The organism is Belnapia mucosa (assembly GCF_016775475.1).
Taxonomy (GTDB): Bacteria; Pseudomonadota; Alphaproteobacteria; order Acetobacterales; family Acetobacteraceae; genus Belnapia; species Belnapia mucosa.
Genome location: NZ_JAEUXJ010000018.1, coordinates 1 through 56,097 on the forward strand (window position 1 = coordinate 1; position 56,097 = coordinate 56,097).

At 70.3% G+C, this 56,097-nt stretch carries 51 protein-coding genes and 1 tRNA gene (1 of these 52 only partly in view); 41 read left to right on the plus strand and 11 right to left on the minus strand.

Annotated features, from left to right (window positions below; translation table 11 throughout):
* Positions 1-139: 139 nt before the first annotated feature.
* Entirely contained in the window at positions 140-274 is a 135-nt protein-coding gene (locus JMJ55_RS25505) for a helix-turn-helix domain-containing protein (protein ID WP_236034049.1), read from the plus strand.
* Between the two features lie 293 nt (positions 275-567).
* On the opposite strand, the gene JMJ55_RS25510 is transcribed toward JMJ55_RS25505, so the two are convergent.
* The 4 genes from JMJ55_RS25510 to JMJ55_RS25520 form a co-directional block, all read right to left on the minus strand.
* The gene (locus tag JMJ55_RS25510) at positions 568-1,338 is read right to left on the minus strand and encodes a family 16 glycosylhydrolase (RefSeq protein ID WP_202828441.1); all 771 of its coding nucleotides are present in this window, start codon (positions 1,336-1,338) and stop codon (positions 568-570) included.
* Positions 1,339-1,991: 653 nt separating this feature from the next.
* Positions 1,992-2,654: a molybdopterin cofactor-binding domain-containing protein gene (locus JMJ55_RS31225; RefSeq protein ID WP_328702777.1), complete on the minus strand. Its 663-nt coding sequence runs from the start codon at positions 2,652-2,654 to the stop codon at positions 1,992-1,994.
* A 33-nt stretch (positions 2,655-2,687) separates the two neighbouring features.
* A complete protein-coding gene (locus JMJ55_RS25515; RefSeq protein WP_236034051.1) occupies positions 2,688-4,286 on the minus strand; it encodes a xanthine dehydrogenase family protein molybdopterin-binding subunit in 1,599 nt (532 codons plus the stop codon).
* Positions 4,283-4,735 carry a (2Fe-2S)-binding protein gene (locus JMJ55_RS25520; protein ID WP_202828442.1) on the minus strand — a complete coding sequence of 151 codons (453 nt, stop codon included), beginning with the start codon at positions 4,733-4,735 and terminating at the stop codon, positions 4,283-4,285. Before JMJ55_RS25520 ends, JMJ55_RS25515 begins: the two co-directional genes overlap by 4 nt.
* Before the next feature lie 670 nt (positions 4,736-5,405).
* Here JMJ55_RS25520 and JMJ55_RS31740 point away from each other — a divergent pair.
* The gene (locus JMJ55_RS31740; RefSeq protein WP_202828443.1) at positions 5,406-7,613 is read left to right on the plus strand and encodes a hypothetical protein; all 2,208 of its coding nucleotides are present in this window, start codon (positions 5,406-5,408) and stop codon (positions 7,611-7,613) included.
* Between the two features lie 74 nt (positions 7,614-7,687).
* On the opposite strand, the gene JMJ55_RS25530 is transcribed toward JMJ55_RS31740, so the two are convergent.
* Positions 7,688-8,683: a Bug family tripartite tricarboxylate transporter substrate binding protein gene (locus JMJ55_RS25530; protein WP_202828444.1), complete on the minus strand. Its 996-nt coding sequence runs from the start codon at positions 8,681-8,683 to the stop codon at positions 7,688-7,690.
* Between the two features lie 770 nt (positions 8,684-9,453).
* Between JMJ55_RS25530 and JMJ55_RS25535 the strand changes: the two genes are divergently transcribed.
* From JMJ55_RS25535 to JMJ55_RS25555, 5 genes are all read left to right on the plus strand, one after another.
* Complete coding sequence (locus tag JMJ55_RS25535; protein ID WP_202828445.1) at positions 9,454-10,446, plus strand: TAXI family TRAP transporter solute-binding subunit; 993 nt, start codon at positions 9,454-9,456, stop codon at positions 10,444-10,446.
* A gap of 955 nt (positions 10,447-11,401) precedes the next feature.
* Complete coding sequence (locus tag JMJ55_RS25540; RefSeq protein ID WP_202828446.1) at positions 11,402-11,644, plus strand: hypothetical protein; 243 nt, start codon at positions 11,402-11,404, stop codon at positions 11,642-11,644.
* A 162-nt stretch (positions 11,645-11,806) separates the two neighbouring features.
* Positions 11,807-13,069 (plus strand): HlyD family efflux transporter periplasmic adaptor subunit, encoded by a 1,263-nt coding sequence (locus JMJ55_RS25545; protein WP_202828447.1) that lies wholly within the window; start codon positions 11,807-11,809, stop codon positions 13,067-13,069.
* Positions 13,066-15,156: a peptidase domain-containing ABC transporter gene (locus JMJ55_RS25550; RefSeq protein WP_202828448.1), complete on the plus strand. Its 2,091-nt coding sequence runs from the start codon at positions 13,066-13,068 to the stop codon at positions 15,154-15,156. Before JMJ55_RS25545 ends, JMJ55_RS25550 begins: the two co-directional genes overlap by 4 nt.
* A gap of 99 nt (positions 15,157-15,255) precedes the next feature.
* Positions 15,256-17,292, plus strand: coding sequence for an SEL1-like repeat protein (locus JMJ55_RS25555; protein ID WP_202828449.1), 2,037 nt, complete (start codon positions 15,256-15,258; stop codon positions 17,290-17,292).
* An 18-nt stretch (positions 17,293-17,310) separates the two neighbouring features.
* On the opposite strand, the gene JMJ55_RS25560 is transcribed toward JMJ55_RS25555, so the two are convergent.
* The 3 genes from JMJ55_RS25560 to JMJ55_RS25570 are packed head-to-tail and all read right to left on the minus strand — an operon-like array spanning position 17,311 to position 19,555.
* Positions 17,311-18,156 (minus strand): NHL repeat-containing protein, encoded by an 846-nt coding sequence (locus JMJ55_RS25560; RefSeq protein ID WP_202828450.1) that lies wholly within the window; start codon positions 18,154-18,156, stop codon positions 17,311-17,313.
* Entirely contained in the window at positions 18,153-19,079 is a 927-nt protein-coding gene (locus JMJ55_RS25565; protein WP_202828451.1) for an allantoinase PuuE, read from the minus strand. Before JMJ55_RS25565 ends, JMJ55_RS25560 begins: the two co-directional genes overlap by 4 nt.
* Positions 19,079-19,555 (minus strand): ureidoglycolate lyase, encoded by a 477-nt coding sequence (locus JMJ55_RS25570; protein WP_202828452.1) that lies wholly within the window; start codon positions 19,553-19,555, stop codon positions 19,079-19,081. The genes JMJ55_RS25565 and JMJ55_RS25570 overlap by 1 nt, the downstream gene beginning before the upstream one ends.
* Positions 19,556-19,683: 128 nt before the next feature.
* Here JMJ55_RS25570 and JMJ55_RS25575 point away from each other — a divergent pair, with 128 nt between their 5' ends.
* From JMJ55_RS25575 to JMJ55_RS25610, 8 genes are read left to right on the plus strand one after another with little or no spacing between them, the layout of a single operon-like run.
* A complete protein-coding gene (locus tag JMJ55_RS25575) occupies positions 19,684-20,514 on the plus strand; it encodes an urease accessory protein UreD (RefSeq protein WP_202828453.1) in 831 nt (276 codons plus the stop codon).
* Positions 20,515-20,556: 42 nt separating this feature from the next.
* A complete protein-coding gene (locus JMJ55_RS25580) occupies positions 20,557-20,859 on the plus strand; it encodes an urease subunit gamma (RefSeq protein WP_202828454.1) in 303 nt (100 codons plus the stop codon).
* Positions 20,856-21,161 (plus strand): urease subunit beta, encoded by a 306-nt coding sequence (locus JMJ55_RS25585; protein ID WP_202828455.1) that lies wholly within the window; start codon positions 20,856-20,858, stop codon positions 21,159-21,161. Before JMJ55_RS25580 ends, JMJ55_RS25585 begins: the two co-directional genes overlap by 4 nt.
* Positions 21,161-22,873, plus strand: coding sequence for an urease subunit alpha (gene ureC / locus JMJ55_RS25590; protein ID WP_202828456.1), 1,713 nt, complete (start codon positions 21,161-21,163; stop codon positions 22,871-22,873). The genes JMJ55_RS25585 and ureC overlap by 1 nt, the downstream gene beginning before the upstream one ends.
* On the plus strand, positions 22,873-23,385 hold the full coding sequence (locus JMJ55_RS25595; RefSeq protein WP_202828457.1) for an urease accessory protein UreE: 513 nt from the start codon (positions 22,873-22,875) through the stop codon (positions 23,383-23,385). Before ureC ends, JMJ55_RS25595 begins: the two co-directional genes overlap by 1 nt.
* Complete coding sequence (locus tag JMJ55_RS25600; protein ID WP_202828458.1) at positions 23,309-24,061, plus strand: urease accessory protein UreF; 753 nt, start codon at positions 23,309-23,311, stop codon at positions 24,059-24,061. The genes JMJ55_RS25595 and JMJ55_RS25600 overlap by 77 nt, the downstream gene beginning before the upstream one ends.
* The gene (ureG, locus tag JMJ55_RS25605; protein ID WP_202828459.1) at positions 24,058-24,681 is read left to right on the plus strand and encodes an urease accessory protein UreG; all 624 of its coding nucleotides are present in this window, start codon (positions 24,058-24,060) and stop codon (positions 24,679-24,681) included. Before JMJ55_RS25600 ends, ureG begins: the two co-directional genes overlap by 4 nt.
* Positions 24,681-25,238: a HupE/UreJ family protein gene (locus JMJ55_RS25610; protein ID WP_202828460.1), complete on the plus strand. Its 558-nt coding sequence runs from the start codon at positions 24,681-24,683 to the stop codon at positions 25,236-25,238. Before ureG ends, JMJ55_RS25610 begins: the two co-directional genes overlap by 1 nt.
* A gap of 6 nt (positions 25,239-25,244) precedes the next feature.
* Here JMJ55_RS25610 and nrfD (JMJ55_RS25615) read toward each other — a convergent pair whose 3' ends face one another.
* From nrfD (JMJ55_RS25615) to JMJ55_RS25625, 3 genes are read right to left on the minus strand one after another with little or no spacing between them, the layout of a single operon-like run.
* Complete coding sequence (nrfD, locus tag JMJ55_RS25615) at positions 25,245-26,291, minus strand: NrfD/PsrC family molybdoenzyme membrane anchor subunit (RefSeq protein ID WP_202828461.1); 1,047 nt, start codon at positions 26,289-26,291, stop codon at positions 25,245-25,247.
* A gap of 10 nt (positions 26,292-26,301) precedes the next feature.
* Entirely contained in the window at positions 26,302-27,210 is a 909-nt protein-coding gene (locus tag JMJ55_RS25620) for a 4Fe-4S dicluster domain-containing protein (RefSeq protein WP_202828462.1), read from the minus strand.
* 11 nt (positions 27,211-27,221) lie between these two features.
* Positions 27,222-27,434 carry a hypothetical protein gene (locus JMJ55_RS25625; protein ID WP_202828463.1) on the minus strand — a complete coding sequence of 71 codons (213 nt, stop codon included), beginning with the start codon at positions 27,432-27,434 and terminating at the stop codon, positions 27,222-27,224.
* A 258-nt stretch (positions 27,435-27,692) separates the two neighbouring features.
* Here JMJ55_RS25625 and fdh point away from each other — a divergent pair, with 258 nt between their 5' ends.
* The 26 genes from fdh to JMJ55_RS25760 form a co-directional block, all read left to right on the plus strand.
* Complete coding sequence (fdh, locus tag JMJ55_RS25635) at positions 27,693-30,794, plus strand: formate dehydrogenase (protein WP_407927561.1); 3,102 nt, start codon at positions 27,693-27,695, stop codon at positions 30,792-30,794.
* Complete coding sequence (locus JMJ55_RS25640) at positions 30,784-31,083, plus strand: hypothetical protein (protein WP_202828466.1); 300 nt, start codon at positions 30,784-30,786, stop codon at positions 31,081-31,083. The genes fdh and JMJ55_RS25640 overlap by 11 nt, the downstream gene beginning before the upstream one ends.
* 3 nt (positions 31,084-31,086) lie before the next feature.
* Positions 31,087-31,896 (plus strand): formate dehydrogenase accessory sulfurtransferase FdhD, encoded by an 810-nt coding sequence (fdhD, locus tag JMJ55_RS25645; protein ID WP_202828467.1) that lies wholly within the window; start codon positions 31,087-31,089, stop codon positions 31,894-31,896.
* Positions 31,897-32,008: 112 nt separating this feature from the next.
* Positions 32,009-32,710, plus strand: coding sequence for a cytochrome c3 family protein (locus JMJ55_RS25650; RefSeq protein WP_328702778.1), 702 nt, complete (start codon positions 32,009-32,011; stop codon positions 32,708-32,710).
* Positions 32,707-35,493 (plus strand): 4Fe-4S dicluster domain-containing protein, encoded by a 2,787-nt coding sequence (locus JMJ55_RS25655; protein ID WP_202828468.1) that lies wholly within the window; start codon positions 32,707-32,709, stop codon positions 35,491-35,493. The genes JMJ55_RS25650 and JMJ55_RS25655 overlap by 4 nt, the downstream gene beginning before the upstream one ends.
* Positions 35,490-36,845, plus strand: coding sequence for an NrfD/PsrC family molybdoenzyme membrane anchor subunit (nrfD, locus tag JMJ55_RS25660; RefSeq protein WP_202828469.1), 1,356 nt, complete (start codon positions 35,490-35,492; stop codon positions 36,843-36,845). The genes JMJ55_RS25655 and nrfD (JMJ55_RS25660) overlap by 4 nt, the downstream gene beginning before the upstream one ends.
* On the plus strand, positions 36,842-37,363 hold the full coding sequence (locus tag JMJ55_RS25665) for a DUF3341 domain-containing protein (protein ID WP_202828470.1): 522 nt from the start codon (positions 36,842-36,844) through the stop codon (positions 37,361-37,363). Before nrfD (JMJ55_RS25660) ends, JMJ55_RS25665 begins: the two co-directional genes overlap by 4 nt.
* Positions 37,363-37,881, plus strand: coding sequence for a c-type cytochrome (locus tag JMJ55_RS25670; RefSeq protein WP_202828471.1), 519 nt, complete (start codon positions 37,363-37,365; stop codon positions 37,879-37,881). Before JMJ55_RS25665 ends, JMJ55_RS25670 begins: the two co-directional genes overlap by 1 nt.
* Positions 37,878-38,936, plus strand: a complete 1,059-nt coding sequence (locus JMJ55_RS25675) for a hypothetical protein (RefSeq protein WP_202828472.1) — start codon at positions 37,878-37,880, stop codon at positions 38,934-38,936. The genes JMJ55_RS25670 and JMJ55_RS25675 overlap by 4 nt, the downstream gene beginning before the upstream one ends.
* Positions 38,926-39,312: a hypothetical protein gene (locus tag JMJ55_RS25680; protein ID WP_202828473.1), complete on the plus strand. Its 387-nt coding sequence runs from the start codon at positions 38,926-38,928 to the stop codon at positions 39,310-39,312. The genes JMJ55_RS25675 and JMJ55_RS25680 overlap by 11 nt, the downstream gene beginning before the upstream one ends.
* The gene (locus tag JMJ55_RS25685; protein WP_202828474.1) at positions 39,309-40,031 is read left to right on the plus strand and encodes a hypothetical protein; all 723 of its coding nucleotides are present in this window, start codon (positions 39,309-39,311) and stop codon (positions 40,029-40,031) included. Before JMJ55_RS25680 ends, JMJ55_RS25685 begins: the two co-directional genes overlap by 4 nt.
* Complete coding sequence (gene coxB / locus JMJ55_RS31985) at positions 40,028-40,969, plus strand: cytochrome c oxidase subunit II (protein ID WP_202828475.1); 942 nt, start codon at positions 40,028-40,030, stop codon at positions 40,967-40,969. The genes JMJ55_RS25685 and coxB overlap by 4 nt, the downstream gene beginning before the upstream one ends.
* Positions 40,966-42,651, plus strand: a complete 1,686-nt coding sequence (locus tag JMJ55_RS25695; protein ID WP_202828476.1) for a cytochrome c oxidase subunit I — start codon at positions 40,966-40,968, stop codon at positions 42,649-42,651. Before coxB ends, JMJ55_RS25695 begins: the two co-directional genes overlap by 4 nt.
* On the plus strand, positions 42,648-43,274 hold the full coding sequence (locus JMJ55_RS25700) for a cytochrome c oxidase subunit 3 (RefSeq protein WP_202828477.1): 627 nt from the start codon (positions 42,648-42,650) through the stop codon (positions 43,272-43,274). Before JMJ55_RS25695 ends, JMJ55_RS25700 begins: the two co-directional genes overlap by 4 nt.
* Positions 43,271-43,645 (plus strand): cytochrome C oxidase subunit IV family protein, encoded by a 375-nt coding sequence (locus JMJ55_RS25705; protein ID WP_202828478.1) that lies wholly within the window; start codon positions 43,271-43,273, stop codon positions 43,643-43,645. The genes JMJ55_RS25700 and JMJ55_RS25705 overlap by 4 nt, the downstream gene beginning before the upstream one ends.
* A complete protein-coding gene (selA, locus tag JMJ55_RS25710) occupies positions 43,645-45,000 on the plus strand; it encodes an L-seryl-tRNA(Sec) selenium transferase (RefSeq protein WP_202828479.1) in 1,356 nt (451 codons plus the stop codon). The genes JMJ55_RS25705 and selA overlap by 1 nt, the downstream gene beginning before the upstream one ends.
* A complete protein-coding gene (gene selB, locus JMJ55_RS25715) occupies positions 44,997-46,898 on the plus strand; it encodes a selenocysteine-specific translation elongation factor (RefSeq protein WP_202828480.1) in 1,902 nt (633 codons plus the stop codon). The genes selA and selB overlap by 4 nt, the downstream gene beginning before the upstream one ends.
* Before the next feature lie 7 nt (positions 46,899-46,905).
* Positions 46,906-46,998: transfer RNA gene (locus JMJ55_RS25720), tRNA-Sec, on the plus strand.
* Positions 46,999-47,047: 49 nt separating this feature from the next.
* Positions 47,048-49,210, plus strand: coding sequence for a selenide, water dikinase SelD (gene selD, locus JMJ55_RS25725; RefSeq protein ID WP_202828481.1), 2,163 nt, complete (start codon positions 47,048-47,050; stop codon positions 49,208-49,210).
* Between the two features lie 9 nt (positions 49,211-49,219).
* Positions 49,220-50,893: a stimulus-sensing domain-containing protein gene (locus tag JMJ55_RS25730; protein ID WP_202828482.1), complete on the plus strand. Its 1,674-nt coding sequence runs from the start codon at positions 49,220-49,222 to the stop codon at positions 50,891-50,893.
* Between the two features lie 56 nt (positions 50,894-50,949).
* Positions 50,950-51,882 (plus strand): hydroxyacid dehydrogenase, encoded by a 933-nt coding sequence (locus tag JMJ55_RS25735; RefSeq protein ID WP_202828483.1) that lies wholly within the window; start codon positions 50,950-50,952, stop codon positions 51,880-51,882.
* A 3-nt stretch (positions 51,883-51,885) separates the two neighbouring features.
* Complete coding sequence (locus JMJ55_RS25740) at positions 51,886-52,680, plus strand: TrmH family RNA methyltransferase (RefSeq protein ID WP_328702779.1); 795 nt, start codon at positions 51,886-51,888, stop codon at positions 52,678-52,680.
* Between the two features lie 2 nt (positions 52,681-52,682).
* Positions 52,683-53,783, plus strand: coding sequence for an ABC transporter permease (locus JMJ55_RS25745; RefSeq protein WP_202828484.1), 1,101 nt, complete (start codon positions 52,683-52,685; stop codon positions 53,781-53,783).
* A 4-nt stretch (positions 53,784-53,787) separates the two neighbouring features.
* Positions 53,788-54,540 carry an ABC transporter ATP-binding protein gene (locus JMJ55_RS25750; protein WP_202828485.1) on the plus strand — a complete coding sequence of 251 codons (753 nt, stop codon included), beginning with the start codon at positions 53,788-53,790 and terminating at the stop codon, positions 54,538-54,540.
* A 24-nt stretch (positions 54,541-54,564) separates the two neighbouring features.
* Positions 54,565-55,584: an MlaD family protein gene (locus JMJ55_RS25755; protein ID WP_202828486.1), complete on the plus strand. Its 1,020-nt coding sequence runs from the start codon at positions 54,565-54,567 to the stop codon at positions 55,582-55,584.
* A protein-coding gene (locus JMJ55_RS25760) for an ABC-type transport auxiliary lipoprotein family protein (protein WP_202828487.1) crosses the window boundary here: on the plus strand, positions 55,581-56,097 show its 5' portion. 146 nt of this gene lie beyond the right edge of the window; the window shows 517 of its 663 coding nt (coding positions 1-517); the start codon lies at positions 55,581-55,583; its stop codon lies off the right edge, out of view. The genes JMJ55_RS25755 and JMJ55_RS25760 overlap by 4 nt, the downstream gene beginning before the upstream one ends.

Sequence of the window (56,097 nt, forward strand, 5' to 3'; positions counted from 1 at the left end):
CCCTTGCGGGTCGACGAGGGGTTCGACGGCCGGCGAAGGCTAACGCTGAACCTGGACCACCAGACCCAAGCGCCTCAGGCCGGCGAAGGCTAACGCTGAACCTGGACCACCAGACCCAAGCGCCTCACGCGGCGTGAAGATGGGCAGGAAGCCAAAGCTCACTCTCCACCAGCAGAGGGAGGCGGTGGCGCGGAGGAATGCCGGTGAAGCCCTGACGGAAATTGCCCGCAGCTATAACGTGAGTCACAGCACCATATCGCGGCTGCCAGGGTAGGGGGCGAACGGCGCCATGGTGCGACAGAGGGGGCTCGCCATGGCGCCGGGCAGCCGCATGTGGCACCGTTGCATCAGCCATAGCCCGCAATGGCATGGCAAAGTTTGCTGCGCCCGTTCTCGTGCGCTCCGGTTCTCGAAGGCTTATGATCGCCCTCGCGCGATGCGGCATGAAAGTTTGTTGCAAAATAGTTGCAAACCGAAAAAATATCCTTTTATATCAAAGGCTTACGTGCCTTGTTCTATCGAGTGGGAATAGGCGGAGGGGCTGGCAGCCCCTCCGCCCGCATCAGGTCACAGGTGCCAGGAGCCCGTGGCCTCGTAATTGGCCATCACCAGCGCGGCGATCGCGTTCCAGTCGACCGGCGCGTCGGGGCTACCGGCCGCTGCAGCGGGGGACGGCTGGTCGAGGCCGGGATCCGATACCGGGGCCTGGACCAGGTGATCCACCGTGGCCGGCTGCGGCTGTACGACCTCGGCGCTCCCCGTTCCGCCGAGCGGCTGGTAATCCACGCTGCGCACGGTCAGCGAGGTGCTATCGCTGCTGTTCATCACGCTGATGGCGTTATTTATGCCGCCCGCATCGTGGTCGAGCGGCACGTTGTCGGTGAGAACACCCTGGACGGCGCCATCCACCTTGTAGGTCAGGCGGCCCGGTTCCCAGACGACTTGGTACTGGTGGAATTCGCCGTTCGAGACACCGTCGAAGAAGCGGCTCTCGTAGGCGTCGCTGCCACCATTGCTCCAGTGCAGGGTGCCGTATTGCCGGCCGCCCAGCATCTCGACGACGTCGATCTCCTGGCCGGGCCACTGATCGTCGCCGGGCCACAGCAGGACGGCCGGGCCGGCTTCGCTGCCGTCGAGCTTCGCATCCACCGTGTAGGTGCCATAGCCATGGCCGGCAGTCGGGCCACCCGGGAATTCCATGGTGCCGGAGGTGCCGGTCAGGGTGATCTGGCCCGGAATCGAGGTATCGACGGCATTGCCCCAATGATGGCTCAGCGCGCCGCTGCCATTATCGAAGGTTTCGTGGAAAGGCTGGTCCGTCTCGTTGTTGATGGCCAAGGGTCGAGTTCTCCCGAGTTGCGATGAGGAACCGCGGCAGGCCGCACCGTCACGGCAGGACTGCGCCGGCGGGCGACGCGGCGGGTTGGCCCGGAGGCGACTGCTCCAGGCCCGGGGCGCGGCACGCGCAGCCTTGCGCGCAGCCCGCGCCGGGCACGCCGCGCCGGCTGCGCGACGTGTTCCAGGGACGGCCGGCGGCTGCGCGGCAGGCGCATCCATCGGCGGGTTATCCTATTCGTGGTGTGATCCGCGCGGCCGTCGGGACAGCCGCCCGGCGCCGGCACCGCCGCTACGGTGCCGGGAGCCCGGTCATCAGGCCGGCAGGCGAGGCCGTTTCTTCCGGGCGGCTACGCCTTCATCCTGCCGGCCTCCCGTGAGGAGCGAGGCGGGCGGCAGCTTCGGTGGGGGTAGTGCTGTGCAAACCTCTGGCCTCTTGCTGTGTTGCCAGGCCGACGGGAGGTCTCCCAGGCGGCAGCGCGCACTATCCGGATGCGAGCGAAGCGTGCAAGTATTGTATTTCATATACTATTCTGATCGAGAACAGTGCCGGTTACAGGCGGTGTCGCGGATCGCCCGGGCCGCCTGCATTTTCATCGACGCCACGCCGGCCCGCAGCCGACCCTGCAAACCGTGGCGCCCAGACCAACGCTGAACTAACATTCACCGCGGACCACCCAATGGGGGCCGATCACGGGCAGGCCGGAGATGGCACGATTGCCGGTCTCGGGCGATATCAGCGCACGCCGGTCCACGGGATAGCGGCGCAGGCGCTTGCCGGTCGCGGCGAAGATCGCATTGACCAGGGCGGGCGCGGCCGAGACGGTGCCGGTCTCGCCGATGCCGCCGGGGTTCTCGCGGTTGCGGATGTGGTGCACTTCGATCGGCGGCGTCTCGTTCATCCGCATCATGCGGTAGTCGTTGAAGTTGCTCTGCTGCACGCGGCCGCCCTCGAAGGTGATGTCGCCGTAGAGCGCGGCGGACAGACCGAAGACGAGCCCGCCCTCGACCTGCGCCGCCACCGTGTCCGGATTGATCGTCTCGCCGCAATCGACCGCGGCCACGACGCGGCGCAGCTTCACCTCGCCATATGGCGTCACCGCCAGCTCCACCACCACGGCGGGGTAGCTGCCGAAGCTGTCATGCAGCGAGACGCCGCGCCCCGAGCCGGCCGGCAGGGGCGTGCCCCAGCCCGATTTCTCGGCCGCCAGGTCGAGCACCGCCCTTGCGCGCGGCTTGCCGGAGAGGATGGCACGGCGATAGGCGATCGGGTCCTGGCCGGCGGCATGCGCCAGCTCATCCATGAAGCTCTCGACCACGAAGACATTGTGGGTCGGGCCGACGCCGCGCCACTAGGTGATCGGCACCGGCGGGTCCTCGCGCGTCCAGTCCACATGGACGATGGGCAGGTCATAGGGCGGCTGCGCAGCGCCCTCGGGCAGCCCGCCGGGGAAGTAGTGGCCCATGACGGAGCCGCCGGTGACATGGTCCACCCAGGCGACAGGCCTGCCATCCGCACCAAGCCCGGCCGAGATCCGGTCGTAATAGGCGGGCCGGTAGAGATCGTGCTGGATATCCTCCTCGCGGCTCCAGACGATCTTGAGAGGGTAGTTCACCTGCCTGGCGAAGGCCGCGGCCTGCCCGATCGGATCCGCTTCCAGCCGGCGGCCGAAACCGCCACCGATGAGCTGGTTGTGGACCGCCACTTTCTCCTTCGGCAGGCCCAGCACCTCGGCGGCGATCGCCTGCGCGACCGTCGGCACCTGCGTGCCCACCCAGATATCGCAGCCATCCGGCCGCACATGAATGGTGGTGTTGATCGGCTCCATCGTGGCATGGGCGAGGAAGGGCAGTTCATAGGCGGCCTCGACGCGCTTCGCCGCGCCCGCCATGGCCCGGTCGGCATCGCCGTCGCGCCGGGCCTGGACCGCTTGGCGCTTCCCGTAGGAGGCCCGAAGCGTGTCGACCAGGTTGCGGCTCGACAGCCCTGCATTCGGCCCGAGATCCCACTCGATCCGCAGCGCCTCGAGCCCCTGCTTGGCGGCCCAGTAATGGTCGCCGATGACGGCAACGGCATTCTCGATGCGGATCACGTCGCGCACGCCCGGCATCGCGCGTGCGGCCTTGTCATCCACCGAGCGCAGCTTGCCGCCGAAGACCGGGCAGGCGGAGACGGTGGCGACCTTCATGTCCGGCAGGCGGATATCCAGGCCGAAGACGGCGGTTCCATCGACCTTGCCGGGCGTGTCCAGCCGCTTCACCGGCTTGCCGATGATCTGCCATTGCGACGGATCCTTGAGCGGCACGTCCTGCGGCACGGGCTGCCGGCCGGCATCCTCCACCAATTCGCCATAGCCGAGGCTGCGACCGGTCGGCCCGTGCGTGACGGTGCCGCGGCTCGCGGTGCAATCCGTGGGCGGCACGCCCCAGCGGGCGGCGGCGGCCCCGATCAGCATCGTGCGTGCGGCCGCGCCGGCCTGCCGCAGCGGCACCCAGGCGCCACGGACGGAGGTCGAGCCGCCGGTCGATTGCGACTTGAGAAGCGGCTGGGTGTACAGCTCCTCATTCGGCGGCGCGGCTTCGAGCCGCACCTGGTCGAGCCCGACCTCGAGCTCCTCGGCGAGGAGCGTTGCTTCGGCGGTGTAGATGCCCTGCCCCATCTCGACGCTCGGCATGATGAGGGTGATGCCGCCATCGGGCGCGATGCGGATGAAGCCGCCCGGGGCGAAGCCCTGAAAGGCAGCGCCGGTTTCGCCACCGCCGCTCGTGCCCTGGATCGCCTGGAGCCCGGGCTGCTCGCCTGCCGCACGGGCCTTCTTCCGGCCCAGCGCCGCGAAGGCGAAGACGAGGCCGCCGGCCAGGATGTGCCGGTGCGGGAGTGGCGAGAGCTCGACCCGCGCGAAGGACGGGCCGGAGCGGAGCGGTTGGATGATTTTCCCCCTGCCGCTCATGCCTCGGAAGCCTGTTTGATGGCGGCGCGGATCCGCATGTAGGTGCCGCAGCGGCAGATATTGCCCGACATGGCGGAAGCGATATCGGCATCGCTCGGCTGTGGCGTGCGGGCCAGCAGCGCCGCTGCGGACATGACCTGGCCGGACTGGCAGTAGCCGCATTGCGGCACGTCGAGCGCGATCCAGGCCTCCTGGATCTTCCTGCCCGCCGCGCTCTGCCCGACAACCTCGACGGTCGTGACCTGCCGCGCGCCGACGGAGCCGACCGGGAGGATGCAGGCGCGCACCGGCTTGCCATCGAGATGGACGGTGCAGGCGCCGCATTGGGCGATGCCGCAACCGAATTTGGTCCCCGTCAATCCGATGACATCCCGCAGGACCCAGAGAAGCGGCATGTCCGCCGGGACCTCGACCTCATGGGCCGTCCCGTTCACTCGCAAGGAAAGCATGGAATACCCCACAACCGGCCGCTGCCCCGCCCCTGGCCGCTGAGTCCTGCATGGTCGTGCCGGCGGTCCCGAAACCCCGGATGTGCTGATCCCTACGGCGGCACGCTGTCGTCATCCGGCCTGCCCCCGCATCGCTGCATCCATTCCGAAAGGGCCTGAGCGAGCGGAGTCCGAACCATAGCGAGGCCGAACGCGACCTGACCCTGCCGATTCGGCGGTCCGCGCGGTGCATGCGCAGGCGAGTTTGTTGCGGAGCCGGGCAACCGCCCCACAATGCTCATTATCTCAACTATAGATTGAATTACTTACGCACAATAACAGCCAAGTAAATCATCTCCGCATTCAGTGAAGTAAATCGTATACTGTGATATCGTAACGTATTCTTGTTTCTATACCGTATTTCAAGCCAGCAATCCTTTCAGTTAGGTTGATCCCGGAAAGTGGCTGGAACGCGCTGGTTTCACGTTTTTTACAGCAGCCTCTCTTGCGACTTCACTGACGCGCCAAGCACAGGCGTGTATCCGCGCGCTCGACTCACAGCCTGGTTGCCCCGACGCGTCCGTTTGATTTGGGAGAAACAATCATGAGCATAAGACAGACCGGCTCCGGCTCTCTTCAGGGCCGCATGGCCCTGGGCAGGCCTGATTACTTGGCATCCGATGGAGGAGACTTGTCGCCCTACGGGCAGGATGCCACTTCCCTGGCGAGGAATGCCTTTTCCGGCCATGACCTGACGCTGTCCGGGCTTGTCGGCCTGGGCCGTGCCGGGGCCGACGCCCATGGGCGCCTGGTCTCCCGTGATCTCACGATCAGCTCCAAGCTCGACTCCTACAGCATCTGCGACGTCAAAGGCGGCGATGGCAGCGCGAAAAGCGCTGGCGCGGGCGGCCGCGGCGGGGCAGGTAGCGCGGGCGACGAGGGCGGCACCGCCGTCAGTGGCGGCCTGGCCGGGGACGCCGTCAACGCCCGGGTGAGCATGGTGTTCACCCGGACCGGCACTGCCAGCGCCACGGGCGGTGCGGGCCGCGATGGCGGCTCAGGCAAGGTCGCGCGGGATGTCCAGGCCGGGGATGGCGGCGATGCCTGCGGGCACATCATCACCGGCAGCGTCATCACCTCCAAGAATCACGGCCTGATCAATCTCGGCAGCGTCACCGGCGGCGATGGCGGCATGGCCGTTGCCGGCGCCGGTGGCGCCGGTGGCGTCGGGCGGGCGGGCGGCGATGGGGGTGGCGCCATCAGCGGCATCCTGGACGGCACGGCGAAGGCCTCGTCCATCACCATCGTCAGCAACAACAGCGGCATGGCCATCGCCAGCGGTGGCCAGGGCGGCGACGGTGGCAATGGCGGCGATGGCGGCAGCGCCAGGGCCGGCGATGGCGGCGATGCCTATGGCCACACCATTCTCGACGGCATCGCCATCCGCCTTAATTCGGGCGTGATCAGCCTGGGCAATATCACCGGCGGTGCCGGCGGCCTGGGGATCGCCGGGGTCGGCGGCGCCGGGGGCGCCGGCGGTGCGGGCGGCGATGGCGGCACCGCCATCAGCGGCATCCTGGCTGAAGGCGCGCGCAGCTCCGTGCTCAAGCTGGTCGTCCAGCAATCCGGCCGTGCCGATGCCTCGGCCGGCCACGGGGGCGATGGCGGCCATGGCGGCGATGGCGGCGATGTCCAGGCCGGCGATGGCGGCGATGCCTATGGCCATCTCATCCTGGGCGGCGTGGCCATCGACGACAATCGGGGCGTGGTCCGCTTCGGCGACATCACCGGCGGCGCTGGGGGCGACGCCATGGCCGGCGCGGGCGGCAATGGCGGCCATGGCGGCCATGGCGGCGATGGCGGCATCGCCATCAGCGGCGCTGCGATTGGCGATGTGAACGCCTCCATCATCCTCCTCTCCGTCTCCCATAGCCGGGATGCGAATGCCTCAGGCGGCGATGGCGGCGATGGCGGGACCGGCGGCGCAGGCGGCGATGCCTGGGCCGGCAATGGCGGCAATGCCTATGGCCATACCATCAAGGGCGGCCTGGTCATCGACGACAACCAAGGCGTGGTCCATCTGGGCGATGTCACCGGTGGTGCCGGCGGCATGGCCGAGCCTGCCTCCGGGGTTGTCGCAGGCGGGAATGGCGGCGATGGCGGCGATGGCGGCATCGCCGTCAGCGGCGTCCTCGCCGGCGACATCACGGCATCCGATGCCAAGATCCTCGCCAGCAATAGCGGGAATGCCACCGCGGATGGTGGCGATGGCGGAGATGGCGGGGCCACCGGCGTCAGTGGCGAGCTCTGGTCCGGGGTCGGGGGCGATGCCTATGGCCATCTGATCAAGGACTGCCTGTCGATCGAGGGCAATCTCGGCACCATCACCTTCGGCGACGTGACCGGCGGCACCGGGAGCTTCGGTGGCGATGCCTTCGGGCACTATTTCAGCGGCTTCTCCAGCATCGACGCCAATCAGGGCACCATCCTGTTCGGCGACGTGACCGGTGGCGGCGGCCATGTCGGCGGCGATGCCTTCGGGCATATCTTCGTCGGCTCGCTGGAGATCGACGACAATCTGGGCACCATCGATTTCGGCCAGATCATGGGCGGGCTGGGCGCCATCACCGGCGACAGCTACTCGCACCTCTTCCAGGGCTTCTTCGAGATCGAGGAGAACCGGGGAACGATCAGCTTCGGGGACCTGATGAATTACGGGAAGTTCGAGGTGGAGGACAATTACGGCGTCATCTACTTCGACGATGTCATGGATTGGGGTGATTTCATCGTCGAGGACAATTGGGGCGAGATCTACTTCAGCGCCGGGACCGATCTGAGCAAGGTCGATATCATGAATAACCACGGCACCATCTATCTCGGCGACACGGTCTGGGTGTGACCGGGGCCGGGCTCCTGGAGCCCGGCATTCCGCTGAGTTGACCGGATCCAAATGGGGGACACATCGCCGGCCGGCTAGCCGACGGTGATGTGTCCCTCCCGGACCACCTTGCCCCATTTCTCGCTTTCCGCGCGGATGAAGCTGGTGAATTCGGCGGGGCTGGAGGCCGCGGGGTCGGCCCCCGCGCCGGCCATGCGCTGCTGCACCGCGGGTTGCGCCAAGGCGTCGCGGATGGCGCCGTTGAGCTTGCCGATGACTGCATCCGGGGTATGGGCCGGCGCCATGATGCCGCCCCAGGAGGTCGCCTGGGCGCCCGCCAGCCCTGCCTCCGCCACCGTCGGCACATCGGGCAGCAGCGGATGCCGCCTGGCCCCTGTCACCGCCAGGGCGCGGATGCGGCCATCCTTGATCTGCCCGATCGAGCTGGCGACCTGATCCACCATCAGCTGGACATTGCCGGCGACCAGGTCGTTCATAGCCGGGCCGCTGCCGCGATAGGGCACGTGCAGGAGATCGAGCCCGGCCGCGAGGCGGAAGAGCTCCGTGGCGACATGCGTCGTCGTGCCCGCGCCGGAGGATGCATAGGACACGGCGCCCGGGCGCTCCTTGGCGTAGCGGAGCAGCTCCTGCAGCGTCGTCACCGGCAGGCCATTGGTCGCGGCGATGACGAGGTCGGTTGCGAAGGCTAGCGAGACGGGGGCGAGATCCCGCATCGGATCGAAGGGCATCTGCGCATAGAGATGCGGGGCGATCGAGAGCAGTCCGGTCGTCGCCATCAGCAGCGTGTAGCCATCCGGTGAGGCCTTGGCGACGGATTCGGCACCAATGAAGCCGGCGGAGCCGCTGCGATTCTCGACCACGACGGATTGGCCGAGGGTCTGCCCCAGCCGCTCGGCCAGGATGCGCGCCGCGACATCGGTCGAGCCGCCGGCCGCGAAGGGCACCACCAGGCGTATTGTCTGCTTCGGCCAGTCCTCCGGCTGGGCCGGCCGCCGCTGCGCGGAGGCCCTGCCGGCAAGCAGCGTCGCAGAGGCAAGCGAAAGCGCCAGTATCCGACGTGTAGTGTGCATGGCCATTCCCAGCATTTCTCCCGAAGCCGGGAGCTTGGCATGGCGTGGGAGAGCCCAGCAGCACCATGCAAGATCCTACCGCCACAAGCTCTCGTGAGTGGAAAACACAATCTTCCTGCGCTTTCCGCTGAATTCACAGGCTATGGTCCCGAAACTGCGATCCCGCCCGGCCAGTCTTCGAGCATCGTTTCCTGCCAGCGGAGGCTGCAATGCATACCAGCCGCGCGCCAGAGTTTCAGAGCGTCCCGTTATTGCCATCATGGAGCGAGCCATGACTGGCCAGGAGCCTTGGAGCCGTGTCCCGCGATGGACATGCTCCACGATGCTCCTCGTGCTTGCCCTCGCCATGCCTGCCCACGCCGTCACGGCAGTCGGGCCTTCGGGCCATCCTGGCCGAGCCTTCACCCTCGCCCAGGGCGGCCCGCCGGCGCGGCTTCCCCTGCTCGACCTGCCTCCGAGCACATCCACCATACCGCCGATCTTCGCATCCCTGATGCAGATGGGGGACACGGCCATGGTGCGAGGAGACATCATGCGGGCACGCCTGCTCTACGAACGGGCAGCCATCATTCATCCGGAGTCCTCGGCCGCGCCGATCGCGGCGGGTAAGACCTATGACCCGAATTTCCTGCCGATCTTCGGCGGCAGCCCCGGCATGGCCGATCCTGCCAAGGCCAGCGAATGGTACCAGCGGGCGCGCACGCTCGGCGACCCCGCCGCCACAGCGCTCCTCGCAGCTCTCCGGCAACCCACGACAGAGGAGCAATCCCATGATCCGCCGCGAACTCCTCGTCGGTCTCGCCGCCGCCACCGCCGGGCTTGGCTTGCCGGGCCTGGTCAAGGCTCAGCCGGTGCCGAATTCGGTGACCGCCGCGAATGCCAATACGCTCGGCGTCATCTCTGGCGGGCTCGATGGAACCTATACGCGCTTCGCGGCCGATCTCGCGGCCGTGCTGGATGGCGTCGATGGGCTGCGCATCCTGCCGATCATCGGCAAGGGATCGCTGCAGAACATCTCCGACCTGCTCTATCTGCGCGGCATCGACCTCGCCATCGTCCAATCGGATGTGCTGACCGCGGCCTCGCAGCAGAAGGTCTTCGCCGGCATTGAGCAGCAGGTGCAATACGTCGCCAAGCTCTATGATGAGGAAGTCCATGTCTTTGCCGGCCCCGGCATTGAGCGGCTGGACCAGCTTGCCGGTAAGCTGGTCAGCATGGACAACCGGAGCTCCGGCACGGCCATGACCGCGACCCTGCTCTTCTCCCTGCTCGGCATTGCGATTCAGCCGGTCTATGACGCGACGGTGGATGCGACGGAAAAGCTCCGCCGCGGCGACATCGCCGCCATGGTGCGCGTCACCGGCAAGCCGGCGCGCTTCACCACGCCGCTGCCCGAGGGCGCACGCCTGCTCCCGGTGCCATTGTCGGATCCGCTGCTGGAAACCTATCTCCCGGCGAGTTTCAGCGCGGCGGATTATCCGGATCAGGTGCCGGCCGGACAGACGGTGGACACCATCGCCGTGGGCGCGGTGCTGGCCGCCTACAACCACCAGAATGTCGAGCGCCGCGACCGGCTCATGCGCTTCTCCCGCGCCCTGGCGCTGAAATACGACACCTTCCTGCGACCGCCGCGCCATCCGAAATGGCGCGATGTGAATCTGGCGGCAACCGTGCCGGGATGGACGAAATTCGGCAGCCAGCCACCGCGCCCCCAGGCCCAGCCATCCCGCCGCTTCAGGAACCCGGAGGTGACAGGAGGTTAGCTTTCCGGCCGGAGATGGGTCGGCGCCGCCCGCTCACGGCGTCGCCCGCCTGACCAGCCTGCGTCGAGGCGGCTGTCAGGGCTGAAGGCCGGCAGTCCGCAACGAAGACGCGGGCAAGCCTATTCGCCAGTCGCCCCTTGCGCCTCACGGAGACAGACTACATGGTTCCGTACAGTCCAGAAAAAGCAGGCCTCGCCGCTAGCTGAGACTGCCATGAGGTCGCTTTACGACTTCGCAACAAACTCCTTCTTGCCGCAAGGAATACGTGCTCTTCCCGGAAACAGCACACGCATGACGTGTGTCCGAAACACTGTGTTTGGATTGCGCAAGAAGAACATCGAAGGGATATTCTACCGAAGATTAGGAATTCTCTAACGTGTCCGTGTAGCGAAGAGCAACGCGTTGACGCTCTGCGAATCACGCCAGTAGCGTGGTGTTACAGACAAGGAACGCCAGGAGGACCACGACAAGAAGGCTGAACAAGTGGCCGTCAGGTGCCTGCGACAAGTCTTCTGTTGCATGCCGCCGGCAAACTTAATCTTTCATGTAATATCGCTTGTAGATACACAAGTCCCGCCTTGCCGAATGTTGGTGATCGATATGCTGTTTGCCGAACCCAGACGGGATATCGACATGCTCATGCCACGCCGAATGAACACTCGAAACACCCTGATAGTATCCGCCGCCCTGCCGCAGCACAGCAAGATCGGCACAGGCTTCTGGATGCCCCCCTCAGGGACCGCGACGAGTACGTCGGCAAGGTTGAGCTGGAACTTCCATCATCCGGTCCATCACGCCACACGGCTTTTCACTGCCCAGCCAAGGTTGAGGCAGAGCAAGAATTGACGGAGTATCCAAGGATATACCGTCCAAGAGATGCAGTACTGCCAGGTACTGCATGCGAAAGGCAGGTGTCTTTCGCCCCATTCGTGGGACTAAACGGAGGAGATTACTCATGAGCACCATCACGACCCTGACCGCTGCCGAACTCGATGCCGTCAACGGCGCTTGGGGCGCGTCGCGCTACACCTACATCAAGGTTGGCGGCAACGGCGGCAACGGCGGCGACGGCGTTGGTGGCGTTACCGGCGTCGCCACCGGCAATATCCGGAACAGCTTCGCTGTGCCTGTGTCGGTGAACAACGGCTCCGCCAACGGCACCGGCGGCAACGGTGGCGCCGGCGGCAACGCCTACTAATACTAAGTAGCCACGAGTGTGGTCTGCGACTGTGCCAGCAGTCGCAGACCACATTTTTCTCATGAGCATATATTTACACGATGAGAGAGCGTTGACCGTGAACTGCACCTGAATTTCTAGCAGTCCAAGGCGCGTCTGTCACAAAGATAACGAGGCATCCTGATGGGGGTTCCGTCCACACGTCCCCTTTTCCGCCAGGAAGTCGTCGAATTCCAGCGGAGCAACCGGCAATGGGGCCGGGTAGTACCGCTGCAACCCTTGCCGGTACGGCTCACGGTCTGGTTCATCACCCTGTCCGCCGCTGCCATCATCGCCTTCCTCTTCTGCGCGAATTACGCCCGGAAGGAAACGGTCACCGGCTATCTGATGCCGGCCTCCGGCACGGCGCGGGTAGTCGCACCCCAGCCCGGCATCGTCAGCGCCGTCTATGTCGAACAGGGCCAGCGTGTCGAGGAGGGCCAGCCCCTCCTGGCGGTGACGACCACCCAGTTCGCCACCGACGGCGAAGACGTCAATGCCAGCATCATGAAGAGCCTGCTGCAACAGCGGGAAGCCCTCACCCGCCAGATCGCGGCCGAGGAGCGCCGGACGGCGTCGGAGCGCGAGCGCCTGGCGGCGCAGATGCAGGGGCTGGAGACCGAGCTGAACCAGATCGAAGCCCAGGCCGGGGTGCAGCGCGACCGGATCCGGGTCGTGGAACGTCTGGTCACCTCGGGCTCGCAACTGGCCTCGCGCGGCCTGGTGTCGGAGGTGGAGCAGCGGCGCCGCGAGGAAGGGCTGCTGGAACAGCGCCAGGCCCTGCTCGCCCTGAGCCAGCAGATGACCGCCCGCCGCAGCCAGCTGATCGAAACCCGCTACACCCTCGAACAACTCCCCTTCGTCCAGGCGGAGAAGATCCAGACCCTCCGCAACGAGCTGTCCACGACGGAACAGCGCATCCCGGAGGTGAATGGCCGCCGCGCCTATGTGATCCGCGCGCCGATCACCGGCCGCGTCTCTTCCCTGCAGGCCACCGCCGGCCAGCCCGCCGATACGCAGCGGCTCCAGCTCCAGATCGTGCCGGATGAAAGCCCCTTGCAGGCGGAGGTCTTCATTCCCGCCCGGGCCATCGGCTTCGTCGATGTCGGCCAGCCGGTGCGACTTCTCTATGACGCCTTCCCCTACCAGCAGTTCGGCACCTATCGAGGCCGCATCGCCAAGGTGTCGCAGACCATCCTCGTCGGCACCGACATCGCCGGTCCCGTCACCTTGAGGGAGCCGGCCTACCGGGCGACCGTCCTGCTCGACCGGCCGGATGTCGATGCCTATGGCAAGAAGGTCTCGCTGCAGCCGGACATGCTGCTGCGCGCCGACATCATCCTCGAGCGTCGCACGCTGGTGGACTGGATCCTGAACCCGTTGTTGAGCGCGAGAATCCAGGGATGATCGAAGGGCTTCTCGACTTCCGTGGCGGGCGCCGCCTGCCCACGATCCTGCAGACCGAGGCCGCGGAATGCGGCCTCGCCTGCCTCGCCATGGTCGCCGGCTATCATGGCCACCGCATCGACCTGAACTCGCTCCGGCGCCGCTATCCGGTCTCGATGAACGGCGTGACGCTGCGGGGCCTGATCCAGGTTGCGAACCAGATGCGGCTCGCCAGCCGGCCGCTCCGCTTCGAGATCGATGACCTCTCGCAGCTCAGCCTGCCGGCGATCGTCCACTGGGACATGAACCATTTCGTGGTCCTGAAGGCGGTGACCTCCAAGGGCATCATCGTCCTGGACCCCGCTTCCGGGGCGAAGACCTACTCCATCGCCGAGGCCTCGAAGCACCTGACGGGCATCGCCCTCGAGCTCTCGCCCGCCGAGGGCTTCGTTGCCAAGAACGAGAAGGCCCGGCTGCCCTTCCGCATCTTCTGGGGCCAGATGTCGGGGGTGAGCACCCCGCTCGCCCAGATCTTCGTCCTCTCCATCATCCTCGAATTGCTCGTGATCGCCGCACCCTTCTACATGCAGATCACGGTCGATGAGGTGATCGCGCGCGGCGATGTCGACCTGATGCTGGCCCTGGCGCTGGGCTTCGGCCTGCTCACGGTCATCAACATCACGACCTCGGCACTGCGTTCGCATATCGTGCTGGTCGTGCAGAATGCGGTGCATTTCCAGATCGGCGCGCGGCTGTTCCACCACCTCATACGCCTGCCGCTCGGCTTCTTCGAGAAGCGGCATATCGGCGATGTCCTGTCACGCTTCAACTCGATCGAGCCGATTCGCAATGTGCTCGCCGAGGGGCTGATCCTCGCCGTGATCGATGGGATCATGGCGCTCGCGACGCTGACCATGATCTTCATCTACAGCCCCAGGCTCGCGCTCGTCGTCCTGGTCGCGCTCCTGCTCTACTTCATCCTGCGCATCGCCCTGTATCGGCGCTTCCGCGACCTCAGCGAGGCGTCCATCCAGGCCGAGGCGCATGAGAATTCCAACTTCATCGAGACCGCCCGCGCGATCCAGAGCGTGAAGCTGTTCAACCGGGAAGCCGACCGGGAAGGCCAGTGGCTCAACCGCCATGCCGAGACGGTCAATGCCCAGATCCGCCTCGGCCGCGCGCAGATCCAGTTCCGGACCATGAACACGGCCATCTTCGGCATCGAGAACATCGTGACGGTCTATCTCGCCGCCATGCTCGCGGTCGGCAACGAGATGACGATCGGGATGATCTTCGCCTTCATGGCCTACAAGACGAATTTCACCGGGAAGGCCTCGACTCTGGTGGAGAAGGTGCTGGAATTCCGGCTGCTCGATCTGCATCTGGAGCGGATTTCCGACATCGCGCTGAATCCGGTCGAGGCGGGGCATGACCGTCCGCTGGCCTTCGCCACCCCCATCCGCGGGACACTCGAGCTCCGCAACGTCTCCTTCCGCTATGCGGAGACGGAGCGCTTCATCCTCGAGAACGTCAACCTGAAGGTCGAGGCCGGGCGCTTCATCACCATCATGGGGCCGTCCGGCGGCGGCAAGACGACCCTGCTGAAGATCATGCTCGGGCTGCTGGAGCCGACCAGCGGCGAGGTCCTCGTCGATGGCATCCCGCTCAAGACCATCGGCGTCCGGGTCTACCGGGAACAGGTGGCGGCGGTGATGCAGGAGGATCAGCTCCTGTCGGGCTCGATCGCCGACAACATCTCCTTCTTCGATCCGGCCTTCGATCATGACCGGATGGTGGACTGCGCCCAGATGGCCAGCGTCCATGACGACATCATGTCGATGCCCATGGCCTATAACAGCCTCGTCGGAGATATGGGCAGCTCGCTCTCGGGCGGCCAGAAGCAGCGTGTCCTGCTCGCCCGCGCTCTGTATAAGAGCCCGAAGATCCTGTTCCTCGACGAAGGCACGGCGCATCTCGATGTCGATACCGAGAAGCAGATCAATGAGCGGCTGCGGCGGCTTTCCATCACCCGCATCAGCGTCGCCCACCGTCCGGAGATGATGACCGGGGCCGATACCATCCTGCGGATCGGGCACGACCCGGATTAGGGTGAGAAGGACAGACTTGCGACTGCACGACTCCTAAAGGCAGAAAGCGTCATGCGTTACGGTCCGGCGGAAGCGGGTTTGGTGAACCCCGTGGGAGATATGAGGTCCTTCGAGCCCCGGTCGGGGCAATCGGGGGACTTCGTCGCCGCGGCCCTGGCCGCTGTCATTGCCGAACTGCAGCCAGGCTGGATCGCGCTGCAGGATTGCCTGCTGGATGGCCTGCTGGATGCGAACGGGGTCGTGAAGCCCGCGCGCATCCCCTACATCCTGCTGCATGGCCAGGTCGGGATCGCGCTCCTCGATTTCGTCCCCGGCAATGTCACGCCGAATGCCGCCCAGCGCCTGAAGCTGATGCTGGAGGACGCCAGCTTCACCGCCAGATACGGCCGCTTCCCGCCGATCATCTATCTCTGCATCCCGAAGCGGACGGTCCCTGGCCTCGCCTTGGTGCTGGAGCACGAATTCCGCAAGCTGGCGCCGCTGGCCCTGCCCCGCGACGCTACATGGACCCGCCTGGTGCAGCGGCTTCTCGCTGGCGAACGAGACACCGAATCGCCGGCTCCGCCGGGCAACCAGGGCAGGCGAGACGATTCGGCCGCCCCAAAGATCCGGCGCCGGGCCGCCAGCACTCGCCGGAGCCGCGGCAGCCGCTGGCGCAGCACGGCATTGGGTCTGCTGGCGCTGGCATTCGGGGGCACGGTCGGCCTCTATGCCGCGACGCCTCTCGAAAGCCGCCTCGCCCTTCTGGCATCGAGCGGATGGGATGGCATCCTCGATCGTCTCCCTTGGCTGCCGGGCCACGACCATGCCGGAGAGGAGGCGACAGCCCTGCTGGCCGAGGAGCCGCCCCGGTTCCTGCCCGTCGCCTTCGCCGAGAGCCTGACCACCCCGGCTTCCGAGGAGGCGGAGCTTCCCGCCACCGCGGCATCGCCGCCGCCGCAGGCCTTGCCCGATGAGACCTTGTTCGCGGCCCCCTTGCGGGGTGCGGATCCGCCGGCGGAAAAGCTGGCCGCATGGTCGCAGCCGCTGCGGGGCGGCCTGCCGCCCGACGCTTCCGACGAGGGCCAGGCCGACGGGACCAATGGCACGGCGATGGCCGCCCCGCTGCCCGAGCCGGCCATCCGGCCGGCCGAGCCGGAGGTTGCCCAGCCGGCAGGCCCGGCGATCCCGGTCGAGGACAAGGCCACCGAGGCGGTGCCGGTCTCCATCCCGCCTCCCCCACCCTCCGTGGCTGAGACGGAGACACAGCCGGCGCAAGCGGTTGCGGCCGATGATCCCGGGCCGGCACCAGCCGCGGACCTGCCTGCGCCGAGGGATGACGCCTCGGCCTTGACCCTGCTGGCAGGCGTCACCCTCACCCCCGACCCGCCAGCGATCGAGCCCGGGCCCGGGCTGGTGATGGCCGGCCTGACGGTCATCCCAGCCGACCTCTTGGCCATGGCCGCGGATACGCCACCGATCCCGGCTGCCGCGCCGTCCCAGCCGGATGACACCCGGCCGGACAGTCAGGCGGAACCGGCTCCGGCTGCGCTGGCGGCCACAGGCGCATCCCCGGCCTTGCCTGCCGCGGAGAGCTCCGCGCCCGGTCCCACCGAAGGGTCCGGCGACCTCGCCGCGCAGCACAAGCCGGAAGCAGAGCCCGAGGCCAAGCCTTCGCCGGATCTTCCCCCGCCGCAGCGGGAGGTTGCCGATACCCCAGCGACCCAGCCGGTGCCGCTGGCCGAAGCGCCCGTGCCGCCGCCAAGCCCGGCCCGTCAGGCCGAGCAGCCTCGGCCCGTGCCGGTGCCGGTGCCGGTTGCGGCCACCATCCCCGCGCCGGTGGCGCCACAAGCGGTATCCCCGGCCCCCAATCCGGCCTTCGCCCAAGCAGCCATCCAGCGGGGCGATGCCATGATGCGGCTGGGCGACATCTCGGCGGCGCGGCTTCTCTATCAACGCGCGGCCACGGCCGGCAGCGGCCCGGCCGCGCTCGCCCTGGGCCGCACCTACGACCCCGCCTTCCTCGCCGCGAACCGGGCGCAGGGCATCCTGGGCGACCGCGCTCAGGCGGCGAATTGGTACCGGCGTGCCCTGGCCCTCGGCACGGCCGAAGCCAGGGACCGGCTGGCGGAGCTTGGCGCGGATGAAGGCCGATAGGCGGGCCCTCCGCTAAGCCTAGACCGGCACCAGCCGCGTCAGCCGGTTCGGGTTCTGCTCGCTCTGGTAGATCACCCCGCTGGCCGGATCCCGCCACATGCCATGCGCGCCGTTCAGCACCGGGCGGCAGCGGCCGATCAGCCTTCCCTCGGCGTTGAACTGGCTGAGCCGGGGGATCTGGTCTGTCACGTAGAAGCTGTCATCCGGGCCGCCATGGACATCCATCGGCTTGTGCAGGTCGCGGATGTCCATCAGATGCGTGCCCTCGGGCGTGAAGACCTGGACGCGGTTGTTCTCCCGGTCCGCCACCAGCACCCGGCCATCTCCCAGCACCCAGACGGAATGCGGCGTGGCGAATTCCCCCGCCCGCTGTCCCGGCCGGCCCCAGGCACCCAGCCAGGTGCCATCCGCGGTGAAGCGGTGGATCAGCGAATTCCCATAGCCATCCGCCACGACCATGCCGCCATCGGGCGCGAAGGCGATGTCGCAGGGGGCGTTGAAGGGTTCGCCCGGCCCGTGCCGCCGGCCCAGCCCGCCGAGCCGCCGTCCCTCGGCCGAGAAGATGATGATCTCATGTGCATCGCGGTCGACGACGAAGACGCGGCCATCGGGATGCACGGTGAACATATGGCCGTCCGCCACCTCGCCGCCGCCCCAGGCGCCGATGCGCCGACCCTCGGGCGAGAGCACGACGATCGCCGGCGCCGCCGGATCGGCATAAGGGTCGGTCCGGTACTGGACGAGGACATTGCCCGCCGCATCGCAGGCGACGTCGCTGATGCGCCCCGGGCCCTCGGGCAGCTCGCCCCAGGGCCGCTCGATCCGGTAGCGCTGTTCCCCGAGGGCGACGAGCAGCGGCGTCATTCGTTCAGGCCCTTCCCAGGATAAGGATGGGTAGCGACCCAGTGCCGGGCGATGTCCAGCCTGCGGGTGATCCAGGCATCCGGCGCCTGTATCATATGGTCCAACAGCCGCTGCAGCCCGGCGGCGCGGGCCGGATGGCCGATCAGGCGCTGGTGCAGCCCGACCGACATCATCTTCGGCCGCCCCGCCCGGCCCTCGGCGAGCAGCATGTCGAAAGCGTCGCGGATATAGGAAAACCACTGCTCGCCGGTGCCCGTCGTGGCGGCATATTTCCCGTCGTTGTTCGTCAGCGAATAGGGCACGACGAGATGGCCCTGCCCCTCCACCGTGAGCCAGAAGGGTAGTTCCTCGCCATAATAGTCGCTGTCGTAGAGGAAGCCGCCATGCTCGACGACGAGGCGACGAGTGTTCACGCTCGGTCCGTAGCGGCAATACCAGCCGGCGGGCTTCGCGCCGGTGGTCCGCTCGATGCTGGCGACGGCGCGGGCGATGTGGTCGCGCTCTTCCGCCTCCGACAGTTCGAAATGCTTCAACCAGCGCCAGCCATGGCTGCACACATCGTAGCCGGCGGCGCGGATGGCGGCGGCGGCCTCCGGGTTGCGTTCCAGCGCGAGGGCGCAGCCGAAGATGGTCAGCGGCAGCCCGCGCTCCTGGAACAGCCGTGTCAGCCGCCAGAAGCCGACGCGGCTGCCATATTCGAACATCCCCTCCGCCGCCAGGTCGCGGCCGGAGGCGACCTGCTTGACGCCATGGGATTCGGTCAGGCCGTGCTCGGAATAGCCATCGCCCAATTCGATCGAGGGCTCGGAACCCTCCTCGTAATTGATGACGAAATTGACCGCCAGCCTGGCGCCGTTCGGCCAGCGCGGGTCGGGCGGGTTGGCGCCATAGCCGATGAAGTCGCGCTTCACCTCATAGGCCATCAGGGCAGTTCCACGGTGAATTCGGGGACCTGGACGAATTCCTCATCGCCCTTGCTGCCGTCCCGCCACATGATGATGACGAAGCGGGCCGGCGCGTCGAGCACGGTGAAGGGGTGGTGCCAGACATTGGCGCCGAAGGTGACGCCCTGCATCGGCCCGGCGAGGAAGGCCCGCGCCCGCGCCATGTCCGGCCCGCCATCCTTGGCATGCGGCGCGACGATCACCAGCCAGCGCCCGGCCTGCTGCGGGATGAAGCTCTGCGAGGAGAATTCGTGCCTCTCCATGGTGGTGGAGCGCAGCGGCATCGCGGCCGGCTGGTCCTTCACCGTCAGCGAGATGCTCGGCCGGGCCTTCGGGCGGAGATTGGCCAGCGCATCCTCGAAATAGGTGCGGCCCGGGATGCTCGGACATTCGATCACCTCGCCGAAGGCCAGGAAGGCGGCGGAGGTCAGCGGTTCGGCCCTCAGGATCATCATCACACCCATTCTCGATCCGGGGCAGCATGTCCGCCCCCGCCGGGGAGCGGAAGGGGGTAAGGGCTGCGCCCGTGCGGAATCGGAATGGCGCGGTTTGCCGCCCCCGCCGGCCATGCCATGCTGGGGCGATGCCGCGTGACGCCCCTGCCCTGCCCTCCCGCCATCAGCGGGCCGATGGTGCTTTCGAATTGGGCTTCGCCGCCTCCTCCCGCGGCACCGTGCTGCGGCACCTGTTCCAGCAGGCGCCGCTGCGAGTGCTCTTCCCCGATCCGGAGCCAGGCGAGCCGCCGACCGCGGCGCTGCTGAACTGCGCCGGCGGCCTCGCCGGCGGCGACGCGCTGCGCCAGGCGGTGCGGCTGGAGGCGGGGGCGCAGGCGACGCTCTGCACCGCGGCGGCGGAGAAGCTCTATCGCAGCCTCGGGCCGGAGACGCGGATCGAAACGCGGCTCACCCTCGGCGCCGGCGCGGTGCTGGAATGGCTGCCGCAGGAGACCATCCTGTTCGATGGCGCCCGGATGGCACGGCGGATGCAAGCCGAACTGGCCGAAGGGGCGCGGCTGCTGGCGGTCGAGATGCTGGTCTTCGGCCGTGCCGCGGCGGGGGAGCGGATGCGCGCAGGTTCGGTCTTCGATTCCTGGCGGCTGCGCGGGCCGGGCGGGTTGCTCTGGGCCGATGCGCTGGCGCTGGAGGCACCCGGCGAACAGCTCACCGCCCCCTTCGGCTTCGGCGGGGCGGAGAGCATGGCGATGCTGCTGCTCGCCGCGCCCGAGGCGGAGGCGATGCGGGACCTGCTGCGCGAGGCGGGGGCGGCGGCGACACTGCCGCGGCCCGGATTGCTGCTCGCCCGCTGGCTCGGCGGGGCGAGCACGGTGCGGCGGGCGGTGGGGGCGGCGATCGCGGCGGTGCGCGAGGGGGCGCTTGGCCGGCCGCCGCGCCTGCCTCGGCTGTGGACGATATAGGGGAGGCCGGGCCATGATCGCCCCGATCCGAATGAGGCCCGCATGCACCTGACGCCACGCGAGAAGGACAAGCTGCTGATCGCCATGGCCGCCCAGGTGGCGCGGCGCCGGCTGGAGCGCGGCGTGAAGCTCAACCATCCGGAGGCGGTGGCGCTGATCACCGATTACGTGGTGGAGGGTGCGCGCGACGGGCGGAGCGTGGCGGAGCTGATGCGCGACGGCGCCACGGTGCTGACGCGGGACCAGGTGATGGAGGGCATCGCCGAGATGATCCATGAAGTTCAGGTGGAGGCGACCTTCCCCGACGGGACGAAGCTTGTGACAATTCACGAGCCGATTCGATGATCCCGGGCGAACTCCTGCCCGCCGCGGGCGAGATCGAACTGAATGCGGGCGCCGAGGCGATCGAGATCGAGGTCGGCAATGCCGGCGACCGGCCGATCCAGGTCGGCAGCCACTACCATTTCGCCGAGACCAACCCGGCGCTGACCTTCAACCGCAGCCAGGCGCGCGGGCGGCGGCTCGACATCCCGGCCGGCACCGCGGTGCGGTTCGAGCCGGGGCAGAGCCGCAGCGTCCGGCTGATCCCCTTTGGCGGCCAGCGGCTGGTGCATGGGTTCCGGGGCGAGACGGAGGGGCAGGTCTGATGTCGGCACGGTTGTCCCGCTCGGCCTATGCCGGCATGTACGGCCCGACGGTCGGCGACCGGCTGCGGCTGGCGGATACCGACCTCATCCTCGAGGTGGAGCGGGACTTCACCACCTATGGCGAGGAGGTGAAATTCGGCGGCGGCAAGGTCATCCGCGACGGCATGGGCCAGAGCCAGGTGACGCGCGCGGCGGGCGCGATGGACACCGTCATCACCAATGCCCTCATCGTCGATCACTGGGGCATCATCAAAGCCGATGTCGGGCTGAAGGACGGGCGGATCGCCGCCATCGGCAAGGCCGGCAACCCGGACACGCAGGCGGGCGTCACCATCGTCATCGGGCCGGGGACGGAGATCATCGCCGGCGAGGGGCGCATCCTGACGGCTGGCGGGTTGGATGTGCATATCCACTTCATCTGCCCACAGCAGATCGAGGAGGCGCTGGCCTCCGGTATTACCACCATGTTCGGCGGCGGCACCGGGCCGGCGCATGGCACGCTCGCTACCACCGCGACGCCGGGGCCGTGGCACATGGCGCGGATGCTGCAAGCGGCGGAGAGCTTCCCGGTCAATCTCGGCTTCCTCGGCAAGGGCAATGCCGCCCTGCCGGCGGGGCTGGAGGAGCAGGTGCGCGGCGGGGCCTGCGGGCTCAAGCTGCACGAGGATTGGGGGACGACGCCGAAGGCGATCGACACCTGCCTTGCCATCGCCGATGCCTTCGACATCCAGGTGGCGATCCATACCGACACGCTGAACGAGAGCGGCTTCGTCGAGAGCACCATCGGCGCCATCAAGGGCCGCACCATCCAGGCCTTCCATACCGAGGGCGCGGGCGGCGGGCATGCGCCGGACATCCTGCGGGTGGTGGGGGAGCCGAACTTCCTTCCCAGCAGCACCAACCCGACGATGCCCTACACGGTGAACACCGTGGACGAGCATCTCGACATGCTGATGGTCTGCCATCACCTCGATCCGCGCATCCCGGAGGATGTGGCTTTCGCCGAGAGCCGCATCCGGCGCGAGACCATCGCCGCCGAGGACATCCTGCACGACCTCGGCGCCATCTCGATGATGTCGTCCGACAGCCAGGCGATGGGGCGGGTGGGCGAGGTCATCATCCGCACCTGGCAGACCGCACACAAGATGAAGCAGCAGCGTGGAAGGCTGGCGGGCGAGGCGGGCGAGAACGACAACCTGCGCATCCGCCGCTACGTCGCCAAATACACCATCAACCCGGCCATCGCGCAGGGCATCAGCGCTCATGTCGGCAGCGTGGAGGTGGGGAAGCTCGCCGACCTCGTGCTGTGGTCGCCGGCCTTCTTCGGGGTGAAGCCGGACATGGTGCTGAAATGCGGCTCCATCGCCATGGCGCCGATGGGCGACCCCAATGCTTCCATCCCGACGCCGCAGCCGGTGCATTACCGGCCGATGTTTGCCAGCTTCGGCAAGGCCATGGTGGCGAGCGCCGTCACCTTCACCTCCGCGGCAGCGCTGGAGGATGGGATCGGCGCGCGGCTCGGCTTGCAGCGGGAGCTGATCGCGGTGCGGAACACGCGGGGCGGCATCGGCAAGCGCGACATGGTGCTGAACGACGCGCTGCCGAGGATCAAGGTCGATCCCGAGACCTATGAGGTCCGGGCGGATGGCGAGCTGCTGGTCTGCGAGCCGGCGAAGGTATTGCCCATGGCACAACGGTATTTCCTGTTCTGATGAGCGAGGCCTTGCCCCGCGCCACCCAGGTCCTCCCGGCGGGAGGATGGGTGGAGCGCACCGCGCGCCATGTCGTGACGCTCGACTTCGATGACCGCTTCCGCCGCCGCAAGCGCTATGTGGCGGAGGACGGCTTCGCCTTCCTGCTCGACCTCGAAGACGCCATGGCGCTGCGCCAGGGCGACGGGCTGCTGCTGGAGGAGGGTGGCGTCATCCTCGTGCGTGCTGCGCCGGAGCCGCTGGTGGAAGTGCGGGCCGAGAATTCGGGACGGCTGATGCGCCTCGCCTGGCATCTCGGGAACCGGCACCTGCCGACGGAGATTCAGCCGGACCGGCTGCTGATCCGCGATGACCATGTGATCGTCGCCATGCTGCGCGGCCTCGGCGCCGAATTGCGGAAGGTGGAGGAGCCTTTCAACCCCGAAGGCGGCGCCTATGGCGAGCACAACCGCCAGCCGGGGCATCACCACCACCATCACCATGACGGCCATGACCACGACCACCATCACTGAGGGCGCGGCGCTCTACCGGCTGCTGGCCTGGCTCTCGCCGGCCTATCCGGTGGGCGCCTATACCTACAGCCATGGGCTGGAGACGGCGGTGGAGGATGGGGTGGTGCGCGACCGCGCGAGCCTGCTCGATTATATCCGCACCGTGCTGCTGGCCGGCGCCGGGCGGGTGGATGGTGCGCTGCTGGCAGCCGCCTGGCGCGGTGCCGTCGCCGGGGACGATCCGGCGCTGGACGAGGTCGCCGAACTGGCGGCAGCCTGGCGCGGCTCGGCGGAGCTGGCGCTGGAGACCATGGCGCAGGGCACGGCCTTCACCAGCGTGACGCAATCGGCTTGGCCGGAGGCACGTTTCGCCGCCTTCGCCGCGCGGCATCCGCGGAACCTCGCGCATCCCGTCGCCTTCGGCGCGGCGGCCGGGTTCGGGGGCCTGCCGCTGCGGCCAGCGCTCACCGGCTGGCTCGCGGCCTTCGCGGCCAATCTCGTCTCGGCCGGGGTGCGGCTGGTGCCGCTCGGCCAGACGGATGGGCAGATCGCCACCGCGGCGCTGCATCCCATCGTCGAGCAGGCCACGGATGCCGCCCTCGCCGCCGATCTCGACCGTCTCGGCACCGCGGCGCCGGCGCTCGACCTCTTCTCCATGCGTCACGAGACGCAATACACGAGGCTCTTCCGCTCATGAGCAACGGACCATTCAGGGTTGGCATCGGCGGCCCCGTCGGCTCCGGCAAGACGGCGCTGACGGAACGCCTCTGCCGCCATCTGCGGGAGACGCACGACATCGCCGTCATCACCAACGACATCTATACCAAGGAAGACGCGGAATTCCTGACCCGCGCCGGGGCGCTCGACCCGACACGCATCGCCGGCGTCGAGACCGGCGGCTGCCCGCATACCGCCATCCGCGAGGATGCCAGCATCAACCTCGCCGCGGTGCATGACATGGTGCAGCGCTTCCCGAAGCTCGAAGTGCTGTTCATCGAGAGTGGCGGCGACAACCTGGCCGCCACCTTCAGCCCGGAACTCGCCGACCTGACGATCTACGTCATCGACGTCTCGGCTGGCGACAAGATCCCGCGCAAGGGCGGGCCCGGCATCACCCGCTCCGACATGCTGGTGATCAACAAGATCGACCTCGCGCCGCTGGTCGGGGCCGATCTCTCCGTCATGGATCGCGACGCGCGGCGGATGCGCGGGCAGCGGCCCTTCATCTTCACCAACCTCAAGGAGAATCTCGGCGTCGCCGAGATTGCCGACTTCATCCTCACCCAGGGCGGGATCGCCCCGCGAAAGGCTGCCTGATGAACCCGATCATCCTCTTTGCCACCGCGCTGCTGCTGCCGGCCACCGCCTTCGCCCATCCGGGCATGGCGCTGGATCATGGGCTGATGGCCGGCCTCCTCCATCCCTTCTCCGGGGCGGACCACCTGCTGGCCATGGTGATGGTCGGGCTCTGGGCCGGACTGCTGGGTGGCCGGGCGCGGATCGCCCTGCCGGGCGGCTTCCTCGCCGGCATGGCGGGCGGGGCGCTGCTGGGCTTCGCCGGCCTGGCTCTGCCGGGGGTGGAGGCGGGCATCCTCGCCTCGGTCATCATCCTCGGCGCGCTGGCGGCCCTGTCGCTGCGGCTGCCGCTGGTCCTCGGCACCCTGCTCGCCGTCGGCTTCGGCCTGCTGCACGGCCATGCGCACGGGACGGAGATGCTGGGCGCGCCGGCCTTCCTCGGCATGCTGGCCGGCACGGCGGCGCTGCATGGCGCCGGCCTCGCCCTCTCGGCCGCGGCACAGCCCTGGGCCCGGCGCGCGGCACAGCTCGCGGGCGGCGCCACGGCGCTGGCCGGGCTGGCCCTCGCGCTGGTCTGACGCGGCCTACCGCGCCGCCAGCCTGCGGCGGCGCGGCTTCCCCTCCGGCAGATTGTCCGGCTGGGCGAAGCGGAAGCTGGTCTCCGGTCGCTGCGCCGAGACATCCCCCACCCCAAGGGTGGTGACGCGCAGCATCAGGCCTCCGCCGAGAATCGCCCAGGAGGCCAGGCGCGAGAGGCCGGGATGCCCCCCCTCCGCCAGCGACAGGACATGCAGGCCGAGCGGCAGCATGGTCCCGATCCCCGTCGCGCCGATCCGCTCCGCCTGGCCCCAGCGCCCCTCGGTCGCGCCCGAGACGCCGGCCTGCTCGACCTGCCGGTGCTGGCCGGAGGCGGCGGCAAGTTCCGCAGCGAGTGCCGCCACCGCCACCGCATCCAGCGCCCGCTGCCGCGGCCCTGGCCGCTCTCCGAGCGAAAGCGCCGCCGCGGCGCTGGCAATGGAGGAACTGCCGAAGCGCACCGCCAGCGCGCGCGGGGTCGCGGCCCAGAAGGGCGTGCTGGTCGCCGCCAGCAGCGCCGCCGTATAGGTGGACATCCCGGCGCCCGCCACCGCCGCCGGCAGGCTGGCCGCCCGGGCCGCCCGCCGCGGCCAGCGCCGCCAGGGCATCCGGTCGGCAAGGAATTGCAGCCCCGCCGCCAGCCCGCCGAACAGGCTGAACCCGGTCAGGATCCAGGTGCCGATGCTCATCGGCGAGGTGCTCTTGGCGATGCGGAACATGTTGTAGAAGCGCTGCGGCGTGTGCAGGTCATAGACCAGCAGCATCGAACCGAGGGTGGGCGCCAGCATCGCCAGGTAGCGTCCGCGCCGCGCCGTGCCCTCCATCCTCTCCCAGTCCGCCAGCGCCGAGAGGATGGCGGAACCGCCCGAAAGCCCGGCGAGGAAGATGTAGCCGCCGACCACCCAATTGTTGAACGGCGCCTGCTTGAGCTGCGGCCGGCCGTAATAGGTCGGCCCCTGCCATTCCCGGTGCTGGCCGAGAGTGCCGCCCGTCGCGCTCGGCGGGGCGGGCGGGGCCTCCTCGGGGCCGAGGGTGGAGGCCTTCATCTCCGTCATGGCGCGCCCCTCAGGACCGGCGATTGAAGGCGAACAGCGCGGTCAGCGCCAGCCCGGCAACGGCGGCGAGGCCGGCGGCGAGGCTCGGCGCGACGCGGTTGGCAGGCCGGGTCGGCGCCGAGGGCAGGTTGTAGGCTTCCGGCTTGTCGGTCAGCAGGAAGAAGGCGTTGAGATGGCCGAGATCGCCCGTCGCCCCCGGTGCGCCCGGCGTGCCGTAGAGATAGGCGGTGGAGACGCCCTGCCCGTGCAGCTGCTCCACCCGCTTTTCCGCCCGGGCCTGGAGGTCGGGCAGCTCGCCGAACTGGATGCTGTCGGTGGGGCAGGATTTGGCGCAAGCCGGCTCCAGCCCGCCCTTCAGCCGGTCGTAGCAGAGGGTGCATTTATGCGCCTTGCCATCCAGCGTGTTCAGGTCGACCACGCCGAAGGGGCAGGCGGGCACGCAATAGCCGCAGCCATTGCAGATATCCTGCTGCACAACGACCGTATCGAATTCGGTCTTGAACAGCGCCCCGGTGGGGCAGGCTTCCAGGCAGGGCGCGTTGTGGCAATGCTTGCAGACATCGCTCAGCATCAGCCAGCCGCTCTGATAAGGCGTCTTGTTGGTGCTGCGCACGCCCGGCGCGCCGTCCTGGCCGGTATGCTTCTCGATGAAGGCGACATGCCGCCAGCTATTGGCGGACAGCGCGCCGGTATTGTCGTAGCTATGCCCGGACAGCCCGACATTGTCGGCCGGCAGGTTGTTCCATTCCTTGCAGGCCACCTCGCAGGCCTTGCAGCCGATGCAGACGGTGGTGTCGGTGAAGAAGCCGTAGGACCGGCCGGGCACGATCCGCACGCCGGCAGTCAGCTCCGACTCATCCTCGATCATCCCGCTCAGTTCGGATTCGGTATAGTCCTGCGCGCGGGCATGCACGTCCATGCGGCTGGCTCCTAGGCTGTCGTTTCGACCGAATGGGCCACCAGCCCGATGAGGTTCCGCGGCTCGGTGTAGCGAACGCGGATTCTGGCCTGCCGGCGCTGCAGGGCTTCCAGCTGATCCGGCTCGCCCAGCGTGTCATGGCCGAGGATGAAGAGATGGGAGACGCCCGCATCGTCGGTGAGCTGGAAGCGGCTCTCCTGCAGGATGGTGACGATCCCCTCCATGGTCCGCATCCTCGGCGCTCCGCGCAGGCTCGCCGGTCCATACGCATCGCGGCGGCCCCGCGCTCCGCCGTCGCGTCAGGCTCTCCGTTTGTTGAGCCAGGCCGGCCGCCACTCGCCAGCCGCCCGGCGCTTAAGGCCGCTGAGCATGGGGTGGGGAGGCTGGCCATTATGGCAAAGCTTCGGCGTGGCATGGCGGGGCGTGGGGCCCGGTTCCTGAAGGACTGGTCCCTGCCGCGGCAGCTGGCGGGCGAGAGCCCGATGTCCACGGCCGCCCGCAGCACCACCTCCGAAAACCTGCGCCCGCGGCTGGAACAGGCCGACCGGGTCGGCACCAGCATCTGTCCCTTCTGCGCCGTCGGCTGTTCGCAGCTTGTCTATGCGAAGAACGGCAAGCCGATCCATATCGAGGGCGATCCGCGCAGCCCGGTGAACCAGGGCACGCTCTGCCCGAAAGGCGCCGGCACGCTCGGCGTGCTGCTCAGTCCGCAGCGCATCAACAAGGTCCTCTACCGCGCGCCCCATGCGACGGAGTGGGAGGAGCGACCGCTCGACTGGGCGATGGAGCGCGTGGCGCAGCTGACCAAGCAGGCGCGGGACGAGACCTTCGTCGAGCGGCTGCCGGATGGGAAGGTGGTGAACCACACCATCGGCATCGGCTCGCTCGGCGGCGCGACGCTCGACAATGAAGAGAATTACCTGATCAAGAAGCTCTTCAACGGTGGCCTCGGCATGGTCACCATAGAAAACCAGGCCAGAATCTGACACTCCTCCTCGGTGCCCAGTCTGGGTACCTCCTTCGGACGCGGCGCCGCCACCATGGCCCTGTGGGACCTGGCCAATTCGGATTGGGTCATCACCATGGGCTCCAACATGGCGGAGAACCATCCGATCGCCTTCCGCTTCCTGGTGGAGGCGAAGCGGCGCGGTGCGACGCTCGTGCATGTGGATCCGCGCTATACCCGGACGGGTGCCAATTGCGACATCCATGCGCCGATCCGCTCCGGCTCGGACATCGCCTTCCTCGGCGGGATGATCCATTACATCCTGGAAGGGGACCACTGGTTCCGCGACTTCGCCCTGGCCTATACGAACATCGCCCATATCATCGAGGATGCCTATGCCGACCCGGAGCAAGGGGACGGCGTCTTCTCAGGCTTCGACCCCCAGCAGGGCGACTATAGCGAGGAGAGCTGGCAGTACAAGGGCAAGATCGTCCCTTCCCCCATCGCCGAGCACCGCGTCCAGGGCGAGCAGAAGGGCGCGCAATCGGAGAGCATGGCCGAGGGGCCGCCGCCGCAGGACCCAACGCTGCAACACCCGAATTGCGTCTACCAGATCATGCGCCGTCACTATGCCCGCTACACGCCGGAGATGGTGGAGCAGGTCACCGGCTGCCCGCGGGAGACCTTCCTCTCGATCTGCGAGCTGGTGGCGCAGAATTCCGGCCGCGACCGCACCGGCGCCTTCGCCTATGCCGTGGGCTGGACGCACCATACCTATGGCGTGCAGATCATCCGGGCGGCGACCATAGTGCAGAGCCTGCTCGGCAATGTCGGGCGGCCGGGCGGCGGCATCATGGCGCTGCGCGGCCATACCAGCATCCAGGGCAGCACGGATATCCCGACGCTCTACAACATGCTGCCGACCTACCTGCCGCAGCCCAACGCCTTCCACGACCATGCGACGCTCGATCGCTACATCGCCTCCGAGACACCAGCGACCGGCTGGTGGCATAATTTCCCGAAATACATCGTCAGCCTGCTGAAGGCCTGGTACGGTGAGAATGCGACCGCCGCCAATGAATGGGGCTACCAGCACATCCCCAAGCTGACGGGCGACGTCTCCCAGCTGCCGATGACGCTGGCCATGTCGAATGGCGTGGTGAAGGGCCAGTTCTTCATCGGCCAGAACCCGGTCGTCGGCGCGGTCAACACGGCGCTGGTCGAGAAGGGCCTCGCCCGCCTCGAATGGATGGTGGTGCGCGACATCGCCATGACCGAGACCGCCAATTTCTGGCAGAAGGGCAACCGCATCCAGCGCGGCGAGGCGCGGCCGGAGGAGATCGGCACCGAAGTCTTTTTCTTCCCCGCGGCACTCGCCGCCGAGAAGGGCGGCACCGTCACCAATACCAGCCGCCTCGTGCAGTGGCATGATGCGGTCTGCGAGCCGCCGGGCAGCAGCCGCTCCGACCTCTGGTTCATCTACCATCTCGGCCGGCGGCTGAAGCAGCTCTATGCCGGCAGCACAGCGCCGCGCGACCGCGCCATCCAGGCCCTCACCTGGGACTATCCCATGATGGGCGACAAGCAGGAACCGGATGCGGAGGCGGTGCTGCAGGAGATCAATGGCTATACCGTCGCCGACCGCAAGCTGGTGCCGAATTATCAGGCGCTGAAGGATGACGGCTCCACCGCCTGCGGCGGCTGGATGTATTCCGGCGTCTTCCCGAAGGAGGGCCAGAACCAGGCCCGTTCCCGCCGGCCGGACAAGCCGGGCGGTCCGGGCAGCCATCTCGGCTGGGCCTTCGCCTGGCCCAGCAACCGCCGCACCCTCTACAACCGCGCCTCCGCCGATCCCGAGGGGCGGCCCTGGTCCGAGCGGAAGAAGATGATCTGGTGGGATGAGGGACAGGGGAAGTGGACCGGCCTCGACGTGCCGGATTTCGAGCCGGAGAAGCGCCCCGACTACCGCCCGGACTGGAGCAAGAACCCGCATGGCATGGAGGCGCTCGGCGGTGCCGACCCCTTCATCATGGAGCCCGACGGGCAGAGCATGCTCTTCGTCCCGAGCGGGCTGAAGGACGGGCCGCTGCCGACCTATTACGAGCCGCTCGAGAGCCCGGTGCGGAACCCCTTCTACCGCCAGCAGGCGAACCCCACGGCGAAGATCTGGGAACAGCCGGGCAATGAGCTGCACGGCATCGGCGACCCGCGCTTCCCCTATGTGCTGACCACCTTCCGCCTGACCGAGCTGCATTGCGGCGGGGTGATGAGCCGCATCGCGCCCCACACCGCCGAGCTGCAGCCCGAGGCCTTCGTCGAGCTCCCGCCCGAGCTGGCACGGGAGCTGGGCATCGAGCATCTCGGCTGGACCACGCTCTCGACCCTGCGGGGCGAGGTGGAGATGCGCGCCATGGTGACGGAGCGGCTGACGCCCTTCGAGATCAATGGCCGCCGCGTCTACCAGATCGGCGTGCCTTGGGTATATGGCTGGGAGGGCTATGCGCGCGGCGACGTGGCCAATGTGCTGCTGGCGATCACGGGCGATGCCAATACCAGCATCCACACCACCAAGGCGCTGACCTGCAACCTGCGCGCGGGCCGCCGCGCCGGCACGAGGTCCGGCCCCGATGCCGGTTAGCGCGCGGGCGGAGGGCGAGGCGGCGCTCGCCGCCCTCGACCGGGCCCTGGCGCAGAAGCCGAAGCGCGACGGCCATGCCTTCGCCGAGATGACCGAGCATCTCTGCACCATGCGCGACCTGTTGATCGGCCATGGGCGCGAGAGGGGCGGGCCGCCGCCGCTGCTCGAGCGTTTGAATTCCGTCATCAGCACGGCGCTCGCCGGGCATTTCCCGCTCGGCAGCACGCCATGGTCGGAGGTGGAGCATGCCCGCGGCGTGCTCCAGCGACTGATCGAGGAGGCGGATTAGCCCATGGGCCTCACGGTGGAGGAGGCGGTGCAGGCCGGCGGCATCCGCTGCTGGCGTGCCGATGGCTGGCGCCCCGGCAGCCGCATGGTCCCGGCGGAGACGGCCATCTCCTTCAGCTACAACCGGCTGGGCCATGCGGTGATGATGGCGACCCCGGCCGATCTGGAGGATTTCGCCACCGGCTTCAGCCTCGCCGAGGGCATCGTCGAGACCGCCGCCGAGATCGAGGAGCTGGAGGTCATCCACACCCCCCTCGGCATCGAGCTGCGGATGTGGATCGCACCCGGCCGGCTGGGCGCGCTGGAGATGCGCCGCCGGCGCCTCGCCGGGCCGACCGGCTGCGGCCTCTGCGGCCTCGAAAGCCTGGCCGAGGCGGTGCGCAGCCTGCCGGCGGTGCCGCAGGGCCGTCGCCTGGCGCCGGCCGATATCGCCGCCGCCATGGCCAGCCTCGCCCCGGCGCAGCGGCTGCATGGCGCGACGCGGGCGATGCATGCCGCCGGCTTCTGGCAGCCCGGCCGCGGATTGCTGGCGCTGCGTGAGGATGTCGGGCGGCACAATGCGCTCGACAAGCTGGCCGGCGCCATGGCGCGGGATGGGCTGGATGCCGCCGCCGGGGTGGTGGCGATGACCAGCCGCGTCAGCGTCGAACTGGTGCAGAAGGCGGCGCGCATGGGCGCGACCGTGCTGGCCGCCGTCTCGGCCCCCACCGCCCTCGCCCTGCAGTCGGCCGAGGCGGCCGGGCTGACGCTGATCGGCGTTGCCCGCGACGATGGCTTCGAGGTTTTCACCCAGCCACAGCGCCTGGAAGGCTGACGCCTTACCCCGATTTCAGGCGAACCCCTGCCCGGGGCGCCACGTTGGCGGCCACGGCGACCGTCTCCTGAACGGAACGCTCCGTTGGGCTCGGGGGCAGGGCGGATGAGCGGTGAGCGATGAACCGGTGGCCATCCCGCCACCGCGTGACGATGCGGATGCGCAGCTCTTCCCGCGCTGGGCGACGCTCGTCGCCCGCATCGCCCTCGTCTCCCTGGTCCTGCTGCCGCTCGCCGGCCTGGGGCTGCTGATGGCGCTGCCCTATACCCCCCATGTCACCGGCCAGGGCTTCACGCCGGCCCAGCCCGTGCCCTTCAACCATGAGCACCATGTCGGCGAGCTCGGCATCGAATGCCGCTACTGCCATACCTCGGTCGAGCAGTCCCGCTTCGCCGGCCTGCCGCCCACCCATACCTGCATGAGCTGCCATTCCCAGCTCTGGACCAATGCATCGGTGCTGGAGCCGGTGCGGCGCAGCCTGGCGGAGCGCAAGCCGATCCCCTGGACGCGGGTGAATGCGCTGCCCGACTACGTCTTCTTCGACCACAGCATCCATGTGGCGAAGGGCGTCGGCTGCACCACCTGCCATGGCAATGTGGACAGCATGCCGCTGATGCGCCAGGCGGCGCCGCTGACCATGGGCTGGTGCCTCGACTGCCATCGCGACCCGACACCGCATCTGCGCCCCGCGGCCGAGGTCTTCGCCGGCCACTGGACCCCACCGGAGGACCAGGAGAAGCGGGGCGCCGCGCTGATGCGGCATTACGGCATCCGGACCGAGCATCTCAGCGACTGCTCGGTCTGCCACCGATGAGCGGCGCGGCGCTCTCCCGCCGCCAGGCGGCGCTCGGCCTGATCGCCGCGGCGCTTTCCGGCACGCTCACCGCCTGCTCCGAGCCGGAGGAGCAGATCCTTCCCTATGTCGACCAGCCGGAAAACCTCATTCCCGGCATGCCGATGCGCTTCGCCACCGCTCTGCCGCTGAACGGCTATGGGCGCGGCGTGGTCTGCACCGCCTTCGAGGGCCGGCCGGTCAAGATCGAGGGCAATCCGGCGCATCCCGCCAGCCTCGGCGCCACCGATCCCTTCGCCGAAGCGGAGCTGATGCAGCTCTATGACCCCGACCGGTCGCGCACGCCGCGCAATGGGGAGCGTGTGGCGACCTGGGAAAGCTGCCTCGCCGCCCTGCTGCCGCGGCTGGAGGCGCTGCGGGCCGGCGGCGGCGAAGGGCTGCGGCTGCTGACCGGCCCCCTCACCTCGCCGACCCTGCTGCGGCTGATCGCGGCGGCGCGGGACCGCTTCCCCCGCATGGTCTGGCATGCCCATGTCCCCATCGGCGAGGAGAATGCGCGGGCCGGCGCGACACTCGCCTTTGGCCGCCCGCTCGACCTGCTGCCGCGGCTGGACCGGGCGGAGGTGGTGCTCTGCCTCGATGCCGATCCGCTCGGCCCGGGTCCCGACCAGATCCGCAATGGCCGGGGCTTCGCGGCGCAACGCCAGGCGCGGGCCGGCGGGACGCGCTTCGGTCGGCTCTACGCGATGGAACCGGCGATCAGCCTGACCGGCGCCAATGCCGACCATCACCTGCTGGTAGGACCGGAAGAATTCCACGACCTCGCCGCCTGGCTCGCGGCCGAGCTCGGCCTGCCGGTGCCGCGGCCCGAGCTGCCGGAGGAGCGGGCCCGCTTCCTCCGCGCCGCCGCGGCGGATCTCGGCGCGCATCGCGGCGCCGCGCTGGTCCTGGCCGGAGAGGCGCTGGCGCCGGAGCTGCACGCGCTGGTGCATGCGGTGAATGCGCGGCTTGCCGCGTCGGTCGAGGCCATCGAGCCGGTGCGGCCGGAGGCTGCCTCGCTCGCCGATCTCGTCGCCGCGATGCGGGACGGGGCCTGCAACACGCTGCTGATCCTCGGCGCGAATCCCGTCTATGACGGGCCGGCCGATCTCGGCTTCGCCGAGGCGCTGAAGGGGGTGCCCCTGGCCCTGCATCACGGGATGCAGGTGGATGAGACGGCGGAGCTCTGCGCCTGGCACCTTCCGGCGCCGCATGCGCTGGAGGATTGGGGGGATCTGCGGGCGCGGGACGGCACGGCGGCGGTGGTGCAGCCGCTGATCCGCCCGCTCTATGCCACCCGCCCGGTCGCGACGCTGTTGGGCCTGCTGCTCGGCCGGCTCGATCTCGGCGCGCATGAAGCGGTGCGCGAGACCTGGCGCGGCGACCGCACGCCGGAGGCGTTCGAGCCCTGGTGGCGCCGGGCCCTGCATGACGGGCTGATCGCCGACAGCGCCGCCCCGCGCCTCCCCCTGCCGGAGCCACGCCTGCCGGCACTGCCGCCTGCCCCGCCCCCGCCGGCCGGGCTGACCCTGGTGCTGCGGCCCGATGCCTCGGCCTGGGATGGCGGCTTCGCCAACAACGCCTGGCTGCAGGAATGCCCGCGGCCGCTGACCCGGCAGGTCTGGGGCAATGCCGCGCTGGTGGCGCCCGAGGACGCGGCGCGCCATGGCATGGTAGCAGGTGATCTGGTGCGGCTCGATCTCGGCGGGGCGAGCCTGGAGGTCGCGCTGCTGCCGCAGGCCGGCATCGCCCCGGGGGTCGTTGCCCTGACGCTCGGCTATGGCCGGCGGCGGGCCGGCGCCATCGGCACCGGGATCGGCGCCGATGCCTATCGGCTGCGGCCGAGGGCTGCGCCCTGGACCGCGACGGGCCTCCGCCTCTCCCCGACCGGCCGCCGCGCTCCACCGGTGCTGGCGCAGGAACAGCAGCGGCTGGAGGGCGAGGCGCGGGAGTTGCTGCCGATCGTCCCTCTCGGTGAGGCGCTGCGGCCCGCCGCCGAGGAGACGCCGCCGAGCTTCTACCCGGAGCCGCGCCGCGACAGCCCGGCCTGGGCCATGGCCATCGACACCACGCTCTGCATCGGCTGCAACGCCTGCGTCGTAGCCTGCCAGGCGGAGAACAACGTCCCCGTGGTCGGGCCGGAGGAGATGGCACGCGGCCGCGACATGCACTGGCTGCGGATCGACACCTATGAGCAGGATGCGGGAATCGGCTTCCAGCCCGTGCCCTGCATGCATTGCGAGGAAGCGCCTTGCGAGCCGGTCTGCCCCGTCGCTGCCTCGGTCCATGACCATGAGGGGCTGAACGTCCAGGTCTATAACCGCTGCATCGGCACGCGCTTCTGCCAGGCGAACTGCCCCTACAAGGTGCGGCGCTTCAATTGGTACGGCTATGCCGACGGGCAGGAATACCGGAACCAGGGCGAGCCGGTGGTCGCGGCGCGCCACAACCCTGAAGTCACGGTGCGCGCCCGCGGCGTGATGGAGAAATGCACCTACTGCGTGCAGCGCATCAGCACCGCCCGCCGCGCTGCCGAGAAGGAAGGCCGCGCCATTGCCGATGGCGAGGTGGTCACCGCCTGCCAGGCCGCCTGCCCGACGCATGCCATCACCTTCGGCGACCTGGCCCGGCCGGATTCCGCGCCATCGCGCCTCCGGCGGGAGCCGCAGCACTATGCCCTGCTCGGCCATCTCGGCACCCGGCCGCGCACCACCTACCTCAAACGCGTCCGCAACCCGAATCCGGCGCTGGAGGAGGGCACATGAGCGGGGCGACGCAGGAAGCCGGCCTGCCGCCCGCGGCGCGCTATGCCGAGATGGTCTCGCTGGTCGCCGATCCGGTGCTGGAACGCCGCGTCGGACGACCCTGGTGGATCGCCTTCCTCGCGGCGCTCGCCGTCACCCTCGGCTTCGGCCTCTGCCTCGCCTGGCTCTTCGTCGAGGGCATCGGCATCTATGGCAACAACAGCACCGTGGTCTGGGGCTTCCCGATCGCGAACTATGTCTGGTGGATCGGCATCGGCAATGCGGGGACGCTGATCTCCGCCCTGCTGCTGCTGACGCGGCAGGGCTGGCGCTCCTCCATCAACCGCTTTGCCGAGGCGATGACGCTCTTCGCCGCCGGCATCGCCGGGCTGTTTCCCATCCTGCATCTCGGGCGGCCCTATCTGGCCTATTGGCTGGCGCCCTATCCGAACACCATGAATCTCTGGCCGCAATGGCGCAGCGCCCTGGTCTGGGACTTCGCCGCCATCGGCACCTACATCCTCTTCTCGCTGCTGTTCTGGTATCTCGGCCTGATCCCCGACCTCGCCACCATGCGCGACCGGGCGCGCAGCCGCGGCGCGAAGCTGATCTATGGCGTGCTCGCCTTCGGCTGGCGCGGCTCCGCCCGGCACTGGCAGCGGCATGACGCAGTCTACAAGGCGATGGCGGCGCTGGCCGTGCCGCTGGTCGTCTCGGTCCATAGCGTGGTCGGGCTGGATTTCGCCGCCAGCCTGATGCCCGGATGGCAGGAGACGATCTTTCCGCCCTATTTCGTCGTCGGCGCGCTCTTCTCCGGCTTCGCCATGGTGGTGACACTGGCGGTGATCCTGCGCTGGGGCCTCGGCCTGCAGGCGATCATCAACGAACGGCATTTCGATGTCATGGCGAAGATCATCCTCGCCGGCGCCATCGCCATGGGTCTCTCCTACCTGACCGAATGGTTCATGGGCTGGTACAGTGGGGAGCATGAGGAGCGGTCATTCCTCTCCTTCCAGTTCACCGGCGACTACGCGCCATTCTACTACGCCATGCTCGCCTGCAACGTGCTGGCGCCGCAGTTGTTCTGGTTCCGCGCCTGCCGGCAACGGGTGCTGCCGCTGCTCGGGGTCTGCATCCTGGTCAATATCGGCATGTGGCTGGAGCGCATTCTCATCATCTGGAACACGCTCTCGCATGGCCATCTGCCGGCCATGCGGCGGCTGTTCCACCCGACCTTCTGGGACTGGGCGACGCTCGTTGGGTCCTTCGGCCTCTTCGCCCTGCTCTTCCTCGTCTTCGTGCGGCTGCTGCCGGCGGTCGCGATGCATGACGTCAACAAGGAGCTGCGGGCCGAGAAGGAGGCGGCGGCATGAGCGAGGTGCCAATGCTGCTGGCCGAATTCGCCGATCCGCAGACGCTGCTGGATGCCGCGCGCCGGGTGCGGGATGCCGGCTGGCAGGGGCGCGACGCGCATGTCCCCTTCGCCATCGAGGAATTGCCGGAAGCGCTCGGCCTCGGTTCCACCCCGATCCGCCCGATCATGGCGGCGGGCGGGCTGCTCTCCGGTGCCTTCGCCTATGGGCTGCAATGGTACAGCGCGGTCGTCGACTACCCCTACAACTCCGGCGGCCGGCCGCTGCATAGCTGGCCCGCCTTCCTGGTCCCAACCTTCGAGGCGGTGATCCTGGGCGCCACCCTGGCAGGCGTCGTCGCTTTCCTCGTCTCCACCGGCCTGCCGCGGCTGCACCATCCGGCCTTCGCCGCGCATGGCTTCGCCCGGGCCAGCCAGGACCGCTTCTTCCTCGCCGTCGCGGATCCGGAGGTGGATGCGGCGCGCTTCGCTGCGAAGCTCGATGGCCTCGCCCCGCTCTCGATCCGGCAGGTGGGCTGATGCGCGCCGCGCCGCTCCTCCTCTCGCTGCTCCTCCTGCCCGGCTGCAAGCAGGAAATGAAGCAGCAGCGCCGGCTGGACACCTATGAGCGCTCCTCGCTCTGGCCCGACGGCACCACCGCGCGGCCGCTGCCCGAGGGCGTGGTCGCCCGCGGCGACCTGGCGCGCGACGCCGCCGCCGCCACGCCGCCCGAGGTCACGCCGGCCCTGCTGGCGCGCGGGCAGGAGCGCTACGGGATCTACTGCGCCCCCTGCCACGGCCCGGCCGGGGATGGCGACGGCATGATCCCCCGCCGCGGCTTCCCCCGCCCACCCAGCTACCATACCGACCGGCTGCGGGCGGCGCCGGCGCCCTATGTCTATGACGTCATCACCCGCGGCTATGGCGTGATGTATGGCTATGCCACGCGGGTGGCGCCGGCCGATCGCTGGGCGATCATCGCCTATATCCGGGCGCTGCAACTCTCCCGCAGCGTTGCCCTGGCCGAGGTGCCGGATGCGCGGGAGCGCCTGCCATGAGCCTGCAGGACTGGCTCCGCGCCCATGCTGGAAGGGTCTTCCTCGGCGGCGCGCTCGGCGCCGCGCTGCTGCTGGCCTGGGGCTTGCTGGCGCCGGGGCTGGCCCTGGCCGGCTGGCTGACCGGCCTGCTGTTCTGGCTCGGCATCGCGCTCGGTGCCTATGCGCTGCTGGCGGTGCATGCGCTGACCGGCGGGCGGTGGCTGGCGCCGCTCTTCCCCGTGCTGGCGCCGGCGGTGGCGACGTTGCCGGTCTTCGCCCTGCTCGCCCTACCGCTGCTGCTGGATGCCGCCGCGCTCTGGCCCTGGATCATCGAGCCTGTCGGCATCAAGCCGGATGTGGCGCGGCTCTGGCTCAACCTGCCCGGCCTCGTACTGCGCAGCGTGCTGGCGCTGCTGGGTTGGTCGGTCTTCGGCCTGCTGCTGGTCGGCGGTGGCGCTAGGCGGCCGGGCATCGGCGCGCCGGCGCTGATCCTGCATGCGGTCGCCGTCACCCTGCTAGGCCTCGACTGGATCCTGGCGCTGGAGCCGCCCTTCCGCTCCACCGCCTTCCCGATGTGGCTCGGCGTGACGCAGGTGCTCGCCGCCCTGGCCTGGGCCGCGCTGCTGCGGCCGGAGCCTCGCGGCGGCCAGGGCAAGGCGGGCGACCTCGCCGGGCTGCTGCTCGCCGCCGCGCTCGGCGCCGCCTATCTGGGGTTCGCGCAGTATCTCGTCGCCTGGTATGGCAACCTGAAGCCGCGGGCGGACTGGTACCTGCCGCGGCAGGAGATGCCCTGGCTGTTGCTGGAACTCGGCGCCATTGCCGCCAGCGCCCTTCTGCCCGTGCTCGGCCTGCTGCCGGCCCGCCTGCGGCGCAGCCCGCGGGCGCTGGCCTGGATCGGCGGCGGGGTGCTGGCCGGCATCCTGCTGCACATGTCCTGGCTGGTCGGGCCGCGCTTCGGGCCCTGGATGCTGCCGGCCGCTGCGCTCGGAACCTTCGCCATCGGCGGGCTCTGGCTCGGCCTAGCCGGCGGTCCCTTCGCCGCCAGGTTGAGACGGGAGGTGCCGCATGGCGCCTGAGACCCCGCTGGAGGAACAGCGCCAGACCGCCGATCTCGACACCCGCTGGATCGTCATCGTCGCCGCCGGCACGCTGCTGCTGGTCGGTGCCACGCTCGGCTTGGTCTGGCTGTTCGAGCGTGTGGCCGGCGTCCATGGCGCGGAGGTCATCCCGCCCGCCGCCTTCGCCCCGCCGCGACTGCAGAGCGACCCGGCCGGCGATTTCCGCGCCTATCAGGCGGAGCAGCGCGCCCGGCTGGAGGCCTATGGCTGGGCCGACCGCGAGCGCGGGCTGGTCCGGATCCCGATCGAGCGGGCGATGGGGATGATCGCCACCCGCGGCGCGGGGGCCTATGACCCGCTCGACCCGCCGCGCCGGCCGGACCCGCGCCGATGACCCGCCGCGGCCTGGCTGGCTTGCTGGCCCTGCTGCCCACCGCTGCCCGGGCGGAGGCGCCGGAGTTCGCCCCGCCGCCTGGCGCGGCGCTGCCGCTGTCCCTGGCGCTACGCGACTCTGCCGATCGGCCTGTGACCCTCGGCGAGGCGCTGGACGGGTTGCCGGCCGTCTTTGCCTTCGCCGATTACGGCTGCACGACGCTCTGCGGCACGGCGATTGGACTGGCCGCCGCGATGCTACCCTCCACCGGGCTGGTGCCGGGCCGGGACTACCGCCTCCTCGTGCTGGGCCTCGACCCCGCCGACGACCCGGCCGCCGCCGAGGCCATGCGGCGCGCTTGGCTCGGCGAGAGCGGGGCGCTGGCCGAAACCTCCCGCTTCCTGCTCGGCAGCGCATCGGCAGTGACGGCGGCGACGGCCGCGCTCGGCTTTCAGGCGGTGCGGCAGGGCGATGGCTTCGACCACCCGCTAGCGCTCTTCGTGCTGCGGCCAGACGGGCATCTTGCCGCCGCCCTCCCCGCCCTCGGCGCCGAGCCGGAGGAGGTGCGGGCGGCGCTGCGTGGGGTGCCGGGCCTCATTGCGCGGGTGCGGCTGGTCTGCGCCGCCGCGACCGGCCATGCCAGCCTGCTCGGCCCGATGCTGGCGACCGGCGGTGCGGCGACGCTCGGGCTGATGGCCGGCGGGTTCCTGCTGCTGCGGCGGCTGGAGCGGCGGGCGTGAACGGCTTCTCGCTCTGGCCACCGACCGCCTCCGAACAGGCAGCGCGGATCGACAGCCTGTTCATCGGCCTGCTGGTCGTCGCCGGCGCCATCCTGCTGCTCGTCGCCATGCTGCTGCTGGTCTTCTCCATCCGCTACCGGCGCGGCTCCAGCGCAAGGCGGGGGGAACTGCCGGAATTCCTCCGCCGCGATGTGGAACTGGGTTGGACCGCGGCGACGCTCTTCCTTGCCATCTTCCTCTTCTGGTGGGCGGGGGCGACCCAGCTCCGCGCCAGCGACGCGCCGCCCAATGCGCTGGAGGTGCATGTCGTCGCCAAGCAATGGATGTGGAAGGCGCGCCACCCGAACGGCGCGCGGGAGATCAACGCCCTGCATGTCCCGCGCGGGGAAGCGGTGCGGCTGGTGATGACCTCGCAGGACGTGATCCACAGCTTCTTCGTGCCCGCCTTCCGGGTGAAGCAGGACGTGGTGCCCGGCCGCTTCACCCATATGTGGTTCCGCGCCACCAAGCCCGGGACCTACCATCTGTTCTGCGCCGAATTCTGCGGCACCGAGCACGCCACCATGGGCGGCACCGTCACGGTGATGGAGCCGGAGGACTACGCGCGCTGGGCCACCGCCCAGCCGCAGGAACAGGACCTGCCGGGCGAGGGCGCCGCGCTCTTTGTCTCGCTCGGCTGCTCAGGGTGCCATGCGCCCTCCGCCGCGGTGCATGCGCCGAGCCTGCAAGGGATCTATGGCCGGATGGTGAACCTCGCGGATGGCCGGACGGTGCGGGCGGATGCGGCCTATCTCCGGGATTCGATCCTGCTGCCGAAGCGCGACCTGGTCGCGGGCTACGAGCCCATCATGCCGTCCTTTGAGGGGCTGGTGGATGAGGGCGACCTGCAGAGCCTGCTCGCCTATCTCGAATCCCTGCGCGGGGAGATATCCCGATGAGCGGCCTCACGGCGGAACGCGCCATCCCGGACCGGCCCGGGCGGGCGGAGAACTACCTGACGGCCGAGACCGGCCTCGCCTCCTGGCTGCTGACGACCGACCACAAGCGGATCGGCCTGCTCTACATGGCGGCCATCACCGTCTTCTTCTTCCTGGGCGGCGCCGCGGCCTTCCTTCTTCGGCTGGAGCTCTTCACGCCGGAGGGTGACCTGCTCTCGGCCGATTCCTACAACCGCGCCTTCACCTTCCATGGCGTGGTGATGGTGTGGTTCTTCCTGATTCCCTCCATCCCCAACATCCTCGGCAATTTCATGCTGCCGCTGATGATCGGGGCGAAGGACCTGGCCTTTCCGCGGCTCAACCTCATCAGCTGGTACATCTTCGTCGCCGCCGGATTGATCGCGGTCTACACGCTGGTCTCGGGCGGCGTGGATACCGGCTGGACCTTCTACACGCCGCTGACGACGGCCTTCTCCAACGGCAACGTCCTGGCCGCCGCGGCGGCGGTCTTCGTCGCCGGCTTCTCGACCATCGCCACGGCGGTGAATTTCATCGCGACCGTCCATCTGCTGCGCGCGCCGGGCCTCACCTGGTTCCGCCTGCCGCTGTTTGTCTGGGCGATCTATGCGACCAGCATCGTGATGGTGCTGGCCACACCGGTGCTGGCCATGGTGCTGCTGCTGATCTCGGCCGAGCGCGCCTTTGGCATCCCGATCTTCGACCCGCTGCGGGGCGGCGACCCGATCCTGTTCCAGCACCTGTTCTGGTTCTACAGCCACCCTGCCGTCTACATCATGATCCTCCCCTCCTTCGGGGTGATCTCGGAGGTTGTCACCTGCTACGCACGGCGGCGGGTCTTCGGCTACAGCTTCATGGTCTATGCGCTGCTCTGGATCGCGCTGGTCGGCTTCCTGGTCTGGGGCCACCACATGTTCGTCTCCGGCCAGTCGCTCTTCGCCAACCTGGTCTTCTCCTTCCTGTCCTTCGTCGTCGCGGTGCCCTCGGCGATCAAGGTCTTCAACTGGACGGCCACGCTGTATCGCGGCCAGATCGTCTTCGATGCGCCGATGATCTATGCGCTGGGCTTCATCGGCCTCTTCACCATCGGCGGGCTCACCGGCCTCTTCCTCGCCTCGGTGCCGGTCGATATCCATGTGACCGACACCTATTTCGTCGTGGCCCACTTCCACTACATCATGGTCGGCGGCGCGGTCTCGGCGCTCTATGGCGGGCTCAGCTACTGGTGGCCGAAGATCACCGGGCGGATGTATCCGGAAGCCTGGGCACGCTTCGCCGCGGTGATGATGTTCTTCGGTTTCGGCTTCACCTTCTTCCCCATGTTCATCATGGGCTTCCTCGGCATGCCGCGGCGCTACCATGTCTATCCGCAGGAATTCCAGGTCTGGCACGTCCTCGCCTCCGGCGGCGCGCTGATCCTCGCCGTCGCCTATCTGCTACCGATGGGCTATCTCGCCTGGTCGCTGATCTGGGGCCGGCGGGCCATCGCCAATCCCTGGGGCGCGACGGGCCTCGAATGGCAGACCAGCTCCCCGCCGCCGACCGAGAATTTCGACACGCCGCCGGTCGTCGTCCAGGGCCCCTACAACTACCACCCCGAGCATGAGGGCCCGCCCGCGATGGACCGCGAGCCGCACAGCCCGCAGGGTGGCCAGCCGGTATGAGCGAGGCCGCGCTCCACAAGCCCTGGCGCAGCCTGCGGCGGCAGCGGGAGGCGGCGGAATTCGGCCTCTGGGTCTTCCTCGCCAGCGAGGTGATGTTCTTCGCCTGCGCCCTCACTGGCTATGCCGTCAACCGCGTGCTCTGGCCCGAGGCCTTCGCCGCCGCGGCGCGCGAGACCAATGTGCTGTACGGCACCATCAATACCGGCATCCTGCTCACCAGCAGCCTCACCATGGCGGTGGCGGCCGAGAGCGCCCGCGCCGGGCTGCGGCGCCTGACGCTGGTCTGCCTCGGCGTGACCATCGCCTTCGGCCTCGCCTTCCTCATGGTGAAGGGGCTGGAATATGCCGAGGATATCGAGAAGCACCTGGTTCCCGGCCCTGGCTTCCGGCTGGACCAGCCGGCGGCACAGATCTTCTTCGCCTTCTACTGGCTGCTGACGGCGGTGCATGCGCTGCACATGACGATCGGCCTCTGCCTGGTCGGCACGCTGCTGGCGCAGGCCTGGCGCGGCAGCCGGCCGCTCTCGAGCCCGGCCTTCGAGGCGGCTGGCCTCTACTGGCATTTCGTCGATCTGGTCTGGATCTTCCTCTACCCGCTGCTCTACCTGGCGGGGCGCTCGTGACCGGGCTCGGCGAGGATGTGCCGCTGACGGCGGGCGCGATCTGGCGGCGGACGCTACCGGTCTGGGCGGCGCTGATACTGCTGCTCGGCGCGACGCTCGGCCTCGCCTATGTGCCGCTCGGGCGGTTCGCCACCGCCACCGCGCTCGGCATCGCGGTGGTGAAGGGGGGGCTGGTGATGCTGTTCTTCATGCAGCTCCGCAAGCCGGACCCGCTGCTGCGTCTTGCCGCCTCGACGGCGCTGTTCTTCGTCGCCTTCCTGCTGATCCTGACCTTCGCCGATGTGCTGACGCGCTCGGCGCCTTCCCAGCCGGGCACGGTCATGCCGCGCAGCCAGCCGGAACTGCCGGCCACCGGGCAGCGGGGCTTCTGATGGATGCGCTCGTCCCGCCGCGACGGCCGCCCGCCATCGGCCGCCTCCTCGCCCTGCCCGCCGCCCGGGCGCTGGTGGAACGGCATGGCCGGCCGCTGGTGGTGGAGGCGCTGCGTGCCGCCGCCGCCTCCTTCCGCGCCGGGGAGGAAGCGCCGATCCTCGCCGCCGCCGAGGCCTGGCTCGACCACCACACGCGCGGCCCGCGCCGGGTGCTGAACCTGACGGGGACGGTGCTGCACACCAATCTCGGCCGCGCCCCGCTGCCGGAGGCGGCGCTCGCCGCCATGGCGGAAGCCGCCGGCGCCACCGACCTCGAATTCGACCTGGAGGCCGGCAGTCGCGGCGAGCGCGACGCACATTGCGAAGCGCTCCTTTGCCACCTCACCGGCGCCGAGGCGGCGCTGCTCGTCAACAACAATGCCGCCGCCGTGCTGCTGCTGCTGCGCGCCCTCGCCCCGCGGCGGGAGGTGGTGGTCTCGCGCGGCGAGCTGGTCGAGATCGGCGGCGCCTTCCGCATCCCCGACATCATGCGCGAGGCCGGCTGCCGGCTGCGCGAGGTCGGCACCACCAACCGCACCCATCCGCGCGACTATGCCGAGGCGATCGGCCCGCGCACCGCGCTGCTGATGAAGGTCCATCGCAGCAACTACGCCATCGAGGGCTTCACCGCCGAGGTCGCCGAGGCCGAGCTGGCCGGCATCGCGCATGCGCAGGGCCTGCCGATGGTGGTCGATCTCGGCAGCGGCAGCCTGCACGACCTGGCGCGCTGGGGCCTGCCGCGGGAGCCGACGGTGCGGGAGGCGATCGCGGCCGGGGCCGATCTCGTCACCTTCAGCGGCGACAAGCTGCTGGGCGGGCCGCAGGCCGGGCTGGTGGTGGGCCGGGCCGATCTGGTGGCGAAGCTGCGGCGGCATCCGCTGAAACGCGCGCTGCGCCTCGACAAGACCACCATCGCCGCGCTCGCCGCCGTGCTGCGCCTCCAGGCCGATCCCGACCGTCTGGCCGAGCGCCTGCCCGCGCTGCGCCTGCTGCGGCGGCCGCAGGCGGAGATCGCGGCCCTGGCCGAGCAACTGCGTCCTGCCCTGGCCGCCGCGCTGGAGGGTCAGGCCGTGGTCTCAGTCGAGCCCTGCGAGAGCCAGATCGGCAGCGGCGCCCGGCCCAGCGACCGGCTACCGAGCGCCGCGCTCTGCCTCCGCCCGCGCCGCGGCCTCACCGCCGAGGCCCTGGCCACGGCGCTGCGGCGCCTGCCGGTGCCGGTGATTGGCCGGGTCGCCCGCGGCGCCGTGCTGCTCGACCTCCGCTGCCTGGAGGATGCGGAGGGGTTCGCAGCGCAGCTCCCGCTGCTGGCGCCATGACGGCGCTGGCGGTCGGGGTCATGGGCCATGTCGATCATGGCAAGACGGCGCTGGTCCGGGCGCTGACCGGCACCGAAACCGACCGGCTGCCGGAGGAGCGGGCGCGCGGCATCTCCATCGCCCTCGGCTTCGCCCTGCTGCGGGCGGAAGGGGCCGAGATCGACCTGATCGACATGCCGGGGCATGAGCGCTTCCTCCGCACCATGGTCGCCGGCGCCGCCGGCATCGGCGCCGCGCTGGTGGTGGTCTCGGCGCTGGAGGGGCCGCGGGCGCAGACGCGGGAGCATCTGGAGATCGCCGGCCTGCTCGGGCTGCGGCACGCGGTCATCGCCCTCTCCTTCTGCGACCGCGCCGGGCCGGAGGCGATCCGGGCGGCGGGCGCGGAGGCGGCGGCTTTGGCCGAGGCGGCTGGCTTCCTGCCACCCGCCGTCATCCCGACTTCCGCCGTCACCGGCCTGGGCGGGGCGTCGCTGGCCGAGGCGTTGCTCGCCCTGGCCCGCCGGGTGCCGCCGCCGGCCGATACCGGCCTGGCGCAGCTGCCGGTGGACCGCGCCTTCGCCCTGCCCGGGATCGGCCCGGTGGTGACGGGCACGCTGCGCCGCGGCCGCCTCGCGGTGGGGGAGGAGGTGGAGCTGCAGCCCGGCGGGCTGCGGGCGCGGGTGCGCGGCTTGCAGATGCATGGGCGGTCCGTCCCCGCCGCGCCGCCCGGCCGCCGCCTCGCAGTGGCGCTGCGCGGGGTGGAGCTGGGCGAGCTGCGGCGCGGCCTGGTCCTCGCCAGCCCCGGCGTGATCCGCCCGGGCGAATGGCTGGATGCGCGGCTGAGCCTCCTGCCCTCGGCGCCGGGGCCGCTGGCGGATGGGGCGGGGCTGCGGCTGCTCTCGGGCACGACGGAGGTGGCGGCGCGGCTCCGCCTGCCGGATGGCGGGGCGCTGGCACCGGGCGCGACCGCCCTGGTTCAGCTCCGCTGTGAACCGCCGCTACCGGCCATGGCCGGCGACGGTTTCATCCTCCGCATCGCCTCGCCGGCCCTCAGCATCGGCGGCGGCACCATCCTCGACCCCGGCGCCACGCGGCGGCACCGCACCAACCGCGCCGCCTGGCCCCGGCTGGAGGCCGCGGCGGCCGGCGACTGGGCCGCGGCCACGGCGCTGCTGCTGCGCGAGGCGGCAGCCACCCCGCGCGCGCTGGTGCCGCGGCTCGGCCATCCGGCGGCGCGGCTGCGGGCCTGGGCGCTGGCGGCCGGCGCGCGGGAGCTGCCCGATGGCAGCCTGCTGCATCCCGAGCGCTGGGATGCGCTGCGGGTGGCGCTGCGCGAGGCGCTCGATGCCTTCCATGCCGCGCATCCGCTGGAAGCGGGCATGCGGCCGGAGGGGCTGCCGCCCGGCCTCACCGAACCCGTCCTCGCCGCGCTGCTGGCCGAAGGCGCCGCCGAGCGCGTCGGCGCGCTGTTCCGCACCCCCGGCTTCGACCCGGCCCGCGCCATGGCCGGCGATGCGCGGAAGATGGCGCTCGGCCTCGCCGCGCTGTTCCGCCGCGCCGGCCTCCAGCCGCCCGATCCGGCCGAGCTGGCGGGGGGCGATCCGCGGCGGCAGGCGGCGCTGCGCTTCCTGGTCGGGCGCGGCATCCTGGTCCGCACCGTGGACGCGGTGCAGCGCCGCACCATCCTGTTCCACCGCGAGGCTGTGGAGGCGGCGAAGCGCCGCCTCGCCGAGGGGCTGGCGCGCCCCGGAGGCTTCACCGCCGGCGAGGCCGGGGCGCTGCTCGGCATCTCGCGCAAATATGGCATCCCGCTGCTGGAGCATCTGGACGCCATCCGCTTCACCAGGCGCCAGGGCGACCGGCGCTTCCTCGACCGTGATGCGCGCCCGGCCGCACCGGCGACGGAGCTGGCGCGTTGAGCCGGATGGAGGCGTCCTGGGCCTGGTGGCCCTCCCGGTCTTCAAAACCGGCGGCACGCCAACCGCGTGCGGCGGGTTCGATTCCCGTCCGCCTCCGCCAAATGCTGCCCCAACTGGCGGCCCCGCCGCGAAGCGCCTAGCTTCGGCCCATGCCGAGGGACCTGCCGGAGACGCCGCCCGCCGAGGGACGGGAATTGCTGCTGGTCGGCGGCGGCCATGCGCATCTCGGCCTGCTGCGGGCGCTGGCGATGCGACCGATCCCCGGGCTCCGCATCACCCTGGTCGCCGAGGAGCTGGCGCCGGTCTATTCCGGCATGCTGCCCGGGCTGGTCGCCGGCCTCTACACGCCCGAGGAATGCGAGGTGGACCTGCCGCGGCTGGCCACCGCCGCCGGGGCGCGGCTGATCCATGACCGCGCGACCGGGCTGCGGCCCGCCGCCCGCCGCCTGCTCTGCGTCCGGCATCCGGCGCTGCGCTACGATCTGCTTTCGATCGATATCGGCTCCGTCGCCCGGCCACTGCCGCCCGGGGAGGGCAAGCTCCTGCCCGTCCGCCCGATCGGCAGCCTGGAGGCAAGGCTGGCCGGGGCCCTGCCAACCGGCCCGGTGCGCGCGGCGGTGGTCGGCGGCGGCGCGGCGGGGGTGGAACTGGCCTTCTCGCTGCGCCACCGGCTGGGCCCGGCCGCCGAGGTGACGGTGCTATCCGGAGGGCCGCACCTGCTGCCCGGCGCCGGGCGGCTGGCCGGCTGGGTGGCGGGGCGGGAGCTGGCGCGGCGCGGCATCCGGGTCCTCGCCGGCGCCGGCCTCGCGCGCTCCGGCCCGGAGGGGCTGGTGCTGGAGGATGGGCGGGTGCTGCCCTGCGACCTCGCCCTCTGGGCCACCGGCGCTGCGGCGCCAACTTGGCTGCGGGAGACGGGCCTCGCCCTCGACCCGGCGGGCTTCATTGCCGTGGATGCCACGCTCCGCTCCACCTCCCACCGGGAGGTCTTCGCCGCCGGCGACGTCGCCGCCATGCTGGAGACGCCGCGGGAGAAGGCCGGGGTCTATGCCGTGCGGCAGGGGCCGGCGCTGGAGGCTGCGGTCCGCCGCCTGCTGGCCGGCCAGGCGCCACGTCCCTTCCGCCCGCAGCGCCGGGCCCTGGCGCTGATCGGCACGGCGGATGGCGCGGCGATCGCCCTCTGGGGCCCACTGGTGCTGGCGGGCCGCCTGGCCTGGCGGCTGAAGCAATGGATCGACCGGCGCTGGATCGCCCGCTTCACCTCCCTGCCCGCCATGCCGCCCATGGCGATGCCGGCGCCGATGCGCTGCGCCGGCTGCGGCGGCAAGCTGGCGGCGCCCGTGCTCTCGGCCGCGCTGCGCCGCCTCGGCCTGGCCGACGCGCCCGATGTGCTGGTCGGGCTGGATGCGCCGGACGATGCCACCGTGCTCCGCCCACCGCCGGGCCAGGTGCTGGTGCAGAGCGTCGATCAGTTCCGCGCCTTCCTCACCGACCTGCATCTGTTCGGCCGGATCGCTGCCAACCATGCGCTGGGCGATATCCACGCGATGGGCGGCCAGCCGCTGGCGGCGCTGGCCCTGGTGACCCTGCCGCATGGCCCCGCCCCCTGGCTGGAGGAGGATCTCCACGCCATGCTCCGCGGCGCGCAGGAGGTGCTGGAGGCAGCCGGCGCCCGGCTGGTCGGCGGCCATAGCGCGGAGGGGGCGGAAACCGCGCTCGGCTTCGCGGTCACCGGCGCGGCCGATCCAGCGCGGCTGCTGCGCAAGGGCGGGCTGCGGCCGGGCGACCGGCTGGTGCTGACCAAGCCGCTCGGCACCGGGGTGATCCTCGCCGCCGCCATGCGCGGCGCGGCACGGGCGGCCTGGCTGGAAGCGGCGATCGTCGCCATGCAGCAGCCGGGCGGGCCCATCGCCGCCGCGCTCGCCGCCCATGGCGCCACGGCCTGCACCGATGTCACCGGCTTCGGCCTGCTCGGCCATCTGGGGGAGATGCTGCGGGCCAGCCGCTGCGGCGCCCGGCTGGACGCCGGCGCCGTGCCGCTGCTGCCGGGTGTGCAGGAAGCCTTGGCGGGCGGCATCCGCAGCACCCTGCATGAGGGGAATCTCGCCGGCATCGCCGGGCTGCTGGAGGGCGAGGCGCCGCCGGCCCTGCTCGACCCGCAGACCGCGGGCGGCTTCCTCGCCGGCCTGCCCGCAGCGTCGCTCGGCCCCTGCCTCGATGCGCTGCGCGGCCTGGGGGCCGAGCCAGCGGTGATCGGCGAGGTGGTGGCCGGCCCGCCCGGCATCCGCTTCGACTTGGCCGGCCGCACCGGCTAGACTGCGCGGATGCCCGATGTCGGCGTCCTCCCGGACCAGCAGCACGCCCCAGCCCCGCCCCGGCGCAAGCGCTGGGTCTCGCCGCTGCTGCGCCGCATCCTGCTGCTGAACGTCCTGCCGCCGGCCCTGCTGGCGGCGGCCATGCTCTATCTCGACCAGTATCAGAACGGGCTGCTGGCGGCGGAGGTGGAGGCGCTGCGGACCCAGGCCCGCATCTATGCCGGCGCCATCGCCGAGGCCGGCACCCGCATGCAGGATGACCGCGCCGTGCTGGTGCCGGATGCCGTCCGCCCCCTGCTGCGCCGGCTGGTCGATCCCTCGCCCAATACCCAGGCCCGGCTCTTCGACAATACCGGCCTCGTCATCGCCGATAGCCGGGTGCGGGAGGGATCGGGCGGCGCCGTGGTGACGGAGCCCCTGCCCCCGCCCGAGCCGCGCGGCGCCTTCTCCATCACCATCGCCGGCCTCTATGACCGGCTGCTGCGCCTGGTGCCGCGCGGCGGCCCCTCGGATGTCGAGGTGGATATCAACCCGGATGCCCCCTCCTTCGACTGGCAGCCCAATCTCGGCCCCGACCGGCGGGAGGAGCTGCGGCTGGCGCTGGAGGGCGGCGTCACCCCCTATATCCGCCGCACCGCCGATGGGCGCCTGCTGGTCTCGGTGGCGGAGCCGGCACGGCGCGGCAACCAGTCAGTCGGCATCGTGCTGCTGACGCGGGAGGCGCGGGAGGTCGATCAGCGGCTGTTCGAGATCCGCGCCAGCGTGCTCGGCATCTTCGTCATCGCGCTGATCCTGACGGTGCTGCTCTCGCTCTATCTGGCGCGGACGCTGGCCAATCCAATCATGCAGCTCGCCGGCGCCGCAGCGGCGATGCGCCAGGGCGAGGGCCGCGGCGGCAGCGTCCCCCCCGCGGTGCTGGCACGGGAGGACGAGATCGGCATCCTGGCCCGCGACCTCCAGGCCGCCGCCCGCGCCCTCTGGGCCCGGATCGATACCAACGAGCGTTTCGCCGCCGATGTGGCGCATGAGCTTCGCAACCCGCTGACCAGCGTGCGTTCCGCCATCGAGACGCTGCGGCGGATCGAGAATCCGGAGCAGCAGAGGCGCCTGCTCGCCATCATCGCCGAGGATGCGGTGCGGATGGACCGGCTGATCGCCGACATCTCCGACAGCTCCCGCGTCGATGCCGAATTGTCGCGAACCGTGGCCGTGCCGGTCGATATCGCACCGATCCTCTCGACCTTGGCCGAGCTGCATAATGCGACGCGGGAGGAGGAGGATGCGCCGCGGGTGGTGCTGGAAGCGCCGGCCGAGGGGCTGGTGGTCCGCGGCGTCGAGGGACGGCTGGTGCAGGTGCTGCGCAACCTGCTCGGCAATGCGCTGTCCTTCAGCCCGCGCAACGGCCGCGTCTGGGTCCGCGCCCGCCCGACCGGCGCCATGATCGAAGTGGTGGTCGAGGATGAAGGCCCCGGCATCCCCGAGGCCAAGCTCGAAGGCATCTTCGAGCGCTTCTATTCCGAACGCCCGAGCGGCGAGAGCTTCGGCCAGCATTCCGGCCTCGGCCTTTCGATCAGCCGGCAGATTGTGGAAGGATTGCGCGGCCGGATCGCCGCCGAGAACCGGCGCGATGCCGAGGGCCGGGTCACCGGGGCCCGCTTCATCATCCGTCTTCCCGTTGCGTAACGCGCAGCAACGCAACGGCAGGTGCCTCGGCGCGCGGGGCAGGGTATCCTGAGGCCATGGGCCAGATCGTCATCACCGAATACATGGAAGCCGCGGCCATCGAGCGGCTGAGCCTGGCCCATGTCACGCTCTACGATCCGGAGCTGGGCATGGCGCCGGACCGGCTGCGTCCCGTCCTGGCCGAGGCCCGGGCGCTGATCGTCCGCAACCGAACTCGGGTCGATGCCGCCCTGCTGGCGGCGGCGCCCCGGCTCCGGGTGCTCGGCCGGCTGGGGGTCGGGCTCTACAATATCGATCTGGAGGCCTGCCAAGCCCGCGGGGTGGAGGTGATCCCGGCCGCCGGGGCCAATGCGGATTCGGTCGCCGAATACGCCATCCTCTCGGTCGGCATGCTGCTGCGCGGCGCCTTCCAGGACACGGCCGCCATCGCCGCCGGGGAATGGCCGCGGGAACGGCTGAGCGCCGGGCGGGAGATGGCGGGCAAGACCCTCGGCATCCTCGGCTTCGGCGATATCGGCCGACGGGTAGCACGGCTGGCCCGCGCCTTCGGCATGAAGGTCATCGCCCATGACCCGGTGCTGCCGATCGATCATTCCGGCTGGGCCGAGCATGGGACGAAATCCGTCGGCCTCGAGGAATTGCTGGCCCGGGCCGATGCGATCAGCCTGCATGTCCCGCTCGAGGATGCGACGCGCGGCCTGGTCTCGGACCGCCTGCTGGCGGCGATGAAGCCCGGCGCGGTGCTGGTCAATGCCTCCCGCGGCGGGGTGGTGGATGAGGCGGCGCTGGCCGCGGCGCTGCGCTCCGGCCGGCTCGGCGGCGCCGTGCTGGATGTCTTCGAGGAGGAACCCCTGCCGCCCGGCAATCCGCTGGCCGGGGCGCCGAACCTGATCCTGACGCCGCATATCGCCGGCGCCACGCAGGAGAGCAATCTCCGCGTCTCCTCCCTGATCGCCGCCCGGGTGCTCGTCGCCCTGGCGATGGATTAGCGCGTGCCCTCCGACCTGCCACCGGCCCCTCGCCCCCCCGAGCCGAACCGCATCTGCGGCACGGCGCCGGTGCGCGCCCTTTTCCTCCGCCGGCCGGAGGAGGTGATCCGGCTCTTCTACACCGAGCCGATGCGGCGCATGGCCGGGCCGCTCTGCGCGCATCTCGCCCGCACCCGTCGCCCCTATCGCGAGGTGGCGCCGGCCGAGCTGGCGCGGATCGCCGGCACCCCGCACCATGGCGGCATCTGCGCCATCGCCCAGATCCGCTATGCCGAGCGGCTGGCGGGCCCCATCCTGCCGCCCGACCTGCCCATGGCGCCGCTGCTGCCGGTGCTGGACGGCATCGGCAACCCGCACAACCTCGGTGCCATCGCCCGCTCCGCCGCCTTCTTCGGCTGCCGCGCCCTGCTGCTGTCCGAGGATGAGCGCCAGGCCGACCTCTCCGATGCCGCCTTCCGCACCGCCGAGGGCGGGCTGGAATTCCTCCGCGTGCTGCGGGCGCGGGACCTGCCCGCGCTACTGCGCGGGATGCGCGGGCGCTTCCTGGTCACCGCCGCGGTCGCCGCCGGCGGCATGCCGCCCGAGGCACTGCCGCGAGACCGGCCGGTGGCCCTCGTCCTCGGCAATGAGGAACAGGGCCCCTCCGCCCCGGTACTGGAAGCCTGCGAGGCGCGGGTGACGCTGGCCGGCGGCGGGATGGTCGAAAGCCTTAATGTTTCGGCCGCTGCGGCGGTGCTGTTCCATGCGCTGGGCGCCGCGCCGCCCCGCCAGCCGCCCTCCCGACCTCCGCGCCGCTGAGCATGTCCGCGACCCTGTCCGCCTCCGCCGATGGCCCTGCCACCCGGCTCGCTTTCGCCGGCGTGCTGGATGCCGCCGGCACCGCGCGCCTTTGGCCGGAGGCCATGCGCGCGGTGCGTGGGGCGCGGCATCTCGTCCTCGACCTCGCCGGCCTCACCGCGCTGGATACCGCCGGCGCCGTGCTGCTGCTGCGGCTGGAACGGGCGGTGCGGGAGACGCGCTGGCAGGGCATGCCCGCCGGCCCGGTGCAGGCGGTGCTGGACCGCACCCGGCAAGCCCTGGCCAACCCGCCGCCGCCCGCCCCGCCGCCCCTGCCGCCGCTCGCCTGGCTCGGCCGCGCCACGCTGCGGCAGGGCGGCGACCTGCTCGACCAGATCGGCTTCCTTGGCGAGGCGGCGCTCGCCGGGCTCGACACGCTGCGCCGGCCCTGGCGGCTGCGCTTCGCCGAGACGCTGCGGCACCTAGACGAGGCGGGGCTGCGCGCCTTCGGCCTGACCCTGCTGCTCGGCGTGCTGATCGGCGTCATCCTCGCCTTCCAGTCCTCCATCCCGATGCGCCGCTTCGGGGCGGAGGTCTTCATCCCGAACCTCGTCGGCATCTCCCTGCTGCGGGAGCTGGGGCCACTGATGGCCGCCGTGATCCTCGCCGGCCGCACCGGCTCGGCCTATGCCGCCGAGCTCGGCACCATGACGGTGAATGAGGAGATCGACGCGCTGCGGATCATGGGCATCGACCCGATCGCCTGGCTGGTGCTGCCGCGGCTGCTGGCGGGGATGCTGGTCATGCCGGTGCTGGCGCTGCTGATGGACCTCTCGGGCCTCGCCGGCATGGCGGTGGTGATGAGCTCGCTCGGCTTCCCGCCGGTCGGGGTGGTCAACCAGCTCCGCAACGCGGTCAAGCTGCGGGACCTGCTGGGCGGGCTGCTGAAGGCGGCGGTCTTCGGCCTCTCGATCGCATTGGTCGGCTGCCGGGCCGGGCTCACCGCCGGGCGCGGGCCGCGCGCGGTGGGCGATGCGGCAACCGCGGCGGTGGTCGGCGGCATCGTCTCCATCGTGCTGCTGGACGGCGTCTTCTCCGTCCTGTTCTTCCGGCTGGGCTGGTAGGGCGATGACCGAGCCGGTGATCCGGGTGGAGAACCTCGCCGCGCGCTTCAGCGGCCGGACCATCTTCGAGCATGTCTCCTTCGAGGTGCGGCGCGGCGAGGTCTTCGTCATCCTCGGCGGCTCGGGCTGCGGCAAATCGACCCTGCTGAAGCACATGATCGGCCTCTACGCCCCGGCCGAGGGCGGCACCACCATCCTCGGCCAGCGGGTCGAGGGGCTGGCCGGGGCCGCCCGCACCGCGCTGCTGCGGCGGCTCGGGGTGATGTGGCAGTCGGGGGCGCTCTTCGGCTCGCTCACCCTGGCCGAGAACATCTCGGTCCCGCTGGAGGAGCATACCGACCTGCCGCCGGAGGCGCGGGCGCTGGTCGCCCAGGCCAAGCTCGGCCTGGTCGGGCTGGGGGATGCGGCGGGGCGGCTGCCGGCGGAGATCTCGGGCGGCATGGCGAAGCGGGCCGGCATCGCCCGCGCCATGGCGCTCGACCCGCCGATCCTCTTCCTCGACGAGCCCTCGGCGGGGCTCGATCCCATCACCTCCGCCGGGCTCGACGCGCTGATCCGCCAGCTGGCGCGCGACCTCGGCACCACCTTCGTCGTGGTGACGCATGAGCTGCAATCCATCCTGGCGATCGGGGATCGCTGCATCATGCTCGACAAGGAGGCGCGCGGGATGATCGCCGAGGGCGACCCGCGCCGGCTGCGGGAGGAGAGCACGAACCCCGTGGTGCGCGCCTTCTTCCGCCGGGAAGTCCTGGCATGACCGCGCGACGGGGGGCCTGAGCGCATGCCGCAATCCCGCGGACTCTATCTGCGCGTGGGCCTGCTGGTGGTGGCCGGGCTGGCGCTGCTGGTCGGCTTCGTCCTGTTCTTCACCGCCAACCGCTTCGGCAGCAGCAACATCACCTACGAGACCTATCTGCGGGAATCGGTGCAGGGCCTCGATGCCGGCTCGCCGGTGCGCTATCGCGGCGTCGCCATCGGCCGGGTCGCCGAGGTCGGGCTGGTCGCCGCCGAATACCGCACGCCCGAGAGCGGCAATTTCGGCGCCGTCTTCCAGCTCGTCTATGTCCGCTTCGTGGTGGATATCGCCAAGGTGGGCGAGGTGCCCTCGGTCGAGGAGGCGGTGCGGCTCGGCCTCCGGGTGCGGATCGCAGCCCAGGGCATCACCGGGGTGAACTACCTGGAGATGGACTTCCTCGATCCCGGGCGCTTCCCGCCCCGGGAGGTGCCCTGGGAGCCGCGCTACCCCTATGTGCCGGCGGTGCCCTCCACCGTCGCGCAGGTGCAGGGCGCGGCGGAGCAGCTGCTGCAGAAGCTGCAGAGCGTCGATCTGCAGGGGCTGCTGGACAATGTCATTGGGCTGGTGGCCGAACTGCGCGGCCAGGTGCGCGACGGCGACCTGGCGACCACCCTGCATGAGGCCGCCGCGCTGTTGCGCGGGCTGCGCGGGCAGGTGGACGCCATGGGCCTGCCCGCCCTGGCCGAGGAGCTGCGCGGCACCGCCGGCGATGCCCGCGCCCTGCTGGCGAGCCGGGATGTCCGCCAGACCCTGGCCAATGCCGCCGCCGCCATGGCCGAGCTGCGGGCGGTGACGGCCAAGCTGCCGGCCAGCCTCGCCACGCTGGATGGCGGGCTGCGCAATGTCCGCGGCGCCACCACCGATATCCAGGCCGAGCTGGGGCCGATCCTGCGCGACCTGCGGGTGGCCATCGCCAATCTGCGCGACACCACGGAACAGCTTCGCCGCAACCCGTCCCAGGCCATTTTCGGCGCGCCGCCGCCAACGTCGGAGTCCCGCCGATGATCCGCCGCCGTGCCGTCCTGCTCACCCCGCTGCTGGCGGGATGCAGCGTGCTGCCGGAACGCCCCTATCGGGAGACGCAGCGCTTCGCCCTGGCGCCGGAGCGGCCGCAGCGGGCGCAGCCGCCGCGTGGCGCGCCGGTGCTGCTGATCCGCAGCCTGCGGGCGGCGCCGGGGCTGGAAGGCCGGGGCCTGCGCAGCCTGGGCACCGATGGCCGGATCACCACCACCTACTGGCAGGAATGGGCGGCGCCGCCGGCCGAGCTGGTGGAGGAGGCGCTGCGGCGCTGGCTGATCGCCAGCGGGCGCTTCGCCGCCGTCACCCAGCCCGGCTCCCGCCTGCGGGCCGATCTGGTGCTGGAGGCGGAGCTGATCCGGCTGGAAGCATCACCGGCGGCCGGGCAGGGCCGGGCGGCGCTGTCCGTGCTGCTGCTGGCGGAGCCGGGCTCGGGGCCGGGCGAGGCCCGCATCCTCGGGCAATTCGTGGCGGACGGGGTGGCGCCGCTGCCGGGCGACG

Excerpts from the sequence above, each read along its gene's own strand:
- JMJ55_RS25515 (WP_236034051.1), bottom strand. The coding sequence starts at position 4,286 with ATGAGCGGCAGGGGGAAAATCATCCAACCGCTCCGCTCCGGCCCGTCC.
- JMJ55_RS25655 (WP_202828468.1), top strand. The coding sequence starts at position 32,707 with ATGAGCGGCGCGGCGCTCTCCCGCCGCCAGGCGGCGCTCGGCCTGATC.
- selD (WP_202828481.1), top strand. The coding sequence starts at position 47,048 with ATGCCGAGGGACCTGCCGGAGACGCCGCCCGCCGAGGGACGGGAATTG.
- fdhD (WP_202828467.1), top strand. The coding sequence starts at position 31,087 with ATGGGCCTCACGGTGGAGGAGGCGGTGCAGGCCGGCGGCATCCGCTGC.
- JMJ55_RS25620 (WP_202828462.1), bottom strand. The coding sequence starts at position 27,210 with ATGGACGTGCATGCCCGCGCGCAGGACTATACCGAATCCGAACTGAGC.
- JMJ55_RS25570 (WP_202828452.1), bottom strand. The coding sequence starts at position 19,555 with ATGATGATCCTGAGGGCCGAACCGCTGACCTCCGCCGCCTTCCTGGCC.
- JMJ55_RS25695 (WP_202828476.1), top strand. The coding sequence starts at position 40,966 with ATGAGCGGCCTCACGGCGGAACGCGCCATCCCGGACCGGCCCGGGCGG.
- JMJ55_RS25540 (WP_202828446.1), top strand. The coding sequence starts at position 11,402 with ATGAGCACCATCACGACCCTGACCGCTGCCGAACTCGATGCCGTCAAC.
- JMJ55_RS25565 (WP_202828451.1), bottom strand. The coding sequence starts at position 19,079 with ATGGCCTATGAGGTGAAGCGCGACTTCATCGGCTATGGCGCCAACCCG.
- nrfD (WP_202828469.1), top strand. The coding sequence starts at position 35,490 with ATGAGCGGGGCGACGCAGGAAGCCGGCCTGCCGCCCGCGGCGCGCTAT.
- ureG (WP_202828459.1), top strand. The coding sequence starts at position 24,058 with ATGAGCAACGGACCATTCAGGGTTGGCATCGGCGGCCCCGTCGGCTCC.
- JMJ55_RS25520 (WP_202828442.1), bottom strand. The coding sequence starts at position 4,735 with ATGCTTTCCTTGCGAGTGAACGGGACGGCCCATGAGGTCGAGGTCCCG.
- JMJ55_RS25680 (WP_202828473.1), top strand. The coding sequence starts at position 38,926 with ATGGCGCCTGAGACCCCGCTGGAGGAACAGCGCCAGACCGCCGATCTC.
- JMJ55_RS25580 (WP_202828454.1), top strand. The coding sequence starts at position 20,557 with ATGCACCTGACGCCACGCGAGAAGGACAAGCTGCTGATCGCCATGGCC.
- JMJ55_RS25745 (WP_202828484.1), top strand. The coding sequence starts at position 52,683 with ATGTCCGCGACCCTGTCCGCCTCCGCCGATGGCCCTGCCACCCGGCTC.
- JMJ55_RS25545 (WP_202828447.1), top strand. The coding sequence starts at position 11,807 with ATGGGGGTTCCGTCCACACGTCCCCTTTTCCGCCAGGAAGTCGTCGAA.
- JMJ55_RS25735 (WP_202828483.1), top strand. The coding sequence starts at position 50,950 with ATGGGCCAGATCGTCATCACCGAATACATGGAAGCCGCGGCCATCGAG.
- JMJ55_RS25535 (WP_202828445.1), top strand. The coding sequence starts at position 9,454 with ATGATCCGCCGCGAACTCCTCGTCGGTCTCGCCGCCGCCACCGCCGGG.
- JMJ55_RS25675 (WP_202828472.1), top strand. The coding sequence starts at position 37,878 with ATGAGCCTGCAGGACTGGCTCCGCGCCCATGCTGGAAGGGTCTTCCTC.
- JMJ55_RS25625 (WP_202828463.1), bottom strand. The coding sequence starts at position 27,434 with ATGGAGGGGATCGTCACCATCCTGCAGGAGAGCCGCTTCCAGCTCACC.
- JMJ55_RS25730 (WP_202828482.1), top strand. The coding sequence starts at position 49,220 with ATGCCCGATGTCGGCGTCCTCCCGGACCAGCAGCACGCCCCAGCCCCG.
- selB (WP_202828480.1), top strand. The coding sequence starts at position 44,997 with ATGACGGCGCTGGCGGTCGGGGTCATGGGCCATGTCGATCATGGCAAG.
- JMJ55_RS25595 (WP_202828457.1), top strand. The coding sequence starts at position 22,873 with ATGAGCGAGGCCTTGCCCCGCGCCACCCAGGTCCTCCCGGCGGGAGGA.
- JMJ55_RS25700 (WP_202828477.1), top strand. The coding sequence starts at position 42,648 with ATGAGCGAGGCCGCGCTCCACAAGCCCTGGCGCAGCCTGCGGCGGCAG.
- JMJ55_RS25600 (WP_202828458.1), top strand. The coding sequence starts at position 23,309 with ATGGCGAGCACAACCGCCAGCCGGGGCATCACCACCACCATCACCATG.
- JMJ55_RS25585 (WP_202828455.1), top strand. The coding sequence starts at position 20,856 with ATGATCCCGGGCGAACTCCTGCCCGCCGCGGGCGAGATCGAACTGAAT.
- JMJ55_RS25575 (WP_202828453.1), top strand. The coding sequence starts at position 19,684 with ATGCCGCGTGACGCCCCTGCCCTGCCCTCCCGCCATCAGCGGGCCGAT.
- JMJ55_RS25560 (WP_202828450.1), bottom strand. The coding sequence starts at position 18,156 with ATGACGCCGCTGCTCGTCGCCCTCGGGGAACAGCGCTACCGGATCGAG.
- JMJ55_RS25550 (WP_202828448.1), top strand. The coding sequence starts at position 13,066 with ATGATCGAAGGGCTTCTCGACTTCCGTGGCGGGCGCCGCCTGCCCACG.
- JMJ55_RS25610 (WP_202828460.1), top strand. The coding sequence starts at position 24,681 with ATGAACCCGATCATCCTCTTTGCCACCGCGCTGCTGCTGCCGGCCACC.
- JMJ55_RS25555 (WP_202828449.1), top strand. The coding sequence starts at position 15,256 with ATGAGGTCCTTCGAGCCCCGGTCGGGGCAATCGGGGGACTTCGTCGCC.
- JMJ55_RS25505 (WP_236034049.1), top strand. The coding sequence starts at position 140 with ATGGGCAGGAAGCCAAAGCTCACTCTCCACCAGCAGAGGGAGGCGGTG.
- JMJ55_RS25685 (WP_202828474.1), top strand. The coding sequence starts at position 39,309 with ATGACCCGCCGCGGCCTGGCTGGCTTGCTGGCCCTGCTGCCCACCGCT.
- JMJ55_RS25640 (WP_202828466.1), top strand. The coding sequence starts at position 30,784 with ATGCCGGTTAGCGCGCGGGCGGAGGGCGAGGCGGCGCTCGCCGCCCTC.
- JMJ55_RS25665 (WP_202828470.1), top strand. The coding sequence starts at position 36,842 with ATGAGCGAGGTGCCAATGCTGCTGGCCGAATTCGCCGATCCGCAGACG.
- nrfD (WP_202828461.1), bottom strand. The coding sequence starts at position 26,291 with ATGACGGAGATGAAGGCCTCCACCCTCGGCCCCGAGGAGGCCCCGCCC.
- ureC (WP_202828456.1), top strand. The coding sequence starts at position 21,161 with ATGTCGGCACGGTTGTCCCGCTCGGCCTATGCCGGCATGTACGGCCCG.
- JMJ55_RS25755 (WP_202828486.1), top strand. The coding sequence starts at position 54,565 with ATGCCGCAATCCCGCGGACTCTATCTGCGCGTGGGCCTGCTGGTGGTG.
- JMJ55_RS25530 (WP_202828444.1), bottom strand. The coding sequence starts at position 8,683 with ATGCACACTACACGTCGGATACTGGCGCTTTCGCTTGCCTCTGCGACG.
- JMJ55_RS25750 (WP_202828485.1), top strand. The coding sequence starts at position 53,788 with ATGACCGAGCCGGTGATCCGGGTGGAGAACCTCGCCGCGCGCTTCAGC.
- selA (WP_202828479.1), top strand. The coding sequence starts at position 43,645 with ATGGATGCGCTCGTCCCGCCGCGACGGCCGCCCGCCATCGGCCGCCTC.
- JMJ55_RS25670 (WP_202828471.1), top strand. The coding sequence starts at position 37,363 with ATGCGCGCCGCGCCGCTCCTCCTCTCGCTGCTCCTCCTGCCCGGCTGC.